Origin of the sequence: Burkholderia sp. Bp9099 (assembly GCF_003857805.1) — a bacterium.
Classification (GTDB): Bacteria; Pseudomonadota; Gammaproteobacteria; order Burkholderiales; family Burkholderiaceae; genus Burkholderia.
Genome location: NZ_QTPU01000012.1, coordinates 112,366 through 168,677 on the forward strand (window position 1 = coordinate 112,366; position 56,312 = coordinate 168,677).

The 56,312-nt window shown below is 67.4% G+C and carries 53 protein-coding genes and 2 tRNA genes (2 of these 55 only partly in view); 25 read left to right on the forward strand and 30 right to left on the reverse strand.

What is annotated here, in order from left to right:
• From DIE17_RS15760 to DIE17_RS15775, 4 genes are all read left to right on the forward strand, one after another.
• Window positions 1-285, forward strand: partial view of a homoserine O-acetyltransferase gene (locus DIE17_RS15760; protein ID WP_044847831.1) — the final stretch only. Its footprint begins 861 nt before the window's first position; the window shows 285 of its 1,146 coding nt (coding positions 862-1,146); the start codon falls outside the window, past its left edge; its stop codon occupies window positions 283-285.
• Window positions 282-890, forward strand: coding sequence for a methionine biosynthesis protein MetW (gene metW / locus DIE17_RS15765; RefSeq protein WP_044847830.1), 609 nt, complete (start codon window positions 282-284; stop codon window positions 888-890). Before DIE17_RS15760 ends, metW begins: the two co-directional genes overlap by 4 nt.
• A gap of 119 nt (window positions 891-1,009) precedes the next feature.
• Window positions 1,010-2,431 (forward strand): AmpG family muropeptide MFS transporter, encoded by a 1,422-nt coding sequence (locus tag DIE17_RS15770; protein WP_124486695.1) that lies wholly within the window; start codon window positions 1,010-1,012, stop codon window positions 2,429-2,431.
• On the forward strand, window positions 2,421-3,464 hold the full coding sequence (locus DIE17_RS15775) for a M48 family metallopeptidase (protein WP_124520554.1): 1,044 nt from the start codon (window positions 2,421-2,423) through the stop codon (window positions 3,462-3,464). The genes DIE17_RS15770 and DIE17_RS15775 overlap by 11 nt, the downstream gene beginning before the upstream one ends.
• 64 nt (window positions 3,465-3,528) lie before the next feature.
• Here the strand turns inward: DIE17_RS15775 and DIE17_RS15780 are convergent, their stop codons facing one another.
• Window positions 3,529-4,473 carry an AraC family transcriptional regulator gene (locus DIE17_RS15780; protein WP_044847827.1) on the reverse strand — a complete coding sequence of 315 codons (945 nt, stop codon included), beginning with the start codon at window positions 4,471-4,473 and terminating at the stop codon, window positions 3,529-3,531.
• 228 nt (window positions 4,474-4,701) lie between these two features.
• Between DIE17_RS15780 and DIE17_RS15785 the strand changes: the two genes are divergently transcribed.
• Window positions 4,702-5,754, forward strand: coding sequence for an NAD(P)-dependent alcohol dehydrogenase (locus DIE17_RS15785; RefSeq protein WP_124520555.1), 1,053 nt, complete (start codon window positions 4,702-4,704; stop codon window positions 5,752-5,754).
• 104 nt (window positions 5,755-5,858) lie between these two features.
• Here DIE17_RS15785 and DIE17_RS15790 read toward each other — a convergent pair whose 3' ends face one another.
• The 5 genes from DIE17_RS15790 to gatC form a co-directional block, all read right to left on the reverse strand.
• Window positions 5,859-6,632 (reverse strand): exodeoxyribonuclease III, encoded by a 774-nt coding sequence (locus DIE17_RS15790; RefSeq protein ID WP_044847825.1) that lies wholly within the window; start codon window positions 6,630-6,632, stop codon window positions 5,859-5,861.
• 49 nt (window positions 6,633-6,681) lie between these two features.
• Window positions 6,682-7,521 carry a polyphosphate kinase 2 family protein gene (locus DIE17_RS15795; protein ID WP_124486698.1) on the reverse strand — a complete coding sequence of 280 codons (840 nt, stop codon included), beginning with the start codon at window positions 7,519-7,521 and terminating at the stop codon, window positions 6,682-6,684.
• Window positions 7,522-7,647: 126 nt separating this feature from the next.
• Window positions 7,648-9,123 (reverse strand): Asp-tRNA(Asn)/Glu-tRNA(Gln) amidotransferase subunit GatB, encoded by a 1,476-nt coding sequence (gatB, locus tag DIE17_RS15800; RefSeq protein ID WP_044847823.1) that lies wholly within the window; start codon window positions 9,121-9,123, stop codon window positions 7,648-7,650.
• A gap of 3 nt (window positions 9,124-9,126) precedes the next feature.
• On the reverse strand, window positions 9,127-10,617 hold the full coding sequence (gene gatA, locus DIE17_RS15805) for an Asp-tRNA(Asn)/Glu-tRNA(Gln) amidotransferase subunit GatA (protein ID WP_124486699.1): 1,491 nt from the start codon (window positions 10,615-10,617) through the stop codon (window positions 9,127-9,129).
• A 69-nt stretch (window positions 10,618-10,686) separates the two neighbouring features.
• A complete protein-coding gene (gene gatC / locus DIE17_RS15810; RefSeq protein WP_006407213.1) occupies window positions 10,687-10,986 on the reverse strand; it encodes an Asp-tRNA(Asn)/Glu-tRNA(Gln) amidotransferase subunit GatC in 300 nt (99 codons plus the stop codon).
• Window positions 10,987-11,354: 368 nt separating this feature from the next.
• On the opposite strand from gatC, the gene DIE17_RS15815 reads away from it, so the two are divergent.
• From DIE17_RS15815 to rodA, 5 genes are all read left to right on the forward strand, one after another.
• A complete protein-coding gene (locus tag DIE17_RS15815; protein WP_004189550.1) occupies window positions 11,355-12,398 on the forward strand; it encodes a rod shape-determining protein in 1,044 nt (347 codons plus the stop codon).
• A gap of 139 nt (window positions 12,399-12,537) precedes the next feature.
• Complete coding sequence (mreC, locus tag DIE17_RS15820; RefSeq protein WP_124520556.1) at window positions 12,538-13,611, forward strand: rod shape-determining protein MreC; 1,074 nt, start codon at window positions 12,538-12,540, stop codon at window positions 13,609-13,611.
• Window positions 13,608-14,120: a rod shape-determining protein MreD gene (gene mreD, locus DIE17_RS15825; RefSeq protein ID WP_009687274.1), complete on the forward strand. Its 513-nt coding sequence runs from the start codon at window positions 13,608-13,610 to the stop codon at window positions 14,118-14,120. The genes mreC and mreD overlap by 4 nt, the downstream gene beginning before the upstream one ends.
• A gap of 109 nt (window positions 14,121-14,229) precedes the next feature.
• The gene (gene mrdA / locus DIE17_RS15830; protein WP_124486701.1) at window positions 14,230-16,515 is read left to right on the forward strand and encodes a penicillin-binding protein 2; all 2,286 of its coding nucleotides are present in this window, start codon (window positions 14,230-14,232) and stop codon (window positions 16,513-16,515) included.
• Between the two features lie 11 nt (window positions 16,516-16,526).
• Window positions 16,527-17,675 carry a rod shape-determining protein RodA gene (gene rodA / locus DIE17_RS15835; protein WP_044847360.1) on the forward strand — a complete coding sequence of 383 codons (1,149 nt, stop codon included), beginning with the start codon at window positions 16,527-16,529 and terminating at the stop codon, window positions 17,673-17,675.
• 101 nt (window positions 17,676-17,776) lie between these two features.
• Here the strand turns inward: rodA and DIE17_RS15840 are convergent, their stop codons facing one another.
• The 14 genes from DIE17_RS15840 to def all read right to left on the reverse strand — a co-directional run bounded on the left by DIE17_RS15840 (window position 17,777) and on the right by def (window position 30,541).
• A complete protein-coding gene (locus tag DIE17_RS15840; RefSeq protein ID WP_124520557.1) occupies window positions 17,777-18,556 on the reverse strand; it encodes a tetratricopeptide repeat protein in 780 nt (259 codons plus the stop codon).
• Complete coding sequence (locus tag DIE17_RS15845; protein WP_044847358.1) at window positions 18,553-19,338, reverse strand: HpcH/HpaI aldolase/citrate lyase family protein; 786 nt, start codon at window positions 19,336-19,338, stop codon at window positions 18,553-18,555. Before DIE17_RS15845 ends, DIE17_RS15840 begins: the two co-directional genes overlap by 4 nt.
• A 306-nt stretch (window positions 19,339-19,644) precedes the next feature.
• The gene (gene queD, locus DIE17_RS15850; RefSeq protein WP_044847357.1) at window positions 19,645-20,097 is read right to left on the reverse strand and encodes a 6-carboxytetrahydropterin synthase QueD; all 453 of its coding nucleotides are present in this window, start codon (window positions 20,095-20,097) and stop codon (window positions 19,645-19,647) included.
• A gap of 18 nt (window positions 20,098-20,115) precedes the next feature.
• A complete protein-coding gene (queE, locus tag DIE17_RS15855; RefSeq protein WP_044847356.1) occupies window positions 20,116-20,748 on the reverse strand; it encodes a 7-carboxy-7-deazaguanine synthase in 633 nt (210 codons plus the stop codon).
• A 75-nt stretch (window positions 20,749-20,823) separates the two neighbouring features.
• The gene (gene queC / locus DIE17_RS15860; protein ID WP_044847355.1) at window positions 20,824-21,558 is read right to left on the reverse strand and encodes a 7-cyano-7-deazaguanine synthase QueC; all 735 of its coding nucleotides are present in this window, start codon (window positions 21,556-21,558) and stop codon (window positions 20,824-20,826) included.
• A 350-nt stretch (window positions 21,559-21,908) separates the two neighbouring features.
• Window positions 21,909-21,984, reverse strand: a tRNA-Phe gene (locus DIE17_RS15865).
• 60 nt (window positions 21,985-22,044) lie between these two features.
• On the reverse strand, window positions 22,045-22,746 hold the full coding sequence (gene esaR, locus DIE17_RS15870) for a response regulator transcription factor EsaR (RefSeq protein ID WP_124520558.1): 702 nt from the start codon (window positions 22,744-22,746) through the stop codon (window positions 22,045-22,047).
• Window positions 22,747-25,161: a sensor histidine kinase EsaS gene (esaS, locus tag DIE17_RS15875; protein ID WP_044847353.1), complete on the reverse strand. Its 2,415-nt coding sequence runs from the start codon at window positions 25,159-25,161 to the stop codon at window positions 22,747-22,749.
• A complete protein-coding gene (locus DIE17_RS15880; protein ID WP_044847362.1) occupies window positions 25,151-25,741 on the reverse strand; it encodes a DUF4390 domain-containing protein in 591 nt (196 codons plus the stop codon). Before DIE17_RS15880 ends, esaS begins: the two co-directional genes overlap by 11 nt.
• Window positions 25,738-27,126 (reverse strand): 16S rRNA (cytosine(967)-C(5))-methyltransferase RsmB, encoded by a 1,389-nt coding sequence (gene rsmB / locus DIE17_RS15885; protein WP_124486705.1) that lies wholly within the window; start codon window positions 27,124-27,126, stop codon window positions 25,738-25,740. The genes DIE17_RS15880 and rsmB overlap by 4 nt, the downstream gene beginning before the upstream one ends.
• Before the next feature lie 175 nt (window positions 27,127-27,301).
• A complete protein-coding gene (htpX, locus tag DIE17_RS15890; RefSeq protein ID WP_006485774.1) occupies window positions 27,302-28,159 on the reverse strand; it encodes a zinc metalloprotease HtpX in 858 nt (285 codons plus the stop codon).
• A gap of 99 nt (window positions 28,160-28,258) precedes the next feature.
• Window positions 28,259-28,900 carry a LysE family translocator gene (locus DIE17_RS15895; RefSeq protein WP_124520559.1) on the reverse strand — a complete coding sequence of 214 codons (642 nt, stop codon included), beginning with the start codon at window positions 28,898-28,900 and terminating at the stop codon, window positions 28,259-28,261.
• A 110-nt stretch (window positions 28,901-29,010) separates the two neighbouring features.
• Window positions 29,011-30,003: a methionyl-tRNA formyltransferase gene (gene fmt / locus DIE17_RS15900; protein ID WP_124486706.1), complete on the reverse strand. Its 993-nt coding sequence runs from the start codon at window positions 30,001-30,003 to the stop codon at window positions 29,011-29,013.
• Between the two features lie 34 nt (window positions 30,004-30,037).
• A complete protein-coding gene (gene def / locus DIE17_RS15905) occupies window positions 30,038-30,541 on the reverse strand; it encodes a peptide deformylase (protein ID WP_057924826.1) in 504 nt (167 codons plus the stop codon).
• 185 nt (window positions 30,542-30,726) lie between these two features.
• On the opposite strand from def, the gene dprA reads away from it, so the two are divergent.
• From dprA to DIE17_RS15920, 3 genes are all read left to right on the forward strand, one after another.
• Window positions 30,727-32,049: a DNA-processing protein DprA gene (dprA, locus tag DIE17_RS15910; protein WP_260426208.1), complete on the forward strand. Its 1,323-nt coding sequence runs from the start codon at window positions 30,727-30,729 to the stop codon at window positions 32,047-32,049.
• A 36-nt stretch (window positions 32,050-32,085) separates the two neighbouring features.
• On the forward strand, window positions 32,086-32,466 hold the full coding sequence (locus DIE17_RS15915; RefSeq protein ID WP_124520561.1) for a thioredoxin family protein: 381 nt from the start codon (window positions 32,086-32,088) through the stop codon (window positions 32,464-32,466).
• 193 nt (window positions 32,467-32,659) lie between these two features.
• Complete coding sequence (locus DIE17_RS15920) at window positions 32,660-35,257, forward strand: DNA topoisomerase III (RefSeq protein ID WP_044847346.1); 2,598 nt, start codon at window positions 32,660-32,662, stop codon at window positions 35,255-35,257.
• Between the two features lie 135 nt (window positions 35,258-35,392).
• On the opposite strand, the gene DIE17_RS15925 is transcribed toward DIE17_RS15920, so the two are convergent.
• Complete coding sequence (locus DIE17_RS15925; RefSeq protein ID WP_124520562.1) at window positions 35,393-36,442, reverse strand: LysR family transcriptional regulator; 1,050 nt, start codon at window positions 36,440-36,442, stop codon at window positions 35,393-35,395.
• 425 nt (window positions 36,443-36,867) lie between these two features.
• Here DIE17_RS15925 and DIE17_RS15930 point away from each other — a divergent pair, with 425 nt between their 5' ends.
• The gene (locus DIE17_RS15930; protein ID WP_044847344.1) at window positions 36,868-37,881 is read left to right on the forward strand and encodes a D-2-hydroxyacid dehydrogenase family protein; all 1,014 of its coding nucleotides are present in this window, start codon (window positions 36,868-36,870) and stop codon (window positions 37,879-37,881) included.
• 79 nt (window positions 37,882-37,960) lie between these two features.
• On the opposite strand, the gene DIE17_RS15935 is transcribed toward DIE17_RS15930, so the two are convergent.
• Together DIE17_RS15935 and DIE17_RS15940 are read right to left on the reverse strand one after the other, a co-directional pair.
• Entirely contained in the window at window positions 37,961-38,827 is an 867-nt protein-coding gene (locus DIE17_RS15935) for a patatin-like phospholipase family protein (protein WP_124486709.1), read from the reverse strand.
• A gap of 8 nt (window positions 38,828-38,835) precedes the next feature.
• Window positions 38,836-39,240 (reverse strand): PaaI family thioesterase, encoded by a 405-nt coding sequence (locus DIE17_RS15940; RefSeq protein WP_044847342.1) that lies wholly within the window; start codon window positions 39,238-39,240, stop codon window positions 38,836-38,838.
• Window positions 39,241-39,431: 191 nt separating this feature from the next.
• On the opposite strand from DIE17_RS15940, the gene DIE17_RS15945 reads away from it, so the two are divergent.
• Window positions 39,432-39,507 (forward strand) — tRNA-Lys (locus DIE17_RS15945).
• A 190-nt stretch (window positions 39,508-39,697) separates the two neighbouring features.
• Window positions 39,698-40,747, forward strand: a complete 1,050-nt coding sequence (locus DIE17_RS15950; RefSeq protein ID WP_124520563.1) for a DUF3592 domain-containing protein — start codon at window positions 39,698-39,700, stop codon at window positions 40,745-40,747.
• Window positions 40,748-40,789: 42 nt separating this feature from the next.
• Here the strand turns inward: DIE17_RS15950 and DIE17_RS15955 are convergent, their stop codons facing one another.
• Window positions 40,790-41,404: a CGNR zinc finger domain-containing protein gene (locus tag DIE17_RS15955; protein WP_124520564.1), complete on the reverse strand. Its 615-nt coding sequence runs from the start codon at window positions 41,402-41,404 to the stop codon at window positions 40,790-40,792.
• An 81-nt stretch (window positions 41,405-41,485) separates the two neighbouring features.
• On the opposite strand from DIE17_RS15955, the gene DIE17_RS15960 reads away from it, so the two are divergent.
• The gene (locus DIE17_RS15960; RefSeq protein ID WP_124520565.1) at window positions 41,486-42,301 is read left to right on the forward strand and encodes an alpha/beta fold hydrolase; all 816 of its coding nucleotides are present in this window, start codon (window positions 41,486-41,488) and stop codon (window positions 42,299-42,301) included.
• Window positions 42,302-42,330: 29 nt separating this feature from the next.
• Here DIE17_RS15960 and DIE17_RS15965 read toward each other — a convergent pair whose 3' ends face one another.
• The 3 genes from DIE17_RS15965 to DIE17_RS15975 are packed head-to-tail and all read right to left on the reverse strand — an operon-like array spanning window position 42,331 to window position 44,563.
• Window positions 42,331-43,089, reverse strand: coding sequence for an amino acid ABC transporter ATP-binding protein (locus DIE17_RS15965; protein WP_124486713.1), 759 nt, complete (start codon window positions 43,087-43,089; stop codon window positions 42,331-42,333).
• Complete coding sequence (locus tag DIE17_RS15970; protein ID WP_044847337.1) at window positions 43,086-43,766, reverse strand: amino acid ABC transporter permease; 681 nt, start codon at window positions 43,764-43,766, stop codon at window positions 43,086-43,088. The genes DIE17_RS15965 and DIE17_RS15970 overlap by 4 nt, the downstream gene beginning before the upstream one ends.
• 14 nt (window positions 43,767-43,780) lie before the next feature.
• Window positions 43,781-44,563, reverse strand: a complete 783-nt coding sequence (locus DIE17_RS15975; RefSeq protein WP_124520566.1) for an amino acid ABC transporter substrate-binding protein — start codon at window positions 44,561-44,563, stop codon at window positions 43,781-43,783.
• Between the two features lie 326 nt (window positions 44,564-44,889).
• Between DIE17_RS15975 and DIE17_RS15980 the strand changes: the two genes are divergently transcribed.
• Window positions 44,890-45,165 carry a hypothetical protein gene (locus DIE17_RS15980; protein ID WP_124486715.1) on the forward strand — a complete coding sequence of 92 codons (276 nt, stop codon included), beginning with the start codon at window positions 44,890-44,892 and terminating at the stop codon, window positions 45,163-45,165.
• 90 nt (window positions 45,166-45,255) lie between these two features.
• On the opposite strand, the gene phnY is transcribed toward DIE17_RS15980, so the two are convergent.
• Window positions 45,256-46,710 (reverse strand): phosphonoacetaldehyde dehydrogenase, encoded by a 1,455-nt coding sequence (phnY, locus tag DIE17_RS15985; protein ID WP_124520567.1) that lies wholly within the window; start codon window positions 46,708-46,710, stop codon window positions 45,256-45,258.
• Between the two features lie 27 nt (window positions 46,711-46,737).
• A complete protein-coding gene (phnA, locus tag DIE17_RS15990) occupies window positions 46,738-47,976 on the reverse strand; it encodes a phosphonoacetate hydrolase (RefSeq protein ID WP_124520568.1) in 1,239 nt (412 codons plus the stop codon).
• A gap of 217 nt (window positions 47,977-48,193) precedes the next feature.
• Between phnA and DIE17_RS15995 the strand changes: the two genes are divergently transcribed.
• From DIE17_RS15995 to DIE17_RS16025, 7 genes are all read left to right on the forward strand, one after another.
• Window positions 48,194-49,249: a putative 2-aminoethylphosphonate ABC transporter substrate-binding protein gene (locus DIE17_RS15995; RefSeq protein WP_124520569.1), complete on the forward strand. Its 1,056-nt coding sequence runs from the start codon at window positions 48,194-48,196 to the stop codon at window positions 49,247-49,249.
• 111 nt (window positions 49,250-49,360) lie between these two features.
• Window positions 49,361-50,452, forward strand: a complete 1,092-nt coding sequence (locus DIE17_RS16000; protein ID WP_124520570.1) for a putative 2-aminoethylphosphonate ABC transporter ATP-binding protein — start codon at window positions 49,361-49,363, stop codon at window positions 50,450-50,452.
• Window positions 50,449-52,176 (forward strand): putative 2-aminoethylphosphonate ABC transporter permease subunit, encoded by a 1,728-nt coding sequence (locus DIE17_RS16005; protein ID WP_124520571.1) that lies wholly within the window; start codon window positions 50,449-50,451, stop codon window positions 52,174-52,176. Before DIE17_RS16000 ends, DIE17_RS16005 begins: the two co-directional genes overlap by 4 nt.
• 48 nt (window positions 52,177-52,224) lie before the next feature.
• Complete coding sequence (locus DIE17_RS16010; protein ID WP_124486721.1) at window positions 52,225-53,355, forward strand: 2-aminoethylphosphonate--pyruvate transaminase; 1,131 nt, start codon at window positions 52,225-52,227, stop codon at window positions 53,353-53,355.
• Window positions 53,356-53,488: 133 nt separating this feature from the next.
• Window positions 53,489-54,877, forward strand: a complete 1,389-nt coding sequence (locus DIE17_RS16015) for an FAD-dependent oxidoreductase (RefSeq protein ID WP_124520572.1) — start codon at window positions 53,489-53,491, stop codon at window positions 54,875-54,877.
• A gap of 249 nt (window positions 54,878-55,126) precedes the next feature.
• Complete coding sequence (locus DIE17_RS16020) at window positions 55,127-55,351, forward strand: hypothetical protein (RefSeq protein WP_124520573.1); 225 nt, start codon at window positions 55,127-55,129, stop codon at window positions 55,349-55,351.
• A gap of 7 nt (window positions 55,352-55,358) precedes the next feature.
• Window positions 55,359-55,556 carry a hypothetical protein gene (locus DIE17_RS16025; protein ID WP_124520574.1) on the forward strand — a complete coding sequence of 66 codons (198 nt, stop codon included), beginning with the start codon at window positions 55,359-55,361 and terminating at the stop codon, window positions 55,554-55,556.
• Between the two features lie 190 nt (window positions 55,557-55,746).
• Here DIE17_RS16025 and DIE17_RS16030 read toward each other — a convergent pair whose 3' ends face one another.
• Window positions 55,747-56,312 carry the 3' portion of a phosphonate utilization associated transcriptional regulator gene (locus tag DIE17_RS16030; protein ID WP_044847361.1) on the reverse strand. The gene runs 160 nt beyond the window's last position, so only the last 566 of its 726 coding nucleotides appear in the window; its start codon lies off the right edge, out of view — the gene reads right to left on this strand; the stop codon is at window positions 55,747-55,749.

The following is a 56,312-nucleotide window of genomic DNA, read 5'->3' on the forward strand; positions in this document are numbered from 1 at the left end:
GCGCTCGACTACTTCGATCCGGCGAAGGCGTTCGACGGCAACCTGACGGCCGCGCTCGCGCACACGCAGGCGAAATACCTGATCGCGAGCTTCTCGACCGACTGGCGCTTCGCGCCGGCGCGTTCGCGCGAGATCGTGAAGGCGCTGCTCGACAACAAGCGCACGGTCAGCTACGCGGAAATCGACGCGCCGCACGGCCACGACGCGTTCCTGCTCGACGACGCGCGCTATCACAACCTGCTCCGCGCGTATTACGAACGAATCGCCATCGAGGTGGGGGCATGAACCAGCAAGCACTGAATTCCCTGTCCGCCCGCGCGGACTTCCGCGCGATCGCCCGCTGGGTCGAACCGCGCGCGACCGTGCTCGACCTCGGCTGCGGCGACGGCTCGCTGCTGTCGCTGCTGTCGGAAGAACTCGACGTGTCCGGCTACGGGATCGAACTGAACGACGCGGGCGTGCTCGCCAGCGCGAAGAACGGGATCAACGTGATCCAGCAGAACCTCGAGGACGGCCTGCGCCTGTTCGAGGATCACAGCTTCGATTTCGCGATCCTGTCGCAAACCCTTCAGACGATCCACCAGACGGCCGCGATCCTGCGCGAAACCGCGCGCGTCGGACGCGAATGCATCGTGTCGTTCCCGAACTTCGGCTACTGGGCGCACCGGTTGTCGGTGCTGCGCGGCCGGATGCCGGTGTCGAAGTCGCTGCCTTACCAGTGGCACAACACGCCGAACGTCCGGGTGCTGACGATCAAGGATTTCGAGGCGCTCGCGCCCGAAGTCGGCGTCACGATCCTCGACCGCATCGTGCTGCACGAAGGCCAGCCGATTCGATGGGGAGCGAACTGGCGTGGTAGTCTTGCTGTCTATCGCGTCAAGCGCAGCTGAGCCGGGGGGCCGTTGACGGACGCCGACGGCCCGCACGCACGTACGGCCGCGCTCCTGTGCTACCCGCGCCGCCGCCTGCGCTGCCGCCGCCATCAGTCAACGCTACCCAGTTTCCGTCCATGTCCAAAACGCCACACGAGGCGCCCGCACTCACCGCTCACGAGGATCACCCCGGCTGGCGCGCCTATCTGAACACGCACATGCTGATCTGCGTGTTCCTGGGCTTCACGTCGGGGCTGCCCCTGTTCACGCTCGTCTACCTCGTGCAGGCATGGCTGCGCTCCGAGGGCGTGAACCTGAAGGAAATCGGCCTGTTCGCGCTGATCCAGTTCCCGTATACGTGGAAGTTCCTGTGGGCGCCGCTGATGGACCGCTACATCCCGCGCCTGCCCGGCTGGCGGCCGGGCCGCCGGCGCGGCTGGATGCTGCTCACGCAGGTGCTGGTCGCCGGCGCGATCGCCGCGCTCGGCTTCGTGTCGCCGCGCGACTCGATCTGGACGGTCGCCGCGCTCACGACGCTCGTCGCGTTCTTCGGCGCAAGCTCCGACATCGTGATCGACGCCTATCGCCGCGAACTGCTGCGCGACACCGAGCAAGGCCTCGGCAACGCGGTGCACGTGAACGCATACAAGCTCGCCGCGCTGATCCCCGGCTCGCTCGCGCTGATCCTGTCCGACCACATGCCATGGGACGCCGTGTTCGCGCTCACCGGCGCGTTCATGCTGCCGGGCATCCTGATGACGCTGCTCGTGCGCGAACCGGAAGTCGTCGGCGCGCCGCCGCGCAACCTGCGCGACGCGATCGTGCTGCCGTTCCGCGAATTCATCCAGCGCGACGGCTGGAGCGGCGCGCTGCTCGTCATCGCGTTCATCTTCCTGTTCAAGATCGGCGACACGATGGCCACCACGCTGTCGACGTCGTTCTTCCTCGACATCGGCTTCACGCGCACCGAGATCGGCATCGTCGCGAAGACCACCGCGCTCGTCGCGAGCGTCGCCGGCGGCATCATCGGCGGCGTCTGGCTCGTGAAGATCGGGATCGGCCGCGGGCTGTGGATCTTCGGCGCGCTGCAGATGGTGTCGACGCTCGGCTTCGCATGGCTCGCGCAACTCGGCCCCGGCTCGCCGGTGCTCGCGATGCTGTACGACTTCACGGTATCGACGAGCCATGCGATCGCGGCGGCGCTGTCCGTGTTCGGCGTCGCGGTCACGCCGCAATTCAGCCCGATGACGGTCGCGCTCGCGATCGTCTACGGCGTCGAAACCTTCACGACCGGCCTGACGATGGCCGCGTTCGTCGCGTATATCGCGAGCACGACCGATCCGCGCTACACGGCCACGCAGTTCGCGCTGTTCACGAGCCTCGCGTCCGTGCCGCGCACCCTCGCATCGGCCGCGAGCGGCTTCATCGTCGCGAAGATCGGCTGGTTCGACTACTTCATCGTGTGCACCGCGCTCGCGATCCCCGGCATGCTGCTGCTGTTCAAGATCGCGCCGTGGAACGGCACCGCGCGCAACGGCGAGGCCAGCCGTGCGCAATGACCGCCTGCATCGCGTGGCGCGCGTCGCCGCCGCGCTGGGCGTCGGCTTCGCGACGCTTGGCGCGGCGGGAAGCGCTCATGCGTCCGACACCGTTGCGGCCATGGCCGGCTCCGCGCCCGCTGCCCCGGCATCGCCGTCCACACCGGCTGCATCCGCTCCCCCGCCTGCAGCCGAAGCCGCGCAGCCGACCGGCGCCGCCGTGCCCGCGAAAGCCTATACGCCGGCGCCGCAGCAGGTTCGCTACGGCAATGCGATCGCGTTCCGCACGCTGATCCCGTCGCCGCTGCTCGAACAACTCACCGCGAACGAATACGCGCAGATCGTCCAGGCCGCCGCCGACAGCGACCGCCTGCTGCCCGCGAACCAGCCGCGCGTGAAGCGGCTGCGCGCGATCGTCATGAAGCTCGCGCCGTATTCGGTGAAGTGGAACGATCGTGTGAAGAGCTGGGCGTGGGACGTCAACGTGATCCGCTCGCGCGACATCCGCATCACCTGCCTGCCGGGCGGCAAGGTGCTCGTGTACGGCGGGCTGCTCGATCGCGTCCGCCTGAACGACGACGAGTTCGGCGTGCTGATCGCACACGGCATCGCGCATGCGCTGCGCGAACACGCGCGCAGCAATTTCAGCGCGACGTCGCAAACGTCGCTGCGCGCCGCCACGCTGCCGCCGCTGTTCGGCGTCGGCGATCCGTTGCCGCAGGCGCTGAACCTCGGCGAACGCCTGCAGACGCTGCGCTACGACCCGACCGACGAAACCGAAGCCGACGTGATCGGCGGCGACATCGCCGCCCGCGCGGGCTTCGATCCGCGCGCGGCGATCACGCTGTGGGACAAGCTCGCGGCGGCGACGCGCGCGAACAAGACGTCGGGCTTCATCTACATGCATCCGTACAGCGCCGCGCGGCGGCAGGATCTGCTGAACCGCCTGCCGGACCTGATGCCGCTGTATGCGAAGGCGACGGCCAAACGCGTCGACACGCTGCCCGACTACGCGGGCATCAGCGCGCAGCGGCGCAAGGTCGTACGGCGCTGAGCGCCGCACCCGGCGGCTTCCCCGGGAATCACCGGCACGCATCACCGGCGCACGAGGCCAGGCGCTACGCGCCGACTTCCGACTCGACCGGCCGGCTGCCGATTTCGCGCATCCAGCGTACTTCGTCTCCCGGGCTGCGGCCGAACAGCCGCTTGAACTCGCGGCTGAACTGCGACGCGCTCGCATAACCGACCCGTGCCGACGCCGCACCCGCGCCGAGACCGTCCTGCACCATCATCAACCGGGCCTGGTGCAGGCGCGCGGCCTTCACATACTGCATCGGCGACGTCGCCGTCACGTGCTTGAACTGCGCGTGGAACACCGCAACGCTCATCCCGGCCTCGCGCGCGAGCGTCTCGACGTCGAGATCGGCCTTCAGGTCCGCATGGATGCGCCGCAGCGCCTTCGCGATGCGGCCGAAATGATGCTGCTGGACGAGCGCCGCCCGAATCGCGTCGCCCTGCGCCCCCGTCAGCACGCGGTATGCGATCTCGCGCATGATCGCCGGCCCGAGCACGCACGTGTCGTGCGGCGACGCGAGCGCTTCGAGCAGCCGCACCACCGCGTCGGCGAGCGGCGCGTCGAGCGGCGTCGAATAGACGCCGTGCGGCTCGCTGACTGAAGCACCCAGCGTCTCGTCGAGCAGGATCGCGAGCTCGGCGATCACCGCGAGATCGACGCGGATCGAGATCGCGAGAAACGGCTCGTCCATGCTCGCGAAGGTCTCGCATTCGAACGGTAGCGGCACCGACAGCACGAGATACTGCTGCGCGTCGTAGACGAACGAGCGGTCGCCGAGATAGCCGAGCTTGCGGCCCTGGCACACGACGATGATGCTCGGTTCGTACAGCACCGGCATGCGCGGCACGGGGCGGTTCACGCGGAAGAAGCGCACGCCGTCGAGCGCCGCCGGCGTATCGCCCTCGTTCGGCGCGAGACGCGCATGCAGCTCGATCATGCGGCGCCGCACACGGTCGCCCGTGTCGTCGAAAAGGGGTTGGAAGCTCACGGGCGTCGTCATGTCCGGCAAGAGAATCAGGCTCGCAATGTAGCACCTTGAAAGCGTTTTGACGGCCGTTCGCGTGCACTTCGAGAGGAATAGGCAAATCTTCGAGACCTTCGTGTATTTCGCCGACGCGGCCCGCTCCTTACGATGGGCACCTGTCTCGCCGCGTCGCCACATGATGCGGCGGCAGTCTGATTCGCCGGACTTTTTGCCGGACAAGGAGCCCCCTGCATGAGCACAACCTACGCTTACGCGGCGACCGACGCGCGCTCGCCGCTCGCCCCGTTCGAATTCCAGCGCCGCGCGCTGCGCGACCTCGACGTCCAGATCGAGGTGCTCTACTGCGGCGTCTGCCACTCGGACCTGCACCAGGCCCGCAACGAATGGCGCAACACGATCTACCCGGTCGTGCCGGGCCATGAAATCGTCGGCCGCGTGACCGCGACCGGCCCGCAAGTGTCGCGCTTCAAGGTCGGTGAGCTGGTCGGCGTCGGCTGTCTCGTCGATTCGTGCCGCACCTGCCCGAGCTGCGCGGAAGGCCTCGAGCAGTATTGCGAGAACGGCTTCGTCGGCACCTACAACGGCCAGGACCGCGTGACCGGCGACGTCACGTACGGCGGCTATTCGACGCAGCTCGTCGTCGACGAGGCATTCGTGCTGCGCGTGCCCGAGACACTCGACCCGGCCGGCGCCGCGCCGCTGTTGTGCGCGGGGATCACGACCTATTCGCCGCTGCGCCAGTGGAACGTCGGGCCCGGCAAGAAGGTCGGGATCGTCGGCCTCGGCGGCCTCGGTCACATGGGCGTGAAGCTCGCGCGCGCGATGGGCGCGCACGTCGTGCTGTTCACGACGTCGCCGTCGAAGATCGAGGACGGCAAGCGTCTCGGCGCGCATGAGGTCGTGATCTCGAAGGACGAAGCGCAGATGAACGCGCACCTGAACAGCTTCGACTTCATCCTGAACACGGTCGCCGCGCAGCACGACCTGAATCCGTTCCTGCACCTGCTGAAGCGCGACGGCACGATGACGCTCGTCGGCGCGCCGGAGCACGACCATCCGTCGCCGCAGGTGTTCAACCTGATCTTCAAGCGCCGCCGCCTCGCGGGCTCGCTGATCGGCGGGATCGCGGAAACGCAGGAAATGCTCGACTTCTGCGCGGAGCACGGCATTACGTCGGATATCGAAACGATTCCGATGCAGCAGATCAATGCCGCTTACGAGCGGATGCTGAAGAGCGACGTGAAGTACCGGTTCGTGATCGACATGGCGTCGATCAAGCAGTAAGCGACGCACCAAACGAAACGGGGCCGCATGTTCGACATGCGGCCCCGTTTTGCGTCCGGCGACCGGACGACTCGACGGCGACGCGCAGCGCGTCGCGCCGACGCTCACTTCTTGTAGTCGTAATCGACCGTCAGCGGCGCGTGATCGCTGAACTTGATGTCCTTGAAGATCGACGTGCGCTTCGCGGTGCCGGCCACGCCCGGCGTCGCGATCTGGTAATCGATCCGCCACCCGACGTTCTTCGCGTACGCCTGGCCGCGATTGCTCCACCACGTGTACTGCTCGGGGCGCGGATCGAGCGTGCGGAACACGTCGACGTAGCCGACATCGTCGAACAGCTGCGTGAGCCACGCGCGCTCTTCCGGCAGGCAGCCCGAATTCTTCTGGTTGCTCTTCCAGTTCTTGATGTCGATTTCCTTGTGCACGATGTTCACGTCGCCGCACAGGATCACCTCGCGCTTCTTCTTCAGCTCGGCGAGGTGCGGCATGAACTCGTCCATGAAGCGGTACTTCGCCTGCTGGCGCTCTTCGCCGCTCGAGCCGGACGGCACATACACCGACACGACCGACAGCTTGCCGTAGCGCGCCTCGACGTAGCGCCCCTCGGAGTCGAATTCGCTGCTGCCGAAGCCGATGATCACGTCATCGGGCTCGTGGCGGCTGTACACGCCCGCGCCGCTGTAGCCCTTCTTCTCGGCGTGATGGAAGTAGCTCCTGAAGCCGTGCGGCTCGACGAATTCGGCCGGCAGGTCGTCGGCCGATACCTTGATTTCCTGCACGCACACGCAGTCGGCATTCTGTTCGCCGAGCCATTCGAAGAAGCCCTTCTTCGCGGCGGAGCGGATGCCGTTCAGGTTGGCGGTAATCACTCGCATCATGTCGGGTTCCGTTGTTCAGTTCAGTTCGATGTGGTTGCAGGTTCGCAGCCTAGCGGATCTTCACGCCTTCGAGTTCCGGCTTCGGCGGCGGGAATTCGAGCTTCATGTCGGTCATCGTGCGCAGCAGCAGCTCGGCGATCATCACGTTGCGGTGCGTCTTCGAGTTCGCCGGGATCACGTACCACGGCGCATGCTCGGCCGACGTCGCGGCGAGCGCATCGCGGTACGCCGACTGGTACGCCTCCCAGTGCTTGCGCGCGTCGAGATCGGCGATGTCGAACTTCCAGTGCTTGGTCGGATCGTCGATGCGCGCCTGCAGCCGCTCGCGCTGCTCGTCCTTCGAGATGTGCAGGAAGCACTTGACGATCGTCGTGCCGTTCTCGAACAGCATCGTCTCGAAATCGCGGATCTGCCGGTAGCGGCGCTCGCATTCCTTGTCATCGATCGCGCCGATCACGCGCGGCACGAGCACGTCTTCGTAGTGGCTGCGGTTGAAGATCGCGAGCTCGCCCGCGGCCGGTACCTGCGCATGCACGCGCCAGAGGAAGTCGTGCGCGGCCTCGATCGGCGTCGGCGCCTTGAACGACACGACGCGCAGGCCGAGCGGATCGACCTCGCGGAACACGGCGCGCACGGTGCCGTCCTTGCCGCTGGTATCCATCCCCTGCAGCACGAGCAGCACGCGCTTCTTCTGCTGCGTGTGCAGGCGCTCCTGCTGGACGTCGAGCTCGGTCGATACGGCCGACAGCCGTTCGCGGTCGGCGTCCTTCGACCCCGACGAAAACGGCTTCGCGGCCGGATCGAACGCATCGAGCTTGAATGCGGCAGCTTCCTTCTCGCGCGTGCTGTACGGCACGCGGAAATCGTCGAGCGACGGTTGTTTCGCCATTCGTTCCTCCGTTGGACGGTGCGATGCACACGCGCACACGATAACGCATGCACCAAAACGACGGGCCGCCCCGAACAGGTTCGGCGGCGGCCCGTGGTCAGGCGCGGTTCAGGCGCGCGGCCATGCTCAGCCGAGTTTCTTCTTCAGCAGCTCGTTGACCTGCTGCGGATTGGCCTTGCCCTTGGTCGCCTTCATCGCTTGGCCGATCAGCGCGTTGAACGCCTTTTCCTTGCCGGCGCGGAACTCCTCGACCGACTTCGCGTTCGCCGCCAGCACCTCGTCGATGATCGCTTCCAGCGCGCCGGTGTCGGAAATCTGCTTCAGGCCCTTCGCGTCGATGATGCGGTCGGCCGCGCCTTCGTCGGTCGCCTTCTCGTCCCAGATCGTCGCGAAGATTTCCTTCGCGATCTTGTTCGAGATCGTGCCGTCGGCGATGCGCTGCAGCACCAGCGCAAGCTGCGCGGCCGACACGGGAATCGCGTCGATCTCGATGCCGTCGCGGTTCAGCTGCGACGACACGTCGCCCATCAGCCAGTTCGCGGCGATCTTCGCGTTCGCCGCGCCGGCCTTCGCGACCACCGCCTCGAAGTAGGCGGCCATCGCCTTGCTCGACGTCAGCACGCCCGCGTCGTACGCGGACACGCCGTACTGCTCGACGAAGCGCTGCTGCATCGCGGCCGGCAGCTCGGGCATGCCGGCCTGCACGCGCTCGACCCAGTCACGGCCGATCACGAGCGGCATCAGGTCGGGGTCGGGGAAGTAGCGGTAGTCGTGCGCGTCTTCCTTGCTGCGCATCGAACGCGTCTCGCGCTTGTCCGGATCGTAGAGGCGCGTTTCCTGCACGACTTCGCCGCCGTCCTCGATCAGCTCGATCTGGCGGCGCACTTCGTAGTTGATCGCCTCTTCAAGGAACCGGAACGAGTTCAGGTTCTTGATCTCGGCACGCGTGCCGAACTTTTCCTGGCCGACCGGGCGCACCGACACGTTCGCGTCGCAGCGGAACGAGCCTTCCTGCATGTTGCCGTCGCAGATGCCGAGCCACACGACGAGCGCGTGCAGCGCCTTCGCATACGCGACGGCCTCGGCCGCGCTGCGCATTTCCGGCTCGGTGACGATCTCGAGCAGCGGCGTGCCCGCGCGGTTCAGGTCGATCCCGGTCATCCCGGCGAAGTCTTCATGCAGCGACTTGCCCGCATCTTCCTCGAGGTGCGCGCGGGTCAGGTTGACGGTCTTCTCGTACGCTTCCTTGCCGGCCTTTTCGTTGGCGGGCACCTGGATCGTGATCTGGCCGCCCTGCACGACCGGAATCTCGTACTGGCTGATCTGATAGCCCTTCGGCAGATCGGGGTAGAAGTAATTCTTGCGCGCGAAGATGCTGCGCGGCGCGATGGTCGAGCCGATCGCGAGGCCGAAGCGGATCGCGCGCTCGACCGCGCCGCGGTTCAGCACCGGCAGCACGCCCGGCAGCGCCAGGTCGACCGGGCAAGCCTGCGTGTTCGGCTCCGCGCCGAACTGCGTCGACGCGCCCGAGAAAATCTTCGAGACGGTCGACAGTTGCGCGTGCGTCTCGAGACCGATGACGACTTCCCATTGCGTAGTCATTGCTTACACCCCTGCCGGAACTTGCTTGTGCCAGTCGGTCGCGCGCTGGAACGCGTCGGCGACCTGCAGCATCCGGGCTTCGTTGAAATAGTTGCCGATGATCTGCAGACCGACCGGGCGCTTCGCGTTCGCGCCGGCGCCGAAGCCGCACGGCACGCTCATGCCGGGCAGACCGGCGAGGCTCACCGACAGCGTGTAGATATCCGCGAGATACATCTGCACCGGATCGTCGCCCTTCGCGCCGAGATCCCATGCGACCGTCGGCGACGCCGGGCCCATGATCACGTCGCACGACTTGAACGCTTCCTGGAAATCGTTCGCGATGATGCGGCGGATCTTCTGCGCCTGCAGGTAGTACGCGTCGTAGTAGCCGTGCGACAGCACGTAGGTGCCGACCAGGATCCGGCGCTTCACCTCGGGGCCGAAGCCTTCGGCGCGCGACTTCTTGTACATGTCGAGCAGGTCGCCGTACTGCGCGGCGCGGTGGCCGAAGCGCACGCCGTCGAAACGCGACAGGTTCGACGATGCTTCCGCCGGTGCGATCACGTAGTACACGGGGATCGACAGTTCCGTCTTCGGCAGCGACACCGGCACGAGCGTCGCGCCGAGCGCTTCATACTGCTTGAGCGCCGCGTCGATCGACGCGCGCACGTCGTCGGCCAGACCATCACCGAAATACTCGTTCGGCAGGCCGATGCGCAGCCCCGCGAGCGGCTTGCCCGCATCGTTGCCGGCCGCCCACGGCTGGCCGAGGTGACGCGTGAAATCCTCGTCGTCGCGCTCGAGGCTCGTCGAGTCGCGCTCGTCGAAGCCGGCCATCGCGTTCAGCAGCAGCGCGCAGTCGGACGCGCTCTGCGCCATCGGGCCGCCCTGGTCGAGCGACGACGCGAACGCGATCATCCCGTAGCGCGACACGCGGCCGTAGGTCGGCTTGATTCCCGTTACGCCCGCGAACGACGCGGGCTGGCGGATCGAGCCGCCGGTGTCGGTGCCGGTCGCGGCCGGCGCGAGGCGCGCGGCGACGGCCGCCGAGCTGCCGCCCGAGCTGCCGCCCGGCACGGCGTTCGTGTCCCACGGGTTCTTCACCGCGCCGAACGCCGAGTTCTCGTTGGACGAGCCCATCGCGAACTCGTCCATGTTGGTCTTGCCGAGCGTGACCATGCCGGCCGCCTGCAGGCGGGCGACGACGGTCGCGTCGAACGGGCTTTCGTAGTTCGCGAGCATCTTCGAGCCGGCGGTCGAGCGCCAGCCGCGCGTGACGAACACGTCCTTGTGCGCGATCGGCAGGCCGGTCAGCGCGCCGCCCGCGCCGCGCGCGAGCTCGGCGTCGGCGGCCTTCGCCTGCGCAAGAGTGAGGTCGGCATCGACATGGACGAACGCGTTCAGGTCGCGTGCCGCGTCGATCCGTTTCAGGTAGAGCTGCGCGAGCTCGACGGCCGAGCATTCCTTGGCGGCGAGCGCGGCGCGCAGTTCGGTCAGGCTTTTTGCGTGCATTGAGTGGTTTTCCTGGGAATTCTGGGTGGCGCGCGGCGCAGGCCGGCCGGCGCGCTTCTCATCGAATGCTTACTCGATCACCTTCGGCACGAGATAGAGGCCGTCCTGGACGGCCGGCGCCGGACGCTGGTTGTCGTCGCGATTGACGACTTCCGTCACGGCGTCGTCGCGCAGGCGCTGCGCGACTTCCTGGATCTGTTCGATCGGGTGGGCGAGCGGCGCGATGCCGGCGGTGTCGACCGCCTGCATCTGCTCGACGAGGCCGAAGAATTCATTGAGCTGGCCGAGCGTATGCTCGGCGTCGGCGTCGGCCATTTCGAGTCGCGCGAGGTGCGCGATGCGTTTCACATCGGTCAGGGTCAGGGCCATGCGATCACCGGAAAAACAAGGCTGCGCAGCGCATCGAAAAGCGCGCTGCGGCGGGGGGTTGGAGGGTACGATCCCACCCTCAAAAATCAGGGCCGAAGCGGCAAAAATACCGTCCGTTTCGATTCAAATACCGCGAAATTATAAGGTATCATTACGCGTTCGACCCAAACCCGGCAGCCTTTTCCCGCACCGTTTCGCCCCGCTTCGGCAAGCCGTGCGTGCTTCGTGCGATTCCCGGTAGACATCACTCGCAGCTTCGTGCGCCGCGGCGGCCGCTTCCGCCACGCTTCCCGAGGCTGTTATTTTTTCCGCTGCCCGCCCTCAGCGTTCGCTATGCAGGGCCGGCCCAGAGCGAAACAGGATTCTGAATGTTCGGTTTTTTGCGCAGCTACTTCTCCAACGACCTGGCGATCGACCTCGGCACCGCAAACACCCTGATCTACATGCGCGGCAAGGGCATCGTGCTCGATGAGCCGTCGGTCGTGTCGATCCGCCAGGAAGGCGGCCCCAACGGCAAGAAGACGATCCAGGCAGTCGGCAAGGAAGCCAAGCAGATGCTCGGCAAGGTGCCGGGCAACATCGAGGCGATCCGCCCGATGAAGGACGGCGTGATCGCCGACTTCACCGTCACCGAGCAGATGATCAAGCAGTTCATCAAGACGGCGCACGAGTCGCGCATGTTCTCGCCGTCGCCGCGCATCATCATCTGCGTGCCGTGCGGCTCGACCCAGGTCGAGCGCCGCGCGATCAAGGAAGCCGCGCACGGCGCCGGCGCATCGCAGGTCTACCTGATCGAGGAGCCGATGGCGGCCGCGATCGGCGCCGGCCTGCCGGTGTCGGAAGCCACCGGCTCGATGGTCGTCGACATCGGCGGCGGCACCACGGAAGTCGGCGTGATCTCGCTCGGCGGCATCGTCTACAAAGGCTCGGTGCGCGTCGGCGGCGACAAGTTCGACGAAGCGATCGTCAACTACATCCGCCGCAACTACGGGATGCTGATCGGCGAACAAACCGCCGAGGCGATCAAGAAGGAAATCGGCTCCGCGTTCCCGGGCTCCGAAGTCAAGGAAATGGAAGTGAAGGGCCGCAACCTGTCGGAAGGCATTCCGCGCAGCTTCACGATCTCCAGCAACGAAATCCTCGAAGCGCTGACCGATCCGCTGAACCAGATCGTGTCGTCGGTGAAGATCGCCCTCGAGCAGACGCCGCCGGAACTCGGCGCCGACATCGCCGAGCGCGGGATGATGCTGACGGGCGGCGGCGCACTGCTGCGCGACCTCGACCGCCTGCTCGCGGAAGAAACCGGCCTGCCGGTGCTCGTCGCCGAAGATCCGCTCACCTGCGTCGTACGCGGTTCGGGCATGGCGCTCGAACGCATGGACAAGCTGGGCAGCATCTTCTCGTACGAGTGATCGACGAGTGATCGCCTAAGCAGTCCCGTTTGATATGGCGCACCCGCGGCGTGGCCGGATCGCTCGTTCAGAACGAACCGCCACGCCGTTCGCGCGTCTGAGCATTATTTAACCGATCGCCACGCGCCCGGCGCCGACCATGGAATACAGTCCGCCGCCCCTCTTCAAGCAAGGTCCGCCCGCGCTCGCGCGGCTCATCTTCTTCGTCGCCCTCGCCATCGCGCTTCTCGTATCGGACGCGCGCTTCAGCACGCTCGAAATCGTCCGCGGCGTGCTCGGCACCGTGCTGTACCCGCTGCAGCGCGCGGCGCTCGTGCCGCGCGACCTGTTCATGGGCGCGGCCGACATCGCCGTCACCGGTGCGTCGCTGCGCCACGAGAACGACGCGCTGCGCAAGCGCAACCTGCAGCTGTCCACGCAGGCCAACCAGGCCGCGGTGCTCGCGCAGGAGAACACGCATCTGCGCGCGGTGCTCGAGCTGCGCCAGCACATCGCGACGCATTCGACGCCGGTCGAGATCCAGTACGACACCAGCGACCCGTTCACGCAGAAGATCGTGATCGGCCAGGGTTCGCAGCAGGGCATCCAGAACGGCGCGCCGGTCGTCAGCGAGGACGGCGTGATCGGCCAGGTCACGCGCGTGTTCCCGCTGCAGGCCGAAGTCACGCTGATCACCGACCGCGATCTCGCGATTCCCGTGCAGGTGCTGCGCACCGGCCTGCGCAGCGTGATCTACGGCACGCCGAAGGGCGATTCGCTCGACCTGCGCTTCGTGCCGACGAGCTCGGACCTCGTCGCGGGCGACGAGCTCGTCACGAGCGGCCTCGATGGCGTCTATCCGCCGGGCCTGCCGGTCGCGAAGGTCGCGAAGGTCGACAAGCTCGCCGATACCGCGTTCGCGCGCGTGACCTGCGCGCCGGTCGCCGCCGTGCGCGGCGCGCGGCAGATGCTCGTGCTGCATTACCAGAACGATGTCCCGCCGCGCCCGGCCGAGCCCGAGCCGGCCGACAAGAACGCGAAGGGCAAGAAGGGCGCCAAGGCCGCCTCGAAGGGCGACAAGGCCGAGAAGGCCGACGCGAACGCGAAGCCGGCCGCCGCGGCCGCACCCGGCGCGAAACCGGCGCCGGCTGCACCTGCCGCCCCCGCCGCTCCGGCCAAGCCCGCCGCCGCGCCCGCGAAGCCCGCGGCCGGGCAACCAGGAGCCCAGCGATGAACCGCCCGCAATACATCCTGCAGCCGGTCAACCCGTACTTCATCGTCTTCAGCCTCGCCGCCGCGTTCCTGCTGAACCTGATGCCGTGGGGCCGCCTGCCCGGCGTGCCCGACTTCGTCGCGCTCGTGCTGCTGTTCTGGAACATCCACCAGCCGCGCAAGGTCGGAATGGGCGTCGCGTTCGCGCTCGGCATCCTGATGGACGTGCATGACGCGGGGCTGCTCGGCGAGCATGCGCTCGCCTATACGCTGCTGTCGTACGGCGCGATCACGATCCACCGCCGCGTGCTGTGGATGCCGATCGGCGTGCAGGTGCTGTACGTCACGCCGCTGCTCGTCGTCGCGCAGCTGGTGCCGTTCGTGATCCGCCTCGTGATGGGCGCCGCGTTTCCCGGCTGGCGCTATCTGGTGGACGGCTTCGTCGAGGCCGCGCTGTGGCCGATCGCGAGCCACCTGCTGCTGATGCCGCAACGCCGCCCGGTCGACCCGGACGATACGCGCCCCATCTGAGCCGGACCGACCTTGAATACCCGCCGCCCCCACGCCCGCGCGCCGCGCTCCGGGGCGGCTCCTCGCCCGCGCGCGCTCGCCGCGCACGGGCCAGATCGATCGTAACCGCATGACCGAATTCAACGACACCCAACAGCAGCTCTCGAAGTTCCGCCTGCGCGTCGCGGCGGCGGGCGTGTTCGTGTTCGTCTGCTTCGGGCTGCTCGCGAGCCGCTTCTTCTACCTGCAGCTGATGCAGCACGGCAAATACGCGCTGCAGGCCGAGGAAAACCGCATCTCGGTCGCGCCGATCGTGCCGAACCGCGGGATCATCACCGACCGCAACGGCGTGGTCCTCGCGAAGAACTATTCGGCCTACACGCTCGAGATCACGCCGTCGAAGCTCGACGACACGCTCGACAACACGATCGACAAGCTGTCCGAGATCATCCCGATCGACGCGCGCGACCGCCGCCGCTTCAAGAAGCTGCAGGAAGACTCGAAGAACTTCGAGAGCCTGCCGATCCGCACGCGCCTCACCGACGCGGAAGTCGCGCGCTTCACCGCGCAGCGCTTCCGCTTTCCCGGCGTCGACGTGCGCGCGCGGCTGTTCCGCCAGTACCCGCTCGGCATGACGGCCGCGCACGTGATCGGCTACATCGGCCGGATCTCGAAGCGCGACCAGGATCGCATCGACGCGATGAGCGACGACAACGACAGCGACCAGGAACACTACGATCCGCGCCGCGACGCGAACAACTACAAGGGCACCGACTACATCGGCAAGATCGGCGTCGAGCAGAGCTACGAAACCGAGCTGCACGGCCTCACGGGCTTCGAGGAAGTCGAGGTGACGGCCGGCGGCCGGCCCGTGCGCACGCTGTCGCGCACGCAGGCGACGCCCGGCAACAACCTCGTGCTGTCGCTCGACATCGCGCTGCAGCAGGTCGCCGAGCAGGCGTTCGCCGGCAAGCGCGGCGCGCTCGTCGCGATCGAGCCGAAGACGGGCGACGTGCTCGCGTTCGTGTCGTCGCCGAGCTTCGACCCGAACTCGTTCGTCGACGGCATCGACCAGCAGACCTGGGACGAACTGAACAACTCGCCCGACAAGCCGCTCCTGAACCGCCCGCTGCACGGCACCTACCCGCCCGGCTCGACGTACAAGCCGTTCATGGCGCTGGCCGGCCTGACGCTCGGTAAGCGCACGCCGGGCTGGGGCTTCCAGGATCCCGGCTACTTCACGTTCGGCGGGCACACGTTCCGCAACGACGTGCGCTCGGGCCAGGGCTGGGTCGACATGAACAAGGCGATCATGGTGTCGAACGACACCTACTTCTACATGCTCGCGCGCGATCTCGGCGTGAACGCGATCGCGAACTTCATGAAGCCGTTCGGCTTCGGCCAGATCACCGGCATCGACATCCAGGGCGAGGCGCGCGGGATCCTGCCGTCGACCGACTGGAAGAAGAAAGCGTTCAAGAAGGCCGCGCAGCAGAAGTGGTTCGACGGCGAGACGATCAGCCTCGGGATCGGCCAGGGCTACAACTCGTACACGATCCTGCAGCTCGCGCATGCCACCGCGACGCTCGCGAACAACGGCGTCGTGATGAAGCCCCACCTCGTGAAGGAAGTCGAGGATCCGATCACGCGCGGGCGCCACCTGACCGTGCCGAAGGAAAGTGAAACGATCCCGCTCAAGCAGGCCGACATCGATGTCGTGAAGCGCGGGATGGAGAACGTGATCGAGAATCCGTCCGGCACCGCGTACAAGGTGTTCCGCGGCGCGTCGTACCTCGCGGCCGGCAAGACCGGTACCGCGCAGGTGTTCTCGCTGCAGGGCTCGAACTACAAGGGCCACCTGCTCGCCGAGCACCTGCGCGACCACGCTCTGTTCATCGCGTACGCGCCGGTCGACCATCCGCAGATCGCGCTCGCGCTGGTCGTCGAGAACGGAGGCTGGGGCGCGCAGGCCGCGGGCCCGATCGCGCGCCGCGTGCTCGACTTCTATCTCGTCGAGCGCCAGAAACCGGAGAACGAGGCGGCCGCCGTCGCCGCCGCCGCGTCGGCGACCGAGCCGATCAGCGCACCGGTGATCGGCGATGCCTCGAAGGCCGTGTCCGTCGCGGCCGGCTTCAAGGCGCTGCCGCAGCCCGTCGTGCCGGCCGCGGCCAGCGCGGCGGATGCGGCATCGGCCGCGTCGGCGCCCGATGCGTCGGGTGCGGCCGCGGCAAGCGCGGCGCAGCCCGCCGACGCGAGCGCCGCGGCGCCGAGGGCCGCGAGCCTGCCGCCGATCCGGCGCCCGCACCGGCCGCGCCGGCCCGCCAGCGACGCGCAGCCGCTCGCCGCCGCGCCGCGCGACGACAACTTCCGTGTCACGGCCTCCGCGAAAGCGGTGAACGCCGGCACCGCTCATTAACGGAGAAAGGCATGCAATTCGACAAGCGCGCCTGGCTCGACAAGATCAAGCAGATGTTCGCGGGCTTCGACCGCCCGCTCGCCCTCATCGTGTTCCTGCTGCTGTGCGTCGGCATCGTCACGCTGTACAGCGCGTCGATCGACATGCCGGGCCGCGTCGAGGATCAGCTGCGCAACATCCTGCTGACGTTCGTGCTGATGTGGGTGATCGCCAACATCCCGCCGACGACACTGATGCGCTTCGCGGTCCCGCTCTATACGTTCGGGGTCACGCTGCTGGTCGCCGTCGCGCTGTTCGGGATGACCAAGAAGGGCGCGAAGCGCTGGCTGAACGTCGGCGTCGTGATCCAGCCGTCGGAAATCCTCAAGATCGCGACACCGCTGATGCTCGCGTGGTACTACCAGCGCCGCGAAGGCGGGCTGCGCTGGTACGACTTCATCGCCGCGTTCGCGATCCTGCTGGTGCCGGTCGGCCTGATCGCGAAGCAGCCCGACCTCGGCACGGGCCTGCTCGTGTTCGCGGCCGGCTTCTTCGTGATCTACCTCGCGGGCCTGTCGTTCAAGCTGATCGTGCCGGTGCTCGTCGCGGGCGTGATCGCGGTCGGCTCGATCGCCGTGTTCGAAGAGCGCATCTGCCAGCCCGAAGTGCAGTGGCCGCTGATGCACGACTACCAGAAGCACCGCGTGTGCACGCTGCTCGATCCGACCTCCGACCCGCTCGGCAAGGGCTTCCACACGATCCAGGCCGTGATCGCGATCGGCTCGGGCGGCGCGCTCGGCAAGGGCTACCTGAAGGGCACCCAGGCCCACCTCGAATTCATTCCGGAGAAGCACACCGACTTCATCTTCGCGGTGTTCTCGGAAGAATGGGGGCTCGCCGGCGGCCTCGTGCTGCTGACGCTGTACATGGCGCTGATCGCACGCGGACTCTATATCGCCGCGCAGGGCGCGACGCTGTTCGGCCGGCTGCTCGCGGGCTCGCTCACACTCGCGTTCTTCGTCTACGCATTCGTCAACATCGGGATGGTGAGCGGCGTGCTGCCCGTCGTCGGCGTGCCGTTGCCGTTCATGAGTTACGGCGGCACCGCACTCGCGACGCTCGGTGTCGCGATCGGCATGATCATGAGCGTCGGGCGACAGCGGCGGTTGATGAAGAGCTGACGGCGCGGCGCGACACGGCACGCAGTCGCAAGTAATGAAAAACGGCGCCTCGGCGCCGTTTTTTCGTTCTGCGCGTATCGCATGGCGCCGGCGCTGCCTACTCACTGCGGTGGCGTCGCGCGCGGGCTCCCATGATCCGCACCGGCGCCCGATGCAGGCTCCTGCGCCTTGAGCCGCGCGCTCAGTTCCTTGAATTTCAGCCCGGCCGTCTCGTCGCCCTGCGCGGCCGCGGCCGCGTAATACGCGCGCGCGATGTTCAGGTTCTGCGTGACGCCGTCGCCACCGCGCTCGTAGAACGACGCGGTCACGTACTGCGCGGTCGGCTCGCCCGCGTCGGCCGCCTGCTTGTACCACTCGAACGCCCGCCGGTTGTCGCGCGGCGTGCCGCGCCCGTCGAGGAACTGGTTCGCGAGCGACAGCTCGGCCTGCACGTGCCCCTGCTTCGCCGCGCGCAGGAACCAGCGGTGCGCTTCGGCCGGGTTGCGCGCAACGAACTCGCCGTCGTCGAACATGCGCCCGTACACGTACTGCGCATGCGACATGTTCGCGTCGGCCGCCCGCTTCAGCCAGCGCAGCCCTTCGTCGACGTTCGCGGTCACGCCGACACCCGTGAGCAGCATCATCGCGTAGTTGAACTGCGCGAGCCGGTCGCCGCGTTCGGCCGCGTCGTGGAACTGCACCAGCGCCGCGCGATAGTCGCCCGCGTTGTAGTCGGCCACTGCGGATTGCGTCTCGCGCGCCGGGTCCGGCTTCGCGTGCGGCGCATTCTGCGCAACCGCCGCGACGCATACGGCCCACAGCCCGAGCAGCGCGCCGATCCGCCCGCGTACACCGGCCGCAAGCCGCACACCATCGTGCCCCGCGCCGTCGCCATCGTTCATGACCGCACCTCCTGCAATGCCTGGCGCGTCGCACGCAGCAGCCAGCTCACGTCGGCCGACAGCGTGATCATCCGGAAGCCGGCCTCGCGATACTGGCGCGCGGTTGCGGTATCGCTCGCAAAGATGCCGACCGCGACGCCGGCCTGCTTGCCGGCCGCGAGCACGCGCGCGATCGCGGTTTCGACGTCCGGATGGCGGCTGTCGCCGAGGTGCCCGAGGCTTGCCGCCAGATCGGCCGGGCCGACGAACAGGCAGTCGACGCCCGGCGTCGCGGCGATCCGCTCGACTTCGTCGATACCGCGCGCCGATTCGATCTGCACGATCACCGCGACCTGCGCGTTCGCCGTCTGCAGGTAATCGCGGCGCATGCCGAACGCCGCCGCACGCACCATGCCGGCCACGCCGCGCAACCCGTCGGGGGAATCCGGCGACGGGAAGCGCGTGAGCCGCACCGCGTGCGCGGCCTCGTCGGGCGTCTCGATGCACGGGAACATCAGCGTGCGCGCGCCGGCGTCGAGCGCGCGCTTCACGAGCCACGGCTCGCGCCCCGGCACACGCACGACGGGCTCGCTCGGCAGGTGCGCGGCGGCCAGCGCGCGCAGTTGCGACGCGACGTCGCGGCTGTCGTTCGGCGCATGCTCCATGTCGATGCAGAGCCAGTCGTAGCCGGCGTGGGCGAGCGCTTCCGCGGCCGAATCGCAGCCGAGCGACAGCCACAGGCCGTACAGCGGCTCGTCGCCGTCGTGCAGGCGTTGTTTGAGGGAATTGGTGAGCGTGCTCATCGATACGGGCTCCTGGACGGAACGGCAATCGAACGGGACAAGCAACGGGCGAAGCGGGCGCAATGCGCCGGGCCGCGATGCCCGGCGGCGCCGGACCGGGCCCTGGAACGTCAGTCGGTCGTGAGCAGCGGATCTGACAGCGCGGGCCGCGCGATGTCGCACGGATGCGTTTTCCGGTGCCACGCAACGATCATAGCGCGGCGTCACGCGGAATGTGGGAACAGGCGGGGAACGGCGCCGGGCGAGGCCGCGCGGCGTGGCGGCAGGCAGCCCGCGCCGGCTGGCGGGGCTGCCGGGAAGGCAGGATCAGCGGCCGGGCTGGCGCTCGACGTCGGCCCAGCAGTTCGGCGTTTCGTACAGGCGCACGCGCTCCAGGCGCAGGTTCACGCCGTAGTGCGCGTCGTACACGTTCGCGAGGATGTCGAACGCGATCGCCGCGAGGTTCTCGACGGTCGGGATCCGGTCGAGCACGACGGTCTTGTGGTCGGCCATCTGCTCGAGGAACGAGCGCACGACTTCGTCGCGCGCGTAGACCAGGAACGCGTGATCCCACTTGTTCACGAGGTGCTCGACCGCGAGCGCCTTCACGTCGGCGAAGTCCATTACCATGCCGCGGTCGGGCGCCCCCTCGGTATCGACGAGATCGCCGCGCAGCGTGACTTCGAGCACGTAGCGATGGCCGTGCAGGTTGCGGCACTGGCTGCGGTGATCGGGAATGCGGTGGCCCGCGTCGAATTCGAGTTTTCGGGTAATCAGCACGATGTCAAAAGCCGTGGCTCAGGGAATGTTCAGATATTTGTGGGTCTGCATCGACAGCCGCCATTGCGGATGCCGCTTGCACCAGTCGATCGCGAGCTTCGTATTGAGATCGCGCGACGGGCCGTCCATCGGCTGCACGAGAAAATACTCGAAATCGAGCTTCGCGTAATCGGCCAGCCGCTGGTTGTCCTGCGGGATCACGACCTTCAGTTCGTTGCCCTTCGTGACGACGAGCGGCGCGTCGGCCTTCGGGCTCACGCAGATCCAGTCGATCGTCTCGAGCACCGGCAGCGAGCCGTTGGTCTCGATCGCGATCTCGAAGCCCGCCGCGTGCAGCGCGTCGACGAGCGGCTGGTCGAGCTGCAGCATCGGCTCGCCGCCCGTGCAGACGACGAAGCGGTGCGCCTCGCCGTCCGGCCACAGGCCGGCGATCGTCGCGACGAGCGCGTCGGCGTCCTTGAACTTGCCGCCGTTCTCGCCGTCGGTGCCGACGAAGTCGGTATCGCAGAAGCGGCACACGGCGTCCGCCCGATCCTCTTCGCGACCCGACCACAGATTGCAGCCGGCGAACCGGCAGAACACGGCCGGACGGCCCGCGTTCGCGCCCTCGCCCTGCAACGTGTAGAAAATTTCCTTGACCGCGTAAGTCATCGTGCTTCGTCCGGCTCGCGCCGCTCGTTGTCGATCAGAATCCGTTATCCATCCGGCACTGCCGGCGCACCCGCGTCACAGCGGTGCTTCGGTCACGCGCTCGCCCTTCAGGTAGGCCTCGTAGCCGCGCTTGCGCAGCTTGCAGGCCGGGCATTCGCCGCAGCCGAAGCCCCAGTCGTGCAGTTCCGCGCGCTCGCCCACGTAGCACGTGTGCGTCTCGACGCGGATCAGCTCGACGAGCGCCTCGCCGCCGAGCTGCTCGGCGAGTTGCCAGGTCTGCGCCTTGTCGAGCCACATCAGTGGCGTCTCGAGCACCATGCGCGTGTCCATGCCGAGGTTCAGCGCGACCTGCAGCGCCTTCATCGTATCGTCGCGGCAGTCCGGGTAGCCCGAGAAATCGGTCTCGCACATCCCGCCGACCAGCACGCGCAAGCCGCGGCGATAGGCGATCGCGGCCGCGATCGTCATGAACAGCAGGTTGCGGCCCGGCACGAACGTGTTCGGCAAGCCGTTCGCCGCGGTCTCGATCTCGATCGTGCGGGTCATCGCGGTATCGCTGATCGCGCCGAGCACCGACAGGTCGACCATGTGATCGTCGCCGAGGCGGTCGGCCCAGGCGGGAAACTGACGCTTCAGCGCGTCGCGCACGCCTTCGCGACATTCGAGTTCGACGCGGTGGCGCTGGCCGTAATCGAAGCCGAGCGTCTCGACCGTCTGGTAGCGTTCGAGGGCCCAGGCCACGCACGTGGCCGAGTCCTGCCCGCCGGAAAACAACACGAGCGCGCCGTCTTTAGCGTCTGTCCGAATCACCGTGATACTCCGTGAATGTGTAGGCTCGCGTCGCGCTGCGCCCCGGGGCCGGCTGCCGCCGGGCGGCCCGACGCGTGCCGGCCTGCGCCGGCTCGACCAGTATAGGCAGCGCGGTCGGCCGCGAACGCGGCGGAGCGCTTATACCGCCCATCGCGCGGCTTCGTTGCCGCACATCACGGCAGCGCCTGCGGGCAACCTTGCCGTGCGCATGAAGCGATGCGCTAAGTCATTGAGCGGGCACGGATTTTATCACGCCCCGGCGAATGCTGCCGGACGCACCGCCGACGCCGCGCGAACCCACCACAAACGAAAAACCCCAAGAACCTTCCGATTCTTGGGGTTGGAACTGCTGGTGGCCTGGGACGGAATCGAACCATCGACACGCGGATTTTCAATCCGCTGCTCTACCAACTGAGCTACCGGGCCAACGAAGAAACAAAGTATATCGAGCTTTATTGAGTCGCACAAGGGGTTTCGTGAAATTTCTTATACGGCCCCTTCCGACGGCTTCTTGCCGAGCTCGACGCCGAGCTGCTTGAGCTTGCGATACAGGTGCGTGCGCTCGAGGCCCGTCTTCTCCGCGACGCGCGTCATGCTGCCGTTCTCGCGCGCGAGGTGATATTCGAAGTACGCGCGTTCGAACGCGTCGCGCGCTTCGCGCAACGGGATGTCGAACGAAATCGCGGCCGTCTGGCCCGCGAGGCCGAGCGCCGCGGCCATGTCGTCGCCGAGCGTCGGCAGCGCGGCCGCGGACGCGACCGCCGCCTGGCCCGATGCCTGGCCGCCACCCGCCTTCGCCGCCGCATTGGCAGACACCGGTGCCGCGCCGCGCGCGAGACCGTGCTCGACGGACTTCAGCAGCTTCTGCAGTGCGATCGGCTTCTCGAGGAAATCGAGTGCGCCGATCTTCGTCGCCTCGACGGCGGTATCGATCGTCGCGTGCCCGGACATCATGATCACGGGCATCGTCAACAGGCCCTGCGCCGCCCATTCCTTGAGCAGCGTGACGCCGTCGGTATCGGGCATCCAGATATCGAGCAGCACGAGATCGGGCGCCTGATTCAGACGGTATTCCCGCGCGGCCTGCGCGTTTTCCGCCGCCTCGACGACATGTCCTTCATCGCTGAGGATCTCCGAGAGCAATTCCCGGATGCCCATTTCATCATCTACCACCAGGATGGTTGCCATTTACGCTGCCTTTGTCTGCACACTTGCTTTTGTCTTGGCGGGAGCCGCCCCGCCCTGCGCGCCGGATTCGACGCCTGGCGTATCGCTCGCCATCTGCAGGAACAGGATCGACACCTGCGCACCCTCGACGGTCTCGCCGTGCATGCGATTGCGCAGATCGATCCGCGCGCCGTGCTCATCGACGATTTTCTTGACCGTGGCCAATCCGAGCCCCGTGCCCTTCGCCTTCGTCGTCACGTAAGGCTCGAACGCACGGGTCAGGATGCGTGCCGGAAAACCGGGCCCGTTGTCGGACACGGTAAGACGTACCGCGACGCGCGTTTTGCCCTCGGCGTCGGGGTCGCCATATTCTACTGTCTTGGTTTCGATCAACACACGCGGATGCGCGACTTCCGCGACCGAATCCTGCGCGTTCTGCAGCAGGTTGTGAATCACCTGGCGCAGTTGCGTCGCGTCGCCGCGGATCACCGGCAGCGACGGCGCGAGTTCGGCGACGATCGCGCTCTTGCCTTCGCCGACACCATACAGCCCGAGCACCTCGCTCGCCAGTTCGTTCAGCTGCAGGTTGGCGAGCACCGCCGGCGGCGTGCGCGCATATTCGCGGAAGTCGTCCACCATCCGCTTCATCGCGGCCACCTGGTTGACGATCATCGTCGCGCCGCGCTTGAGCACGTCGGCATCGGGCGGCGCGAGCTTGTCGGACAGCTTCATCTGCAGCCGCTCGGCCGACAGCTGGATCGGCGTCAGCGGGTTCTTGATCTCGTGCGCGAGCCGCCGCGCGACCTCGCCCCATGCGACCGAACGCTGCGCGGAAATCACGTCGGAGATGTCGTCGAACACGACGACGTAGCCGGACGTCTGCGGATCGTCGGCCTCGCCCTCGACGGTCGATACGAGGCGCGTGCCGCGTACGAGCAAGGTCAGCGGATCGGCTTCGCCCGGCACTTCGATCGCGAACTGCTGCTGCCAGTGGCCGCGGTCGCCGCCGCCGTCGTCGGACGCCGCTTCGCGATCGGCGAACGCCTTGCGCACCATCGCGCCGAATTCCGCGACGACGCCGATCCGGTCGAGCGCCGTGCCGATCATCGCGCCGAACGGCTGGCGGAAAATTCGCTCGGCGCCGCGGTTGGCCGTCGTCAGCCGGAACTGGCGGTCGAGCACGAACACGCCGGCGGTCAGGTTCGCGAGGATGCTCTCGAGATAGGTCTTCGAATGCTCGAGCGCGACGCGGTTCTTCTCGACCGCGAGCCGCGCCTCGGACAGCTGGCGCGTCATCGCATTGAACGACTGCGTGAGGAAGCCGAGCTCGTCGCGCGACTTGATCTCGCGCTTCGGCGTGTAGTCGCCTTCCGTGATCTCCTTCGTGCCCTGCGCGAGCAGGAACAGCGGCCGCGCGAGCTGCTGGCCGAGCGCGAGCGCGAGCATCATCGCGATGAAGGTCGCGAGGAACAGCGCGAGCGTCAGCGTGCCGATGTACATCTTGCGCAAGCCCGTGCGGCCGAGCGATTTTTCCTGGTACTCGCGATACGCGCGCTGCACTGCGTCCGCATTGTGCGCGAGCGTGGGCGGCACCGGCTGCGTGAGCTGCAGGAACCGCTCCGCCGGCTGCAGCAGCGACGTCGTCGCATCGGGAATCGGCCGCACGACGCGCAGCCGCAGCGCGCCCTTCGCGCCATGCGCGCGCGGGTCGCCGTCGACCTCGCCCTCGATCGCCGCATACGCGCCGTGTTCGCGCGCCTGGCTCAGCATCAGCGGTGTCGGCAGGTCGTCCGGAATCAGCGCGGCGAAATTGCCCGATGCCTGCGCGACGATGTGCAGGTCGGGCGCCGCGCCGGAGCCGCCGCGGCTCGGCTCGACGATCGTCGCATCCTGCACGCCGAACTGGTCGCGCAGGCGCAAGAGCGTGAGCGTCGTGCCGTTCGTGTTCGCATCGACGCTCGCGAGCTGGTCGGACATCAGCCGCGCCTTCGTCTGCAGGTCGGACAGCGACGCGTCGAGCATCCCGCGGCCGAGGTTCAGGCCGGCCGTCAGCGCGGTCTCGACGTTCACGTCGAACCACGACTCGATACTGCGCGACACGAACTGGTACGACACGATGTAGATGATCCCGCCCGGCACCACGCCGACGAGCGCGAAGAACACCGCGAGCTTCGCGAGCAGCCGCGTGCCGAACTTGCCCTTCCTCAGGCGCACGACGATCATCCCGATCAGCCCGAGCACCACGAGCAGGAACACGAGCGCGACGACGATATTCGTCGCGTACAGCCACGAGTAGTAGCGGTCGAAGAATTCGGTGTTCGCGCTCGCGGCCGCGAGCAGCACGAGCAGCAGCAATGCGGTGATCGCGACGGTCGAGACGATCACGCGAACGAGGAGGCTCTTCCCGCTGGCCGCGCGGCGCACTTTATTTAGCACGTTCGGTCACCGTGAAGGTAAAGCGCTTCCAGTCCGACCCGAGCGTCCAGTCGCGGTTGTTCACCGCGTCGACCTGGAACGGCTTCGGCATCAGCGCCGTATCGAGCTGCATCCGCACCGAGGCCGTGTAGGTTTCGCCGGCACGCACCTGGTTGCGGTCGATCACGTGCCACGACGTGATGTGCCGGACGACCGCGAGTGCGTCCTTCAGCGACGGGAAGCCGAGTTGCAGGCCGCCCGTCGACACGCGGTACTCGCGCGTGAGCGGCTGGAACGACAGCCGGATCGTCTGCGACACCGACACCGGCTGCTCGTCGAACCAGTACCAGCGCGCGCGGCCCAGTTCGAAATCGGTCGTGAAGTACAGCGGAATGCCCTTGTTGACGGCATCCTCGAGGTTCGGATTCAGCTCGAAATCGAAGCGGGCATCGAGGCTCCAGCCGCTTCCGTCAGCCTGCAGCGATGCACGCTGCACGGCGATCGACTCGGCGCGCGCCGGCCGAACGACCGTCAGGCACAGCGTCAACGCGACCAGCAGGACGGCCGCAAGCCGAAGTGGAAAAAGGTGTTTGATCGTCACCGTTTCTGAAACCGCGCGTAGAAAAATCCGTCGTGATCGGTGTTCTGGTCGCGTGCGCCGGCCGCCCCGCCGTGCACGCCGCCCGGCAGCAGTTGGCCGGGCGCGTCCAATCGTACCGCATCTTCACAGGCCGCTTCAAACCAGCGCGCCTGCAATTCACCTTCCTCGGGGAAGATCGAACAGGTCACGTAGAGCAGTTCGCCGCCCGGTTTCACCAGCGGCCACAACGCGCTCAGGATGCGGCGCTGTTCCGCGACGAGCGCGGCGATGTCGGCTTCGCGGCGCAGCCAGCGGATGTCGGGATGACGGCGCACGATGCCGGACGCCGAGCACGGCACGTCGGCCAGGATGCGATCGAACGGACGGCCGTCGTACCACGCGTCCGGTGCGCCCGCGTCGCCGACGCGCACGTCCGCCGCGAGCGACAGGCGCGCGAGGTTCTCGCCGATGCGCGCCGCGCGGGTCGCGTCGCTTTCGAGCGCAACGACTTCCGCGTCGGCCAGTTCGAGGATATGCCCGGTCTTGCCGCCCGGTGCCGCGCACGCGTCGAGCACGCGCATGCCGTCGCGCGCACCGAGCCATTCGGCCGCGAGCTGCGCGCCTGCGTCCTGCACCGACACGACGCCATCGGCGAAGCCCGGAATGCGATCGACCGGCAGCGCCGACGCGAGCCGCACCGCGTGACGGCCGATCGCGGTCGCGTCGATCCCGCTCGCACGCAGCGTGTCGAGATACGCGTCGACGCTCGCGCGGCGCGCGTTCACACGCAGCGTCAGCGGCCCCTGGCGCTCGCCGGCCGCGAGGATCGCCTGCCATGCGTCGGGCCATGCGCGCTTCACCGCGTCGACCCACCAGGTGCGGTAATTCCAGCGCGCGACCGGATCGTCCTGCAGCGCCGCGACGAGCACGTCGCGCTCGCGCAGGAAACGCCGCAGCACCGCGTTGACCAGCCCCTTCGCGAACGCGTATTCGCGTCGCGCGCCGATTACAGTCACGGCCTGGTCGACGATCGTGAACGCCGGATATGCAGCCGTTTCCTCCGGATCGAGCAGCAGCGCGAATGCGCCGGCGAGCACCGCATGCACATGCGCGGGCGGCGCTTTGCTGACGAGCCGGCCGATCAGCCAATCGGCGCTCCCGAGACGACGCATCGTCCGGTATGCAACGTCCTGCGTCGCGCCACGCGCGAGCGCCTGCGTGCCGGCCGGCATCTGCGCGAACACCGCGGCCAGTGCCGCCGGCAGCGCGGTGCCGCGCCGCACCGCATCGACTGCCTGCGCGGCCGCGTCGAGCGCGAAGCCCAGCGAATCGGGCGCGAGATGCAGCGCGGACGGGCGCGCCGGGCGGCCGGAGGAAGACGGGGCGGAGGAACGGGTTCGTGTCATCGGAGCAAAATCGGCAAACGGGTGCCGCGAGCGGCGGGAACCCTGCGGCCGCATGGCCGCCGCGATTCCAAACCGCGCATTGTAGCGTGAGGTCATGCGGCCCCTTTACGGGGCGCACAAATGAAACACCCCGCAGCGCGGGGCATGCGGGGCGATGTGTCGAGCGCTGCGCGACTTAGTCGAAGCGGCCGGTACGGGCCATCTCCATCAGGCGCGCGATGCGTTCCTCGGTCGCCGGGTGCGTGGAGAACAGGTTCTGCAGGCCGCCGCCGTGCAGCGGGTTCATGATCATCATCTGCGCGGTGGCCGGATGCGCTTCGGCCGCTTGGAACGGGATGCCTGCCGCATAGCGATGGATCTTGTCGAGCGCGGTGGCGAGCGACTGCGGATCGCCGGAGATCTGCGCGCCGCCGCGGTCGGCCTCGAACTCGCGCGCCCGCGAGATCGCCATCTGGATCAGCGCACCGGCGATCGGCGCGAGCAGCGCGACCGCAATCCCCGCGATCGGGTTGGCCGGACGGCCGTTTTCGTCGCGGCCGCCGAAGAACATCGCGAAGTTGGCCAGCGCCGAAATCGCGCCCGCCATCGTCGCGGTGATCGTCGAGATCAGGATGTCGCGGTGCTTCACGTGCGCGAGCTCGTGCGCCATCACCCCGCGCATCTCGCGCTCGGACAGCACGCGCAGGATGCCCGTCGTCGCGGCGACTGCCGCGTGCTCGGGGTTGCGGCCCGTGGCGAACGCGTTCGGCGCGTCCTCGTTGATCAGATAGACGCGCGGCATCGGCAGGTTCGCGCGCGTGGCGAGCTCGCGCACCATCCGGTAGAACTGCGGCGCCGTGTTCTCGTCGACTTCCTGCGCGTTGTACATGCGCAGCACCATCTTGTCGGAGAACCAGTATGAGAAGAAATTCATGCCGAGCGCGAACAGCAGCGCGATCGTCATGCCGCGCGAGCCACCGATCATGCCGCCGATCACGATGAACAGGGCCGTGATCGCGGCCATCAGCATCGCCGTTTTGACCCAATTGAACATACCCACTCCTTATCCGTCAGGGGACCCGCCGACTTCACAATGCACGGCGGAAAATTGTAAGCGATTTGTTAGATAAGGTCTTGCCGGAAAAATTCAATTTCAGCGTTGCGTCGCCGCGAGCCGCAGCCCGAGGCCGACGAAGGCGCTGCCCACCGTGCGATCAAGCCATTTCCTGACGCCCGGCTTGCCGGAAAAGCGCTGCGTGACGCTACCCGCGACCCACGCGACGATGCAGCTCCAGACGGTACTCATCACGAGGAACACCGACCCGAGGGCCAGGAACGCCAGCGCCTTGTGCGGGCTGTCGGCCGACACGAACTGCGGGAAGAAGGACACGAAGAACAGCACGACCTTCGGATTCAGCACGTTGGTCCAGAAACCCTGCATGAACAACTGGCGCAGCGGCTTCGCGGCCGTGGCCTGCGCCGCCTCGGCGCCTGCCGGCGCGGCGGCCTGCTTCGTGATGATCATGCGCACGCCGAGGTAGATCAGGTAAGCGGCACCGACCAGCTTGATCGCCGTGAACGCGGCCGCCGACGCCGCGAGCAGCGCGGTCAGGCCGAATGCACACGCAAGCGTGTGCACGCAGCAGCCGGCCGAGATGCCGAGCGCCGACATCAGCCCCGCGCCACGGCCCTGCGCGACGCTGCGGCCGACGATGTACGCCGTATCGGGGCCGGGCGTGACGTTCAGCAGGAAGACCGCGAGCACGAAGAAGCCGAAATGGGTGATGCCAAGCATGAGAACCTCGAAACCGGAATGCGCAGGGAAATTCTACGCGCGCCCGCCGCGCTGCGCGACTCGGCCATCCGGCCGATTGCGCGCGGACGCGATGCCGTGTCGAATGACGCTCAGGCCGCGTCAGGCAACGCGAAGCGCTGGCCCACGGCGAGCGGCGAGCCGGCCAGGAATTCGCGCGCGGGCAGCCGCTTGCCGCCCGGTTTCTGCAGTTGCGTGACGCGCAGCGCGCCGCTGCCGCAGGCGACGACCACGCCCTCCGGCGCAGCCTCGACGATCGTGCCGGGCGCCATGTCGACAGTCGTGCCGCGCGCCGCCACCGGCTCGGCCGCCCACAGCTTGATTGCCGCGCCGTCGAGCGTGGCGACGCCGCCCGGGAACGGGTCGAACGCGCGCACCTGGCGCGCGAGCACGTCGGCCGGCTTGCGCCAGTCGAGCGCCGCTTCGTGCTTGCCGATCTTTTCCGCATAGGTCACGCCGTCGGCCGGCTGCGGCGTGGCGGGCAGCGTGCCGTCGCGCTCGAGCCGCACCAGCGCATCGACGATCAGCCGCGCGCCGTCGGCGGCGAGCCGGTCGTGCAGCGTGGCGGTCGTGTCGTCGGACGCGATCGCGACGCGCGCTTCCTCGATCATCGCGCCGGTGTCGAGGCCGACGTCCATCTGCATCAGCGTGACGCCCGTCTCGGCGTCACCGGCCTCGATCGCGCGGTGGATCGGCGCGGCGCCGCGCCAGCGCGGCAGCAGCGACGCGTGGATGTTGATGCAGCCGGCACGCGGAATGTCGAGCACTTCCTGCGGCAGCAGCAGGCCGTATGCGGCGACCACCATCACATCGTGCGGGGTCGCGCGCAGCAGCTCGATCGCGTCGGCCGCCTCCGCCGGGTACTTGCCCGCGCGGCGCAGCGACGGCGGCTGCGCGACGGGCATCCCGTGCTCGACGGCATAGCGCTTCACGGCGCTCGCCTGCAGTTTCATCCCGCGCCCGGCCGGGCGATCGGGCTGGGTGAGCACGAGCGGCACCGGAAAACCGGCCTCGTGGATCGCGGCGAGTGCGGCCGCGGCGAATTCCGGCGTGCCGGCAAAAATCACGCGCAACGTATGGGTCATGACAGCGTTCGGGATCGGGCTGGGCACACGCGCGTCACATCGCGCGTTCGAGTTTCTTCATCTTCGTCTTGATGCGGGTCTGCTTCAGCGGCGACAGATATTCGACGAACACGCGCCCCATCAGGTGATCCATCTCGTGCTGCACGCACACGGCCAGGAGGCCCTCGCAGTCGAGCTCGAAAGTCTCGCCGTGCTCGTTGAGCGCACGTACACGGACGTGGTCGGGACGCTCGACTTCGTCGTAGATCCCGGGCACCGACAGGCAGCCCTCCTCGTAGACCTGTTTCACGTCGCTCGACCAGATGATCTCGGGGTTGATGAACGCGCGCAGCTCGTTCTTCTCCTCGGAGACGTCGATCACGATCACGCGCTCGTGCACGTCGACCTGCGTCGCCGCGAGGCCGATGCCCGGCGCGGCGTACATGGTTTCGGCCATGTCGGCGACGAGCTTGCGGATCCGGTCGTCGACCTTGTCGACGGGCTTCGCGACCTTGTGCAGTCGCTTGTCGGGGTAATGAAGAATGTTCAGCAAAGCCATGGTGTTCGGTATTCGGTGGAGCGGCGTGCCGCATCGGCCATCCGGCCGGCTGGCGCCGCCGCCGGGATGCAATGAAGATGAGGCAGACGCGCGGCATATCAACGCCGCGGGTCATGCCTCCTGCAATTGGCCGGGCGCTCGTGCGCGCGGCCCTGTCGAGTATTTCGGATGATGAAAATTTTATCATGGCGCCACGCGCTCCGCTGGCCGCCGCGTTCGAGGGGAACCTCATGTCGCCGCAAGCGCTGACGACTTCCGCATTGCGCGCGTGGCTGCAGCTCGCGCATGCGCCGGGCATCTCACCCGCCGTGCTGCATGCGTTGCTCGACGCATTCGGCTCGCCGGCGGCGCTGCTCGCCGCGTCCGACCGGGCCATCGGCGCGGCGAGCAGCGCCGCCGCCGCGCGGGCGGTGCGCGCCAGCGAGCGGGACGACCTCGACGCCTGCACCGACGCCGCACTGGCATGGCTCGATACACCGGGCAACGCGATCGTCACGCTCAACGATCCCGTCTATCCGCCACGGCTGCGCGACCTGCACGACCCGCCGCCGCTGCTATATGTAAAGGGCAGGCTCGACCTGCTGCACGCACGCGGGCTCGCCGTGGTCGGCAGCCGCCATGCGACGCCGCAAGGGCTCGCCGACGCCACGCGCTTCGCCCATGCGCTGTCCGACGCGGGGCTCGCGATCGTCTCCGGCCTCGCGCTCGGCATCGACGGCGCCGCGCATCGCGGCGGGCTCGACGGCCGCGCCGGCACGGTCGCGGTGATCGCGACGGGCACCGATCTCGTCTATCCGGCGCGGCACCGCACGCTCGCGCACGACATTGCCGCGCGCGGCGTGATCCTGTCCGAATGGCCGCTCGGCACGCCCGCGCGGGCGTCGCATTTCCCTCAGCGCAACCGGCTGATCGCCGCGCTCGCGCTCGGCGTGCTCGTCGTCGAAGCCGCGCCGCGCTCCGGCTCGCTGATCACCGCACGCCTCGCGAATGAGTTGGGCCGCGACGTGTTCGCGATGCCGGGCTCGATCCACGCGCCGCTCGCGCAGGGCTGCCACGCGCTGATCCGCGACGGCGCGAAGCTCACCGCGACACCGCTCGACGTGCTCGAGGAGTACGGGCTGGACAAACCGGCAGCGCACACCGCCCACGCCGCGGCGAATTCGGGTACGCGCCCCGATAACGGCGAAACATCCGGCACGCTGGGGCGACGCGCGGGTGAGCATGTCGGGAAACCGGATTGCGCCGTTCCATCCATCGCATCGGCCGCAAACGAAGGCGTGCCGCCCGACAACCCGACCGAGCGATCCGTGCTCGCCGCACTGGGATACGGCCCCGTTACTTACGAGTGGCTCGCCGAGCACAGCGGCCTGTCGGATGACGCGCTGCACCGCGCGCTGCTCGCGCTCGAACTGGCCGGCCGCGTCGCGAGCGTGCCCGGCGGACGCTTCGCGCGGCTTGACGTGGCGCCCACTCCGCCCGCGTCCGGCGTGCTACAGTCCCCCGCATAGGGCGGCCCGTGCCGCCGACGCTACCCAAGGAATTCCATGCCCGCGCTGAATCTCGACACCGATGCCGATCGGATCGCCGAGCGCCTCGCCGATCCCGACACGCTGCTGGTCGCCTGCCTGTGCGCCGAGTGGTGCGGCACTTGCCGCGACTACCGGACGGCCTTCGACCAGCTCGCCGATAGCCATCCCGACGCCTGCTTCGCGTGGATCGACATCGAAACCCATGCCGACCGGCTCGACGATCTCGACGTCGAGAATTTCCCGACGATCCTGATCGAGGACGCGAACACCGCGCGCTTCTTCGGCACGGTGCTGCCGCACGCGACGATCGTCGAACGGATGCTGTCCGACTTGAGCGCCGTGCCCGGCGCGCCGCACGCACCGAAATTGCGCAATATCCTGAACGTCGAGGCGTGAACCGCGCACCGGCCGGGCGGCTTTTCGCGCCGTTGCGCGTGCCGCCGCGCCGGGCGCGCTTGCCGCCGTTGCGCCCCCCCTCTATGATGAGCCGCTTTTTGCACGCCGAGCCGCCGTCGCTGCGGCGTGTGCTATAAAGCCGTCGTAAAAGGGACCCACGCCGGCGAACCCGGTCTACCAACACACATCTGTCATGTCCAAAGCTCTGATCATTGCGGAAAAGCCTTCTGTCGCGAACGACATCGCGCGCGCTTTGGGCGGCTTTACCAAGCATGACGAATACTTCGAGAGCGACGAATTCGTCCTGTCGTCCGCGGTCGGCCACCTGCTGGAAATCGCCGCCCCGGAAGAGTACGAGGTCAAGCGCGGGAAATGGAGCTTCGCTCATCTGCCCGTCATCCCCCCGCATTTCGACCTGAATCCGATCGCAAAAAGCGAGTCGCGCCTGAAAGTCCTGACCAAGCTGATGAAGCGCAAGGACGTCGATCGCCTGATCAACGCATGTGACGCGGGGCGCGAGGGCGAGCTGATTTTCCGCCTGATCGTGCAGCACGCGAAGGCGAAGCAGCCGGTCCAGCGCCTGTGGCTGCAGTCGATGACGCCGCAGGCGATTCGCGACGGTTTCGCGCACCTGCGCACCGACTCGGACATGCAGCCGCTCGCCGACGCCGCACGCTGCCGCTCGGAAGCCGACTGGCTGGTCGGGATCAACGGCACGCGCGCGATGACCGCGTTCAACAGCAAGGGCGGCGGCTTCTTCCTGACGACCGTCGGCCGCGTTCAGACGCCAACCTTGTCGATCGTCGTCGAACGTGAAGAGAAAATCCGCCGCTTCATCCCGCGCGACTACTGGGAAGTGAAGGCCGAGTTCGCATGCGCGGGCGGCTTCTACGAAGGCAAGTGGTTCGACCCGAAATTCAAGCGCGACGAATTCGATCCGGAAAAGCGCGACTCGCGCCTCTGGAGCCTGCCGGCCGCCGAAACGATCGTCGCCGCGTGCCGCGACCAGGTCGGCACGGTGTCCGAGGAATCGAAGCCGTCGACCCAGCTGTCGCCGCTGCTGTTCGACCTGACGAGCCTGCAGCGCGAAGCGAACAGCCGCTTCGGCTTCTCCGCGAAGAACACGCTCGGCCTCGCGCAGGCGCTGTATGAAAAGCACAAGGTACTCACGTACCCGCGTACCGACGCGCGCGCGCTGCCGGAAGACTACATTTCGACGGTGCAGTCCACGCTCGAGATGCTCAAGGAGAGCCACAACTACCTGCCGCATGCGAAGCAGGTGCTCGACAAGGGCTGGGTGAAGCCGAACAAGCGGATCTTCGACAACTCGAAGATCAGCGACCACTTTGCCATCATCCCGACGCTGCAGGCGCCGAAGTCGCTGTCCGAGCCGGAGCAGAAGCTGTACGACATGGTCGTGAAGCGCTTCCTCGCGGTGTTCTTCCCGGCGGCCGAGTTCCGCGTCACGACGCGGATCACCGAAGTCGCCGGCCATCACTTCAAGACCGAAGGCAAGGTGCTCGTCGAGCCGGGCTGGCTGCAGGTGTACGGCCGCGACGCCGAAGGCGCGGACGCGAACCTCGTGCCGGTGCAGAAGGACGAGAAGGTGAAGACGGACGAGATCGCCGCCGTCGCGCTCGTCACGAAGCCGCCCGCACGCTACTCGGAAGCGACACTGCTGTCCGCGATGGAAGGCGCGGGCAAGCTCGTCGAGGACGACGAGCTGCGCGAGGCGATGGCCGCGAAGGGCCTCGGCACGCCGGCGACGCGCGCGGCGATCATCGAAGGCCTGCTCGGCGAGAAGTATCTCGTGCGCGAAGGCCGCGAGCTGATCCCTACCGCGAAGGCATTCCAGCTGATGACGCTGCTGCGCGGGCTCGGCGTGAAGGAGCTGACCGCGCCCGAGCTCACTGGCGAATGGGAATACAAGCTGTCGCAGATGGAGCGCGGCAACCTCGGGCGAGACGCGTTCATGCAGGAAATCGCCCGCATGACGCAGCAGATCGTCAAGCGCGCGAAGGAATACGATTCCGACACGATCCCCGGCGATTACGCGACGCTCGAGACGCCGTGCCCGAACTGCGGCGGCCAGGTGAAGGAAAACTACCGCCGCTTCGCATGCACGAAGTGCGAGTTCTCGATCTCGAAGATTCCGGGCAGCCGGCAGTTCGAGATCGCGGAAGTCGAGGAGCTGCTGCGGGAAAAAACCATCGGCCCGTTGTCCGGCTTCCGCAGCAAGATGGGCCGTCCGTTCTCGGCGATCCTGAAGCTCTCGTTCGACGACGAAACGAAGAACTACAAGCTCGAGTTCGACTTCGGCCAGGACCAGGGCGGCGAGGAAGGCGAAGCGCCCGACTTCTCCGCGCAGGAACCGGTCGGCGCATGCCCGAAGTGCAAGGGCCGCGTGTTCGAGCACGGGATGAGCTATGTGTGCGAGCACTCGGTCGCGAATCCGAAGACCTGCGACTTCCGTTCGGGCAAGGTGATCCTGCAGCAGGAAATCACGCGCGAGCAGATGGCGAAACTGCTGGCCGACGGCCGCACGGATCTGCTGCCGAACTTCAAGTCGTCGCGCACGGGCCGCAACTTCAAGGCATTCCTCGTGAAGCAGCCGGACGGCAAGATCGGTTTCGAGTTCGAGAAGAAGGAACCGAAGGCCGCGGCCGCGAAGAAGACGGCAAAATCGGCGACGAAGGACGCCGAAACCGTGACGGAAGGCGCCGACGAGAAACCGGCACCGGCGCGCAAGACCGCCGCCCGCAAGACGACGGCGCGCAAGACGGGCTCCTGACGCACCAAGCGCCGGGGTCTGCCCGGCCCGCAGTACGCCGGTGAACCGTCGATAAAAAAACGCGGATCGATCACTCGATCCGCGTTTTTTCTTGGTGCCTGCTGCCGGCCGTGCCGGTGCGCGGCCGCCGCGCCGTTACAGCGGCGACGGCACCGCGACGCGCGCGCGCGGCGAACGCGCGAGCCGCGGCTGCAGGTTCGGGTCGGTCGACCCGGGCGGCTCGGCACGCATCTCGACGCCGATCGGCGCAGGCGCCGCGCTCTGTGCGGCCCACTGTTCGCCCATCATCGCGTCGGTCGAGTGGCTGAAATATTCGACGAGGTGGTCGATGAACGTGCGCACCTTCGCGGGCAGGTGGCGCCGGCTCGGATACGCGATGTTGATCTCGACCTGCGGCAGCCGGAAATCCGGCAGCAGCCGGACCAGCGCGCCGCGCGCGATGTCGCTGCCGATCAGGTAGCTGGGCAGGATCGCGACGCCCATCCCGAGCAGCGCGAACTGGCGCAGCATCGCGGTATTGTTCGCGACGATCACGTTGGTCGGGCGCACGCGCACTTCGCCGTCCGGCCCGGTGAACACGCGCTCGTCGCCCCAGTATTCGGTCGGCAGGCTCAGCGCCGGGTGTTCGGCGAGATGCTCCGGATGGGTCGGCACGCCGTGCTTTTCCAGGTAGCTCGGCGTCGCGCACACGGTCATGCAGCCCGTGGTCAGCCGACGCGTGACGATGCTCGCGCTGCGCATCTGGCGCGTCACGACGATGCCGACGTCGAAACCTTCCTCGACGAGATCGACCTGGCGGTCGACCAGCGTCAGATCCGGCACCACTTTCGGGAAATTCTCGGTGTACGACTGCAGGACGGGCGCAAGGTTGTGCAGGCCGAACACGACCGGCGCGACGATGCGCAACGTGCCGACCGGCTCGTGATTGCGCGCGACGACCATCTGCTCGACATCCTCGAGCTCATCGAGAATCTGGCGCGCCCGCTCCAGATAGACCTGGCCCGACTCCGTCAGCGAAAGGCTGCGCGTGGTGCGGTTCAGCAGGCGCGTGCCGAGCCGGCCTTCCAGATCGGCGACGTGACGCGTCGCGACCGCGTTGGAAATATCCATTGCACTCGCGGCCCGCGCGAAACTGCCGAGATCCGCAACCTTGACGAACACGCGCATCGACTGCAAATGATCCATAACGACTCCTGCCGCTGTTACAACTTCAAAAAGTTGAAGCAAATGCGTAATTCTCCTACGACAGCGGAAATGATGCAGAGTTGCTCAACAAGGGCCGCCTTGACGATAAAAATAGTCAAAAATCCTCACTCATCGCGAATGGATGATCCAATTATTCTGATTGAAGCAACAATTGGGTGAACCTCCTCCGGTAAGCTGCCGAATCAGAAAGGACGTGTCTGATGCGACACAACATCGCATCCCGACGCGTCCGAGGGGAGCGGCGCCGGCTCAGGCCGGCGCCGATTGCGGCGGAGCGTAACAACCTGTTAAAAAGACACCACGACGTGCGCCGACGTAGCATCATGTCGGCCCCGGCCGGGCGGGACGGGTGCGCGACCTGCGCCGCCGCCGCTGCCGCTTTCAACGCGCGACTCCCGCTGATCATGAAAATTGCCATCCTCGACGACTACCAGGACGCCGTCCGCAAGCTGAACTGCTTCGAGATGCTCGCCGAGCACGACGTGAAGGTCTTCAACAACACGGTACGCGGCCTGGGGCAACTCGCGAGCCGCCTGGCGGAAGTCGAGGCGCTCGTGCTGATTCGCGAGCGCACGCCGATTTCGTCGCAACTGCTCGCCAAGCTGCCGAACCTGCGCATGATCAGCCAGACCGGCCGCATCTCGAGCCACATCGACCTCGAAGCGTGTACCGACCGCGGCATCGCGGTGCTCGAAGGCACGGGTTCGCCGGTCGCGCCCGCCGAGCTGACCTGGGCGCTCGTGATGGCCGCCCAGCGCCGCATTCCGCAATACGTCGCGAACCTGAAGCAGGGTGCGTGGCAGCAGTCGGGCCTGAAGACGTCGGCGCTGCCGCCGAACTTCGGCCTCGGCCAGGTACTGCGCGGCCAGACGCTCGGCATCTGGGGCTACGGCAAGATCGGCCGGCTGGTCGCCGGCTACGGCAAGGCGTTCGGGATGAACGTGCTGATCTGGGGCCGCGAGCATTCGCTCGAGGCCGCGCGCGCCGACGGCTACACGGCCGCCGAGAGCCGCGAAGCGCTGTTCGAGCAGAGCGACGTGCTGTCGCTGCACCTGCGCATGCACGACGACACGCGCGGGATCGTCAAGCAGGAAGACCTGATGCGGATGAAACCGACGTCGCTGCTCGTCAACACGAGCCGTGCCGAGCTGCTCGAGGAGAACGCGCTCGTCAACGCGCTGTCGCACAACCGTCCGGGGATGGTCGCGATCGACGTGTTCGAGAGCGAGCCGATCCTGCAGGGCTACAGCCTGCTGCGGATGGAAAACGTGATCTGCACGCCGCACATCGGCTACGTCGAGCGCGAAAGCTATGAGCTCTATTTCAGCGCGGCGTTCAAGAACATCCTCGCGTTCGACCAGGGCGATATGTCGAGCGTCGTCAATCCGGAAGCGCTGACGCCGCGCCGCGTGCGTTGACCGACTCCGACCGGTGCTGACCGGCACGGGCCGCGCTCGCCGCGCGGCTCTGCTGCCGGGCTTCCCGCCTTCCCCGCCTTCAGGCGGCCACGCGGCCGCCCGTCATTGCGTCGACGCGCGTGAGGAAATGCTCGCCGTCGCGCCGTCCGAGATCGTATGCATGCCGCATCTGCGACGGACTCGTGTAATCCCAGCTCGAAATCGGCACCTTGCTCGACGGCTGCACATACAGCCGCCGCTGGTCGCCGTGCGCGACCGTGAACATCTGCGGGCGCGGATACAGCCGCGTGACGAGCACCAGCACGTCGCCCGGCGACGTGTCGAGCGCGTCGACCGGCACGTTGTCGACCATCCCGCCGTCGAGTACCGGCCGGCCGCCGCGGCGCAGCACCGGCGTGAACGGCGGCGTGCACGACGACTGCAGGATCAGGTCGGCGAGTTCCTCGACACTCGCGCACGCCTGCGCGCGCACGAACTCGGGCCGGAAACCGAGCGTGCGCCCGAGCGTCGGGTGCAGCGTCTTGCGCAGGTACTTTTCGATGTTGTATGCGACGAGGCCCGCGGCGACCGCGCTGCGCGCGCCGAGCCAGCGCGGCACGTGCGACACGCCGATGCGGATCTCCGGCGCGTCGGCGAGCCGCGCGAACGGCTCGCCGTAGATGTCGAGCAGCGCCTGACGGTAGATCCGGTAATGCGGAAACACCGGCTCGCGGCCGAACAGGTTGCCCCAGTACGCGTTCTTGCGGTTGTGGCGCAGCGCTTCCTCGTAATAGCGCATCACCCACGCGGCGTCGCGTGTATACAGCATGCAGGCGGTCGCCGCGCCGGCCGAGATCCCCGCGATCACGCGCGGGCGCAGGCCGAGCGCCGGCTGCGCGACGTCCCAGAAGCCGGCCTGCCACCAGCAGCGATTGCCGCCGCCCGCGAAGACGATCTGGTCGAACATGGCGCCGCTCAGCTGACGAGCGCGTAGGTCGACGTCGCGTGAACGGCCATCTTGCCGTCCTCGTCGAACAGCTCGACTTCGCCGAATACCAGGTTGCGGCCCATCCGCAGCACGCGCGCGGTGACGAGCACGTCGCCCTTGCGCACCGGACGCATGAAGTTCGTGTTCAGCGAGACGGTGGTCATCGGCCGGAACTCGCCGAGCGCGGCCGAGATCGCGACCACCATCGCGGTGTCGGCGGCGGCCGTGAACACCTGGCCGCAGATGACCCCGCCCGAATGACGGAATTCGCCGGAAAACGGCAGGCGCATCGTGACGCTGTCGTCGCCGATCGATACGGGGACCAGACCGAGCGAGCGGACCCACGGGGCCAGCAGGCGATCCAGCAATTCGCGGACTGCGTTTTCGTCCATCTTCGAATGTCCAGAAAACGTTGCGCGACCGCCGCGCAACGGGTGTGGACGTCATCATACCGGGAGCGCGCCAACTGCGATGGCTCATTACCGCGGCGACGGCGGCCGTCGCCGCCACGAAATATTTTGAGGAAATTCGCAGAAAGGGCTTGCCAAGTCCAAAATACACGGGCATAATCTTTCTTCTGTTGGGGGCGTTAGCTCAGTTGGTAGAGCAGCGGACTCTTAATCCGTAGGTCGAGTGTTCGAGTCACTCACGCCCCACCAGGAATTCCAAAGGCCGGTCAGCGCAAGCTGACCGGCCTTTTTCCATTTCCGGCGCCGCCCGGCCTCGGCCCCTCCTCGCGACACGCAATCACATTGATGCCTCGCCGAGGTACTTTCCGCTAGAATCGTCCGACAAAATATCACACGACCGGGACGGCGATCGCCGTATCGCCGCCGGCACTGAGAGAGCATGGGACGTCAGACATGGAATCATGTGAACGAGACGCGACCATTCAGAGGGCATGGTCACGCCGACAACGGCACGCACATCGTGTCGCCTCCTTCCCCCGATCGCATCCGGGCCCGTCGCGTGACGCGCACTACGGATCCGGCCATGCCGCGTAAGGACGCGCTCGTCGCACTCGCGCTCGGCGTTGCGCTGCTCGTGGTCGCAGCCATGCTCGCCGTCACCGCGAGCCATGCGGCCGGCGACCTGATCCGTACGCCGGGCACGGTCGTGCGCATCGTGCAGGACAGCGACGCGATGCGTGCATACCGCCCGATCGTCGCCTATTTGGCGAACGACGGCCGCCGCCGCGAAGTCGCCGGCAATACCGCATCGGTGGTCCCGGCCTACGACATCGGCGAAAGCGTGGACGTCCTGGTCGATCCGGCCCATCCGAACCGTCCCGCACTGATCGACGATTTCACGCAACGCTGGTTGCCCGTCGCGGTGCCGGCGCTGCTTGCAGTCGCATCGCTGGCGATCGGCAGCCTGCTGTATGTGAGTGCGCGCCGCGGCCGGCAGGCCGACGCGCTGCCCGCGCCGGCCGCCCGCACAGGGGTCCGGCGCCGCTGGAACATCGCGATCGTGCTGATTCCGATCGCGATCGGCACCGGCTTCCTGGCCGGCGCCGGCGCCGCCGGGCTGCGCCAGTGGCAGATCGCCCGCCATTACGCGCACTCGACCGGCCATGTCGTCGAGATCGCCGAAACCGCCCAGTCGTCCCGCACGCGCACGTCGCTCTATTCGGCGACCATCGCGTTCACGACCGACAGCGGCCGCCCCGTCACGTTCGCGCAAGGCTCGACCTCGTCGCGCCCCGGACTGTACGAAGGCGAGGTGGTCGACGTGCTGTACGACCCCGTCACGCCCGAGCGCGCGGTCATCGACCGGTTCTGGGACCGGTGGGGGCTCACGGCCATCCTGTTCGCGATCGGCGCGCCGTTCCTCGTCGCCGGACTGTTCGTCGTCGGGGCGCTGTGGCCCGAGCCTCGGCCGCACGAACTCGCCGAATGACGAACGCGGAAAAACCGGGCCGTCAACGTCGCGACCACGGCTTCACCGCTCCCTGAACGCCTCCACCTTCGCTCGGTTGCCGCACGTGCGCATGTCGCACCAGCGGCGTCCGACGCCGCGGCCGCGATCGACGAAGAACCACGTACAGCGGCCGCACTGGCGCACGCGCGCGAAATCGTCGCCGCGCAGCAGATGCTCGAACCCGAGCGCGGCCGCGTCGATCCAGCGCGACGCGGCGCGCGCATCGGGCCGCCATGCGAAGCGGCCGTCGACCGCGTCGAATCTGCTGCGCCCGATCGCATCGCGAATCGCCTCGGCGAGCCGGTCCGCCGCTCGCGCGCCGGCACTGCCGCCTTCGCCGGCGGTCAGGTGCGCGAGCGCCGCATACGCATCCTCGCGAAAACCGTGCAGCGCGACGAGTTCGTCCGCGCCGTCCTGCCGGGGATGACGCAGAAACCGCGTCAGGTCGGCCTCCGCCAGCAACCCCGACTTCCCGGCCCAGGCACGCACGGCCGGCCAGTCGACGAGTTTGTCCTCATCGCGCGTCTTGCCCGTGTCGGCCACCGTGTTCAGGAAATCGAGCGCCGGATGGCCGCCGACGAAATCGGCCGCACGCCATGTATGCGCCGCTCGCGCAGGCTCGTGTCGAGTAACCATTTATTTTCACCTATCGGTTTCACATCCGAGCGAACAGGCGTAACCTGTTAACAACCAAAACAGGTTAGCACGGAGGCGCCGATGCTCGAGCTCGCCAATCGCTACAATTTTGAAGGTCACCGGATCGCATGGGGCACGCTCGGCGAAGGGCCGCCGCTCGTGCTCGTGCACGGGACGCCGTTCTCGTCGCAGGTGTGGCGCCGCATCGCGCCGTGGCTCGCACGGCGTCATCGCGTGTTCTTCTACGACCTGCTCGGCTACGGCCAGTCGGACATGCCCGACACGGACGTCTCGCTCGGCCGGCAGAACGTGCTGTTCGGCGCGCTGCTCGCCGAATGGAAACTTTCACGCCCGCGCGTACTCGCGCACGACTACGGCGGCGCAACCGTGCTGCGCGCGCATTTCCTCGACGGTATCGCGTATTCGGACCTGACACTCGTGAACCCCGTCGCGATCGCGCCGCAAGGCTCGCCGTTCGTGCGTCACGTCGCGCAGCACGAAGCCGCGTTCACCGGGCTGCCGGCGTACGCGCATCACGCACTCGTGTCGGCCTATATCGGCAATGCGGTCGCACGGCCGTTGAGCGACGACGTGCTGTCGATCTACCGCTCGCCGTGGCTCACGCCGGCCGGCCAGCCGGCGTTCTATCGGCAGATCGCGCAGATGCGCCAACGCTATATCGAGGAAGCCGAGGCCCGTTATGCGCCGCCGGACTTTCCGGTGCGCATCGTGTGGGGCGAGGACGACGCGTGGATTCCGCGCGAACAGGGGCAGGCGCTCGCCGATCGCATCACGGGCGGAAAGCTGATCCGCGTGCCGCGCGCGGGGCACCTGGTCCAGGAGGATGCGCCCGAGGCGATCGTCGCCGCGGTGCTCGACGCGCACGGACAGGATTGATCGCCCACGCAGCCGCGTAGCGTAGCAAATCAGAAGGCCGGCACGCCCTGCGCGAGCGTCGCGACGAACTTCGCGGTGCGCGGATCGCGCGGCCGCCCGAACAGCTCGCGCGACGCACCGGCCTCGACCACGCGGCCATCCGCGAGAAACACCGCATCGTGCGCGACCGACGCAGCCAGGCGCAGGTCGTGCGTGGCCATCAGCATCGTCGTGCCTTCCCGCGCGAGCTGGCGCAGCACTTCGACGACTTCGACGGACAATTCGGGATCGAGCGCGGACGTCGGCTCGTCGCACAGCAACACCTGCGGCGACGGCGCGAGCGCGCGTGCGATGGCCACGCGCTGCTGCTGGCCGCCCGACAACGTCGCGGGCCATGCGTCGGCCTTGTCGGCGATACCGACCTTGTCCAGCAACGCGAGCGCCCGTTCGCGCGCCTGCTCGCGCGGCCAGCGCTGCACGGTCACGAGCCCTTCCATCACGTTCTGCACGACGCTCAGGTGCGGAAACAACTGGAAGTTCTGGAACACCATGCCGGTCTGACGGCGCACCGCGAACACGTGATCGCGCGACGGGCGGCGCCCCGCCGCGAAGTCGATGCGGGCGTCGCCGACCGTGAGCGCGCCCGCCTCCGGCACTTCGAGCAGGTTCACGCAGCGCAGCAGCGTGCTCTTGCCGCTGCCGGACGGCCCGATCAACGCGGTCACGCTGCCGGGCTGCAATGCGAGGTCGATGCCGGTCAGCACGCGCTGCGCGCCGAACGACTTGTCGATGCGTTCGAGACGGATCATCGCAACTCCGCATGGAACAGCGCATGGCGCCCGAAGCGCAGCTCGAGCCGACGCTGCAGCGACGAGAGCACCGAGCTGAACAGCAGATAGATCAGCGCGGCTTCGGTATAGAGGATCAGCGGCTCGTAGGTGACGGCCGCGATGCGCTGCGCGGCCTGGAAGATCTCGGGAACGGTCAGCACGGCCGCGAGCGACGTGTCCTTTACCAGCGAGATGAACGAATTCGACAGCGCGGGCAGCGCGACGCGCGCGGCCTGCGGCAGGATCGCGCGGCGCAGCGCCTGCGCGCGCGTCATCGCCATCGAGTACGCGGCTTCCCACTGCCCTTTCGGGATCGATTCGATCACGCCGCGGATCACCTCGGCGTTGTACGCGCCGACGTTCAGCGAGAAGCCGATCACGGCGGCGGTCAGCGGATCGAGCACGATGCCGACGTTTGGCAGTCCGTAGAAGATCACGAACAGCTGCACGAGCAGCGGCGAGCCGCGAAACAGCCAGATGTAGAAACGTATGGCGGCCTGCGCCCAGCGCGGCCCGAACAGGCGCGCGAGCGCCGCGCCGAACGCGAGCAGCAGGCCGATCGCGAACGACGCGAGCGTGAGCGGAACCGTGAACACGAGCCCTGCCACCAGCAGGGGCCGCAGCGATTCCGCCATCAAGTGCAGCCAGGGCGGCATCGGTCAGCCTCGCGTCACGGCTGCGACACGTCGCGGCCGAAGTACTTCTGCGAGATCTTCGCGTAGGTGCCATCGGCCTTGATGTCCGCGAGCGCCTTGTCGATCGCCGCCACCAGCGCGGGACTGCCCTTGCGCAGCAGCACGCCCGATGCATCGCCGGCGCCGCTCGTGTCGGTCGCCGCGATCTTCAGTTTCGCGTCGGGCTTGTGCTTGCGGAAATCGAGGTACGACAGCGAATCGTTGATCGTCGCGTCGACGCGTCCCGCGCTCAGCAGGTCGATCGATTCGTTGAAGCCCTGCACGGGCACCACGTCCGCGCCGTGCGCGGCCGCGAGCTTGCCGAAATTGCTGGTCAGCGTGTTCGCGGATTTCTTGCCCTTCAGGTCGTCGAACGAGCGGATCGACGTGTTGTCCGCGCGCACGATCAGCACCGCGCGGGACGTGATGTACGGCGTCGAGAAATCGTATTTCGCCTTGCGCGCATCGGTGATCGACACTTCGTTGACGACCGCGTCATAGCGGTTCACGTCGAGGCCCGCGATCAGCCCGTCCCACTTGCCTTCGACGAACTCCGCCTTCACGCCGAGCCGTTGCGCGATCGCGCTCGCGATGTCGACGTCGAAGCCGGTCAGCTTGCCCGACGCATCGTGATACGTGAACGGCGCGTACGTGCCTTCGGTGCCGACCCGGAACACGCCGGCCGACTTGATCTGCGCGAGATCGTCGGCCGCCAGCGCGCTCGTGACGGCAGTGGCCTGCAGCAATGCGACGACCAGGATGGAGCGAAGGAATTTCATGGTGCGGACCCCGAACGATGGAAGGGAGTGGACCCGCCGGCCCGAACGGCCGCGCGAGAGGTCCGCGAATTCTACCGACGCGCCGATATCCGGCAAAAACGCAAATCCGCTAACGATATGAGCGCGTCGAATAACGCGCCGGCGAGCCGCGCCCATTCCGCAGACGAAATCCCACGCGATGCAGCGCGGCGATCGTCTGACGAACCGTTACCTGCGGTTACAGAAGCGACACTGCGGTATCACCCATTGGGCATGCGCTACGTACCATGAAGGCAGGTAAAACGATTGCTCGCGGGCCTGGTCCCCGCGGACGGAGTGAACGGCAAATGAGACGCATCCTGTTGTCCAGTGCCGTCGGCATCGCGGCCGCCTGCCTGTCGGCAAGTGCGTTCGCGCGTGCCGACGTCGGCGTGTATTTCGGCGTGCCGGGGCCCGTGATCGAGGCGCCGCCGCCTGTCTACTACGCGCCGCCGCCGCCCGTCGTGTACGAGCCGGCGCCGGTCTATTACGGCCCGTACTACGGCGAATACCGTTACCGCTACTACCGGCACGACAACGGCTGGCATCGCGGCTGGCGTCATCACCATCACGACGACGATTGACCGTCGCGAGGCGGCCGTCACGGCCGCCTCCCGCCATGGGGAAATTGCACGCGCCGGCCTTCGAGCCGGCGCGTGTGCATCACACACCGCCTACCACGGGAGCGAGTAGGTCTTCGTGTTCGTGAAGCTCTTCATCGCCTCCTGCACGCCTTCCTTGTAGCCGAGGCCCGAATCCTTCACGCCGCCGAACGGCGTCAGCTCGAGCCGGTAGCCCGGCACCTCGCGCACGTTCACGCTGCCGACTTCCAGCTCCGTGATGAAGCGCGTGATGCTGTCGAAGCGGTTCGTGCAGACCGACGACGACAACGCATAGTCGGTGCTGTTCGACATCCGGATCGCCTCGTCGATGTCGCGAAAACGCATGATCGGCGACACGGGCCCGAACGTCTCGTACTTCACGAGCGGCATGTCGGGCGTCACGCGATCGACGACCGTCGGCGAATACAGCGCGCCGTCGCGCACGTTGCCGACCAGCAGCCGCGCACCGCGCGCAATCGCGTCGTTCACCTGCTGCTCGCAGAACTTCGCGGCCGCTTCGTCGATCACGGTGCCCATGTCGACCGACGGATCGGCCGGGTTCCCGTAGGCCCACGCGCGGGTTTTCTCGACGACCAGCTCGGTGAAGCGATCGGCCACCGCCTCGTGCACGAGCATCCGCTTGATCGCGGTGCAGCGTTGCCCCGAGTTCTTGTACGAACCCGACACCGCCAGCGTGCTCGCTTCGTCGAGATCGGCGTCCTCCATCACGATGATCGGATCGTTGCCGCCGAGTTCCAGCACCGCGCGCCGGTAGCCCATCCGCGCCGCGATCGACTTGCCGATCGACACGCCACCGGTGAACGTGATCAGGTCGATCGCCGGATTCGTGATCAGCTCGTCGGCGATCTCCTTCGGGTCGCCGGTGATCACCTGCAGCATCTGCGGCGGCAGGCCGGCTTCATACAGGATGTCCGCGAACAGGTAGCACGACAGCGGCACCTTCTCCGACGGCTTCACGACGATCCGGTTGTTGGTCGCGACCGACGGCACGACCTTGTGCGCGACCTGGTTCATCGGATGGTTGAACGGCGTGATCGCGGAAATCACGCCGAGCAGCGGTTCGCGCTGCGTGTACACGCGGCGCTTCTTGCCGTGCGGCGTCAGATCGCACGAGAAGATCTGTCCGTCGTCCTTCAGCACTTCGCCCGCACCGAACGTGAGCACGTCGGCCACGCGCCCGGCTTCATACGTCGAATCCTTGATGCACAAGCCGGCCTCGGCCGTGATCAGCGCCGCGATCCCGGCGGTGCGCGCACGCACGATGTCGGCCGCGCGGCGCAGGATCGCCGCGCGTTCGTGGCGCGTGAGCGACGGCCGGTACGCACGCGCGACCGCGAATGCGCGCCGCACGTCGTCGAGCGTCGCCTTCGGCACGGTGCCGACGAGCGAGCCGTCGTACGGGTTGCGTACCTCGATCACCGCATCGCGCTGAATCCTTTCACCATCGATTCGCAGTGCTTCACGATGAACCGTGCGAACCTTCGTCGATGCTGCAATGGCGTTCATGAGTGTCTCCTGGCGGATGCGTCCGCGTCACTGCAGATGGTTGAGCGCGATGTCGATGATGTCGAAGTTGCGCAGCCGCGCGCGGCCCGCGACGTCGGTCGCGACCGGCTTGCTGAAGATCAGCGGCACGATCTGCTCGGAGATCCCGCCGTGCGAGCGCAGCGGCACGTCGAGGCCCGACAGGTCGTGCTTGATGCGGCGCGTGCCGAGCACGACGTCCTGCTTCGAGATCACGATCAGGTCGCCCATCCGCTCGGGCGGCAGCTCGAAGCGCGCGCAGCCTTCGGCGCCCGTCAGCACGACCTCGATGCCGTCCACCGCGGCGAGCCGCGCGCGCAGCGCGTCGGGATCGGCGTCGTCCGGCACGTAGACGGTCGCGAACGAGCCGAGCGCGCCGTGGTGCACGACGTACGGATCGGTGATCGGCAGGATCACGCGCGCCGCGTCGTGGCCGAGCCAGTCGTCGAACAGCTCCTGCAGATAGATCACGTTCGGCTCGCCGGTCTCGCCGTCGTGCTTCGCGTTCATCCCGTGGTCGGCCGTGATCGCGACGATCGCGCCGAGTTCGTCGAGCCGCTTCAGGTACGCGTCCATCATCTGGTAGAACGCGTTCGCGCCGTCGGTGCCGGGCGCGCACTTGTGCTGCACGTAATCGGTCGTCGACAGGTACATCAGGTCGATCGGGCGCGTCTCGAGCAGGCGCACGCCGGCCGCGAACACGAACTCCGACAGGTCCGCGCTGTACACGCTCGGCACCGGCTTGCCGACCAGCTCGAGCACGTTGTCGATGCCGTTTTCCTCGAGGCTCGCCTCGTCGGCCTTCTCCGACGAGAAGCAGATGCCTTTGAGCCCCTTGCCCAGCAGGCGGCGCAGCTTGTCCTTCGCGGTGACGACCGCGACGCGCGCGCCCTGTTCCGCGAAGGTCGCGAGCACGGTGGGCGCGACCAGGTACTTCGGATCGTTCATCAGCACCTCGGCGCCGGTGTCGCGATCGTAGAAGTAGTTGCCGCTTATCCCGTGGATCGCCGGCGGCACGCCGGTAACAATCGACAGGTTGTTCGGGTTCGTGAAGCTCGGCACCACGCACTCGCCCTTGAGCGCCGTGCCCGGCTTCAGCAGCGTGCGCAGGAACGGCGCGACGCCGGCCTCGGCCGCCATCTCGAGATACTCATAGGCGCAGCCGTCGACGCAGACCACCACCACGGGGCGGCGCATCCAGTTGTAGCGGCGGCCGTTCACTTCCACGGATACAGGCGTTTCAGTCATGACGTTCAGTCCTTTCGGTTCGAAGGGGTTGAGCTGTCGGCGCCCGCGCCGCGCCGAGGAGGTGTTTTCCATGCTTGACATTAAAATTGATGATTTGTAGATTGTCAACAACATGCAGAGAACAGAAAGCAAAAGACGGAAACACGAGGCAGTACGAAGAGGGCTGGTCTCCACTCATCCGCCGCATGCCGCGGCGCCACGGTCAAGGGGTCTGAAGATGAACGAAGTGCCGGTACAGAAGCGTTTCAATGCATGGGCGACGGGCGCGGCGCGCGTCGCGCTGGCCGCCGCGGTCGCGCTCGGCGCGGCGCAGGCGGCGCATGCGAAGACGTCGCTGCTCGTCTACACCGCGCTGGAGGACGAGGCGATGAAGCCCTACAAGGACGCCTTCGAGAAAGCGAACCCCGACATCGAGATCCGCTGGGTGCGCGACTCGACCGGCTCGGTCACCGCGAAGCTGCTCGCGGAGAAGAACAACCCGCGCGCGGACGTCATCCTCGGCCTCGCCGCATCGAGCCTCACGCTGCTCGACCTGCAGGGGATGCTGATGCCGTATGCGCCGAAGGGCTTCGACCAGCTCACGCGCAAGTACAGCGACGCGAACACGCCGCCGCACTGGGTCGGCATGGACGTGTGGGGCGCGACGATCTGCTACAACCGCGTCGCCGCGCAGGCGAAGAACATCCCGAAGCCGACGTCGTGGGAAGACCTGACGAAGCCGGTCTACAAAGGCGCGATCGTGATGCCGAGCCCGGTGTCGTCGGGCACCGGCTATCTCGACGTCACCGCGTGGCTGCAGACCTTCGGCGACGACCGCGGCTGGAAATTCATGGACGCGCTCGACAAGAACGTCGCGCAGTACGTACATTCGGGCTCGAAGCCGTGCACGCTCGCCGGCACCGGCGAATTCCCGATCGGCATCTCGTTCGAGTTCCGCGGTCATGAACTGCAGGCGCAGGGCGCGCCGATCGATCTCGTGTTCCCGAAGGAAGGGCTCGGCTGGGACATGGAAGGCACCGCGATCATGAAGACGACCAGGCAGCCCGACGCCGCGAAGAAACTCGCGGACTTCATGGCGAGCAAGGACGCGAACCAGATCACCGCGCGCTGGTGGGCGATCGTCGCGTACCCGGGCGTCGCGCGCAAGCTGGCCGGCATCCCCGACAACTACGCGGACCTGCTCGTGAAGAACGACTTCGTGTGGTCGGCGAAGAACCGTCAGTCGATCCTCGATACCTGGCAGAAGCGCTACGGGGCGAAAGCACAGCAATGACGCGGCGATAACGCCGCACCAGGCAGCGGGGCCGCGACACGCGCCGCCCCGCCTCCCTTCCGATCGTCGTATCCGGCCCGCATCCGGGCCGCCCGCAGCGTGGAGGCGTGCATGGCACCCTATCTGAGCGTAGAACGCATCGAAAAGCGGTACAACGACACACAGGTCCTCACCGACATCAACCTCAGCGTGATGAAGGGCGAGATGATCTGCTTCCTGGGGCCGTCCGGCTGCGGGAAAACCACGCTGCTGCGGATCATCGCGGGGCTCGAGGCGCAAAGCGCCGGCCACATCATGCAGGACGGCCGCGACATCTCGCGGCTGCCGCCGCAACTGCGCGACTACGGGATCGTGTTCCAGTCGTACGCGCTGTTTCCGAACCTCACCGTCTTCGACAACGTCGCGTACGGGCTCGTGAACCGCAGGATGAAGCGCGACGCGATCCACGAGCGCGTGCATACGCTGCTCGCGCTGGTCGGCCTGCCCGACAGCCATCGCAAGCATCCCGGTCAGTTGTCCGGCGGCCAGCAGCAGCGCATCGCACTCGCGCGCGCGCTCGCGACGTCGCCCGGCCTGCTGCTGCTCGACGAGCCGCTGTCGGCACTCGATGCGCGCGTGCGCGTGCGGCTGCGCCAGGAGATCCGCGCGCTGCAGCAGCGGCTCGGCGTGACGACGATCATGGTCACGCACGACCAGGAAGAGGCGCTGTCGATGGCCGACCGCATCGTCGTGATGAATCACGGCGTGATCGAGCAGATCGGCACGCCGCTCGAAATCTACCGCCAGCCCGCGTCGCCGTTCGTCGCGGACTTCATCGGCCGCGTCAACACGATCCCCGCCGAAGTCGCGCAGGACGGCACGCTGCGCGCGGGCGGCATCGGCTTCGACTGCCGGCATGGCGCGAACCGGCCGGCCCAGGGCGCGGCCGTGTCGGTCTACGTGCGGCCCGAGGATCTGCGCATCCGCATTCCGGGCGAGACGGCCGACAACGTGCTGGCCGGCCGCGTCGAGAAGCTCGAGTTCCTCGGCGCGTTCTGTCGCGTGAGCTTCCGGATCGACGGGCTCGACGGCCAGGAAGTCGTCGCCGACCTGTCGTATCACGACGTCGACCGCACCGGCGTGCAGGCCGGCGCACGCATCGACCTCGCGCTCGATCGCGAGCATGTCCGCGTGTTCCCGAGCGCGAAGGAGCGACTGCAATGAGCGCCGTCCTCACCGAACGCCGCCGCGGCGCGGCCGCCTCCGCCGACGTGCGGCAGCTCACGCACTGGCACGACCGCCTCGCACAGCTCGCGCTCGTCGCGATGGCCGCGCTGATGTCGCTGTTCCTGCTGCTGCCGCTCGCGCTCGTCGTGCAGAAATGCTTCGTCGATACGGACGGCCGCTTCGTCGGCGCACACAACTTCGTCGAGTATCTCGAGGACAGCGGCGTGCTGCGCTCGATGCTTCATTCGCTGACGGTCGGCGCGCTCGTCACGATGATCGTCGTGCCGATGGCGTTCACGTTCGCGTATGCGCTGACACGCTCGTGCATGCCGCTGAAGAACGCAGCACGCACGATCGCGCTACTGCCGCTGCTCGCGCCGACGCTGCTGTCCGCCGTGTCGTTCATCTACTGGTTCGGCAACGCGGGGCTGCTCAAGCCGCTGCTGCACGGCCACTCGATCTACGGACTGCCGGGGATCGTGCTGAGCATGGTGTACGCATCGTTTCCGCACGTGCTGATGATCCTCGTCACCGCGCTGTCGCTCGCGGACGGCCGGCTCTACGAAGCCGCCGACGCGATGGGCACGAGCCGCGTGCGCAAGTTCTTCACGATCACGCTGCCGGGCGCGAAGTACGGGCTGATCAGCGCGACGATGGTGGCCTTCACGATGTGCATCAACGACTTCGGCGTGCCGGTCGTGATCGGCGGCTCGTACAACGTGCTGTCGACCGACATCTACAAGCTGATCATCGGGCTGCAGGACTTCAACCGCAGCGCGGTCGTGAGCCTGATGCTGCTGTGCCCGGCGCTGGTCGCGTTCGGTGTCGACTTCTTCATCCGCCGCCGCCAGCAGTCGCAGCTCGGCGCGCGCTCGACGCCGTACCAGCCGAAGCCGTCACGCGGATTCGACGCCGCGATGCTCGCGTACTGCGCATTGGTGTGCGCGTTCTTCATCGCGGTGGTCGGCATCTCGGTGTTCGCGTCGTTCGTGAAGTTCTGGCCGTACCAGATGAGCGTCGGGCTGCAGCACTACGAGATGGGACTGATCGGCGCCGGCATCTTCGACGCGTACAAGAACAGCCTGCGGATGGCCGCGACCGTCGCGCTCGGCGGCACGATCGTCGTGTTCGGCGGCGCCTACCTGATCGAGAAGACCCGCGGCGCACGCTGGCTGCGCGGCTTCATCAGCCTGTGCGCGATCCTGCCGATGGGCGTGCCGGGCCTCGTGCTCGGCATCAGCTACATCTTCCTGTTCAACGCGCCCGGCAATCCGCTCAACGGGCTGTACGGGTCGCTGTGGCTGCTCGCGATCGTCACGGTCGTCCACTACTACGCGTCGAGCCACCTGACCGCCGTCACCGCGCTGCGGCAGATCGACAGCGAGTTCGAGGCCGTGTCCGCGTCGCTGAAGGTGCCGTTCTACAAGACCTTCCTGCGCGTGACCGTGCCCGTGTGCCTGCCCGCGATCCTGCTGATCGCGCGCTACCTGTTCGTCAACGGGATGACGACGGTCTCCGCCGTCGCGTTCCTGTACTCGCCGGACACGCAGCCCGCCTCCGTCGCGATCCTGAACCTCGACGACGCGGGCCAGATGGGTCCGGCCGCCGCGATGGCGACGCTCGTGCTCGCGACCTCGTCGTTCGCGTGCGTGCTGTTCGCCTGCATCTCGCACCGCCTGTTGCGCCGCACGCAGGCCTGGCGCACCCCGCACCGCCGCTGATCCGTTCGCCGCATTCACGTGACGTCCCGACTTCACCAAGGAGACACCATGACGCTCGCCACCCAGCCCATCCTGCTCACCCCCGGCCCCCTGACGACCTCGGAGCGCACGCGCGACGCGATGCTGCGCGACTGGGGTTCGTGGGACAGCGACTTCAACGCGATCACCGCACGGCTGCGCGAACGGCTGCTGCAGATCGTGCACGGCGAAGGCACGCACGAATGCGTGCCGCTGCAGGGTAGCGGCACGTTCTCGGTCGAGGCGGCGATCGGCACGCTCGTGCCGCGCGACGGCCACGTGCTGGTGCCGAACAACGGCGCGTACTGCCAGCGCCTCGCGAAGATCTGCCGCGTGCTCGGCCGCAAGCTCACGACGATCGACTACAGCGAGGACCGCCGCGTCGATCCGGCCGACGTCGAGCGCGCGCTCGCCGGCGATCCGACCATCACGCACGTCGCGCTCGTGCACTGCGAAACCGGCGCCGGCGTGCTGAACCCGCTGCACGAGGTCGCGCAGGTCGTCGCGAAACACGGCCGCGGGCTGATCGTCGACGCGATGAGCTCGTTCGGCGCGATCGACATCGATGCGCGCACGACGCCGTTCGACGCGGTGATCGCCGCGTCGGGCAAGTGCCTCGAAGGCGTGCCGGGGCTCGGCTTCGTGATCGCGAAGCGCACCGCGCTCGAACGCTGCGAAGGCAACAGCCATTCGCTCGCGATGGACCTGTACGACCAGTGGGTCTACATGCAGCGCACGACGCAGTGGCGCTTCACGCCGCCCACGCACGTGGTTGCGGCGCTCGATGCGGCCGTCGCGCAATACGTCGACGAAGGCGGGCTCGCCGCGCGCGGCGGCCGCTACCAGCGCAACACGCGCGCGCTGATCGACGGAATGCGCGCGCTCGGGTTCCGGCCGTTCCTCGATTCCGCGATCCAGGCACCGATCATCGTCACGTTCCATGCGCCGGACGATCCGAACTACGACTTCAAGCGGTTTTATCAGGAGGTCAAAAAGCGCGGCTACATTCTGTATCCGGGCAAGCTGACCGAGGTCGACACGTTCCGCGTCGGCTGCATCGGCCACTTCGGCGAGGCCGGCATTCCAGGCGCGGTCGCCGCGATCGCCGACACGCTGAAGGCGATGGGCGTGCGGCGCGTGTCGGCCGAAGCGGCGGCCTGACGCGCTGCATCCGCCGTACCGCGGCGCGCGGCCGGTCGCCGTGCGTTGCGGTGCGGCGGGTTCGCTTTCGTTTTGCGTTTTACCGCCGTGTGCGGCACGGCAATTCTCTCGACCCTTACCGGCACGACATCCGATGCGACCCTTCTGGATCGAACAAGCACTGTTCAACGACGGCGATCTCGCCCCCGCGCTGCAGGGCACGATAGAGGCCGACGTCTGCATCGTCGGCGGCGGCTTCACGGGGCTCTGGACCGCGATCCAGGCGAAGCAGCAGAACCCGGCGCTCGACATCGCGATACTCGAGGCCGACCTGTGCGGCGCCGGCGCGAGCGGGCGCAACGGCGGGTGCCTGCTCACGTGGTCAGCCAAATTCCTGACGCTGCGGCGCCTGTTCGGCGAAGCGGAGGCGATCCGGCTCGTGAAGGCGTCGGAGGCGGCCGTCCAGCACATCGCCGACTTCTGTCGCACGCATCGCATCGATGCCGAACTGCGGCTCGACGGCACGCTGTACACCGCGACGTCGCGCGCGCAGGTCGGCACGCTCGCGCCGGTGCTCGACGCGCTCGCCGCGTGCGGTATCCACAGCTACGAGCCGCTGCCGGCAGCTGAAGTCGCGCGCCGTTCGGGCTCGGCCCGCAATCTCGACGGCGTGTACTCGCCGATCGCCGCGACCGTGCATCCGGGCAAGCTCGTGCGCGGGCTGCGCCGCGTCGCGCTCGAGATGGGGATCCGGATCTACGAGCGCACGCCGCTCGTCGACTTCACGCCAGGGCAGCCGGCCGTCGTTCGGACGCCGTCCGGCAGCGTGCGCGCCGGCAAGCTGGTGTTCGCGATCAACGCGTGGATGGCGAGCCGTTTCCCGCAGTTCGAGCGCACGATCGCGGTCGTGTCGAGCGACATGGTCATCACCGAGAAATGCCCGGAACTGCTGGAACGGACCGGGCTCGTCGACGGCGTGTCGGTGCTCGATTCGCGGATCTTCGTGTACTACTACCGCACGACCGCCGACGGCCGGCTGATGCTCGGCAAGGGCGGCAACACGTTCTCGTGGCGCAGCCGCATCGCGCCGGTGTTCGACCGGCGCTCGCCGTACGAGGCGCAGCTCTCGCAGAGCCTGCGCGAATTCTTCCCGTCGCTCGCGGGCGTGCCGGTCACCGCGAGCTGGAACGGCCCGTCGGACCGCTCGGTGACGGGCTTCCCGTTCTTCGGCCGCCTCGATGGCGCGCCGAACGTGTTCTACGGCTTCGGCTATTCAGGCAACGGCGTCGGGCCGACCTACATGGGCGGGCAGATCCTGTCGTCGCTGGTGCTCGGCCTCGACAACGCGTGGACGCGCAGCCCGATCGTGCGCGGCCCACTCGGCCATTTCCCGCCGGAGCCGATCCGCTATGTGGGCGCGCACGTGGTGCGCAATGCGATTCGTCGCAAGGAGCGTGCGGAAGACGAAAGCCGGCGGCCGGCGATGGTCGATACGTGGCTCGCGAAGTTCGCGAGCGCGGCGGGGAAGGCGGACAAGGCGTGATGGCGGGCGCCATGCAATAAAGGGGCAAGTAACGCACAGCGCTCGTGAACGTTGCGGCATCGCCAATTTTTATCGAAACGCGTGTATCACCTCACCAGATCGCGAACACGCGAAAACCTTCGATAGAACAAGTCAAATCACCAGCGTGGCGTCTTCTCTCGAACCGGCGGCGCTGCATGCAAATAGCCGCATGAATATAGGACGCGTCCTGCCGCACACGATCCATATCTTCGGGTCCACGATTCCAACATGCCGCTATCGGGTTCGATGGAGTCGTACGAGCAGAAAACGTTCGAAGCGGGGCGTTGCATCGATAGCGTCTTGAATTATCTGCATTGCCAACAAATCGGCATGCAACGCGATACCATCGACTCCCTCATCAACTCGTCCGACGACATCCGAAGAAATGACACGGTTTCTTCTATTGCCCGCACTCATCGTGATGATCAGCGCATGCTCGAAACACATAGATGAAAAATGGATGGCGCTTCAAGACATGCCTGCCTTCGCCGAGCCGAATGACGATCGAACCCAGCCCGTCTTTACGATCAAGAAAGGCGAATCCTGCGTGCCATTGACGGATCGCGCCGCAAAAATTTACGCCTACACACAGGTGAGCTGCGAGACTGGCACCGGCTGGGTTCTGGACGATCTCTTCGATAAACGGAGCGGCAAATGATCAACGCGCCGACGATCACCACCATCGGCTCGGATCTCGTCACCTTCGGCGGGAACTGAACCCGTCAGGCGCGACGAACATCACGCACCGCAAGTAACCGCGCCAGCGATGCAAAAAACAAAAGGCGCTGACCGATCGGTTCAGCGCCCTGTCGCCATCGACGCGCGGTGAAACCCGCGCCGCAACCCGCTCACGCGCCGGCTTTCTCCCGCGCCGCCTTCCCCGCCGCAGGCAACCCCTGCTCGTGCGTGCGGCGCATCCGCGCGAGGCCGTGCGCGACATGCTCGCGCACCAGTGCGACCGCCTTCTCCTCGTCGCCGCTCGCGAGCGCCTGCACGATCTTGTCGTGCTCGGCCGCCGACACCGCGATCGCATCCTCCTCGGCCTCGATCGCGGCCTGGCGCAGCAGCCCGAGCTGGCGCACGAGCCGGCGATAGGTGTCGGTGAGATGCGTATTGCCGACGCCGACCACCATCGCGTCGTGGAACTGCACGTTCAGCTCGGTATAGCGCGTGACGTCGTGCGTCTTCGCGGCATCCTTCATCGACTGGATGATGCCCTTCAGCACCTTCAGCGTGTCGGGCGAAATGCGTTTCGCGAGCGCGCGCGCGACCGACTCGTCGAGCATCGCGCGCACTTCGTAGATCTCTTCGGCCTCGCGCAGCGGCACGACGCGCACCGTCACGCCGCGGTTCTTCTCGTTGCGCAGCAGCCCGGCCTGCTCGAGCGCGCGGAATGCTTCGCGCACGGGGCCGC

Bases quoted from the DNA above. Each gene is read 5' to 3' on its own strand.
- metW (WP_044847830.1), top strand. From the start codon at position 282: ATGAACCAGCAAGCACTGAATTCCCTGTCCGCCCGCGCGGACTTCCGC.
- DIE17_RS15770 (WP_124486695.1), top strand. From the start codon at position 1,010: ATGTCCAAAACGCCACACGAGGCGCCCGCACTCACCGCTCACGAGGAT.
- DIE17_RS15785 (WP_124520555.1), top strand. From the start codon at position 4,702: ATGAGCACAACCTACGCTTACGCGGCGACCGACGCGCGCTCGCCGCTC.
- DIE17_RS15790 (WP_044847825.1), bottom strand. From the start codon at position 6,632: ATGATGCGAGTGATTACCGCCAACCTGAACGGCATCCGCTCCGCCGCG.
- DIE17_RS15795 (WP_124486698.1), bottom strand. From the start codon at position 7,521: ATGGCGAAACAACCGTCGCTCGACGATTTCCGCGTGCCGTACAGCACG.
- gatB (WP_044847823.1), bottom strand. From the start codon at position 9,123: ATGACTACGCAATGGGAAGTCGTCATCGGTCTCGAGACGCACGCGCAA.
- gatA (WP_124486699.1), bottom strand. From the start codon at position 10,617: ATGCACGCAAAAAGCCTGACCGAACTGCGCGCCGCGCTCGCCGCCAAG.
- gatC (WP_006407213.1), bottom strand. From the start codon at position 10,986: ATGGCCCTGACCCTGACCGATGTGAAACGCATCGCGCACCTCGCGCGA.
- DIE17_RS15815 (WP_004189550.1), top strand. From the start codon at position 11,355: ATGTTCGGTTTTTTGCGCAGCTACTTCTCCAACGACCTGGCGATCGAC.
- mreC (WP_124520556.1), top strand. From the start codon at position 12,538: ATGGAATACAGTCCGCCGCCCCTCTTCAAGCAAGGTCCGCCCGCGCTC.
- mreD (WP_009687274.1), top strand. From the start codon at position 13,608: ATGAACCGCCCGCAATACATCCTGCAGCCGGTCAACCCGTACTTCATC.
- mrdA (WP_124486701.1), top strand. From the start codon at position 14,230: ATGACCGAATTCAACGACACCCAACAGCAGCTCTCGAAGTTCCGCCTG.
- rodA (WP_044847360.1), top strand. From the start codon at position 16,527: ATGCAATTCGACAAGCGCGCCTGGCTCGACAAGATCAAGCAGATGTTC.
- DIE17_RS15840 (WP_124520557.1), bottom strand. From the start codon at position 18,556: ATGAACGATGGCGACGGCGCGGGGCACGATGGTGTGCGGCTTGCGGCC.
- DIE17_RS15845 (WP_044847358.1), bottom strand. From the start codon at position 19,338: ATGAGCACGCTCACCAATTCCCTCAAACAACGCCTGCACGACGGCGAC.
- queE (WP_044847356.1), bottom strand. From the start codon at position 20,748: ATGACTTACGCGGTCAAGGAAATTTTCTACACGTTGCAGGGCGAGGGC.
- esaR (WP_124520558.1), bottom strand. From the start codon at position 22,746: ATGGCAACCATCCTGGTGGTAGATGATGAAATGGGCATCCGGGAATTG.
- rsmB (WP_124486705.1), bottom strand. From the start codon at position 27,126: ATGACACGAACCCGTTCCTCCGCCCCGTCTTCCTCCGGCCGCCCGGCG.
- htpX (WP_006485774.1), bottom strand. From the start codon at position 28,159: ATGTTCAATTGGGTCAAAACGGCGATGCTGATGGCCGCGATCACGGCC.
- DIE17_RS15895 (WP_124520559.1), bottom strand. From the start codon at position 28,900: ATGCTTGGCATCACCCATTTCGGCTTCTTCGTGCTCGCGGTCTTCCTG.
- fmt (WP_124486706.1), bottom strand. From the start codon at position 30,003: ATGACCCATACGTTGCGCGTGATTTTTGCCGGCACGCCGGAATTCGCC.
- def (WP_057924826.1), bottom strand. From the start codon at position 30,541: ATGGCTTTGCTGAACATTCTTCATTACCCCGACAAGCGACTGCACAAG.
- dprA (WP_260426208.1), top strand. From the start codon at position 30,727: ATGGCGCCACGCGCTCCGCTGGCCGCCGCGTTCGAGGGGAACCTCATG.
- DIE17_RS15915 (WP_124520561.1), top strand. From the start codon at position 32,086: ATGCCCGCGCTGAATCTCGACACCGATGCCGATCGGATCGCCGAGCGC.
- DIE17_RS15920 (WP_044847346.1), top strand. From the start codon at position 32,660: ATGTCCAAAGCTCTGATCATTGCGGAAAAGCCTTCTGTCGCGAACGAC.
- DIE17_RS15925 (WP_124520562.1), bottom strand. From the start codon at position 36,442: ATGGATCATTTGCAGTCGATGCGCGTGTTCGTCAAGGTTGCGGATCTC.
- DIE17_RS15930 (WP_044847344.1), top strand. From the start codon at position 36,868: ATGAAAATTGCCATCCTCGACGACTACCAGGACGCCGTCCGCAAGCTG.
- DIE17_RS15935 (WP_124486709.1), bottom strand. From the start codon at position 38,827: ATGTTCGACCAGATCGTCTTCGCGGGCGGCGGCAATCGCTGCTGGTGG.
- DIE17_RS15940 (WP_044847342.1), bottom strand. From the start codon at position 39,240: ATGGACGAAAACGCAGTCCGCGAATTGCTGGATCGCCTGCTGGCCCCG.
- DIE17_RS15950 (WP_124520563.1), top strand. From the start codon at position 39,698: ATGGGACGTCAGACATGGAATCATGTGAACGAGACGCGACCATTCAGA.
- DIE17_RS15955 (WP_124520564.1), bottom strand. From the start codon at position 41,404: ATGGTTACTCGACACGAGCCTGCGCGAGCGGCGCATACATGGCGTGCG.
- DIE17_RS15960 (WP_124520565.1), top strand. From the start codon at position 41,486: ATGCTCGAGCTCGCCAATCGCTACAATTTTGAAGGTCACCGGATCGCA.
- DIE17_RS15965 (WP_124486713.1), bottom strand. From the start codon at position 43,089: ATGATCCGTCTCGAACGCATCGACAAGTCGTTCGGCGCGCAGCGCGTG.
- DIE17_RS15970 (WP_044847337.1), bottom strand. From the start codon at position 43,766: ATGCCGCCCTGGCTGCACTTGATGGCGGAATCGCTGCGGCCCCTGCTG.
- DIE17_RS15975 (WP_124520566.1), bottom strand. From the start codon at position 44,563: ATGAAATTCCTTCGCTCCATCCTGGTCGTCGCATTGCTGCAGGCCACT.
- DIE17_RS15980 (WP_124486715.1), top strand. From the start codon at position 44,890: ATGAGACGCATCCTGTTGTCCAGTGCCGTCGGCATCGCGGCCGCCTGC.
- phnY (WP_124520567.1), bottom strand. From the start codon at position 46,710: ATGAACGCCATTGCAGCATCGACGAAGGTTCGCACGGTTCATCGTGAA.
- phnA (WP_124520568.1), bottom strand. From the start codon at position 47,976: ATGACTGAAACGCCTGTATCCGTGGAAGTGAACGGCCGCCGCTACAAC.
- DIE17_RS15995 (WP_124520569.1), top strand. From the start codon at position 48,194: ATGAACGAAGTGCCGGTACAGAAGCGTTTCAATGCATGGGCGACGGGC.
- DIE17_RS16000 (WP_124520570.1), top strand. From the start codon at position 49,361: ATGGCACCCTATCTGAGCGTAGAACGCATCGAAAAGCGGTACAACGAC.
- DIE17_RS16005 (WP_124520571.1), top strand. From the start codon at position 50,449: ATGAGCGCCGTCCTCACCGAACGCCGCCGCGGCGCGGCCGCCTCCGCC.
- DIE17_RS16010 (WP_124486721.1), top strand. From the start codon at position 52,225: ATGACGCTCGCCACCCAGCCCATCCTGCTCACCCCCGGCCCCCTGACG.
- DIE17_RS16015 (WP_124520572.1), top strand. From the start codon at position 53,489: ATGCGACCCTTCTGGATCGAACAAGCACTGTTCAACGACGGCGATCTC.
- DIE17_RS16020 (WP_124520573.1), top strand. From the start codon at position 55,127: ATGCCGCTATCGGGTTCGATGGAGTCGTACGAGCAGAAAACGTTCGAA.
- DIE17_RS16025 (WP_124520574.1), top strand. From the start codon at position 55,359: ATGGCGCTTCAAGACATGCCTGCCTTCGCCGAGCCGAATGACGATCGA.